The sequence below is a fragment of the Clostridium sp. genome, assembly GCF_029267215.1.
GTDB lineage: Bacteria > Bacillota > Clostridia > Clostridiales > Clostridiaceae > Sarcina.
Window position 1 is genome coordinate 1 of record NZ_JARIDH010000016.1, and the last position, 57671, is coordinate 57671.

The window sequence follows — 57671 nt, forward strand, 5'->3', positions numbered from 1 at the left end:
GACCATTAAAAGAAGTGTTTTTACCAGTGTTTGGATGGACAATAGTGGTGGCAACATTAATAACCTTTGGAAGTTTTGCATTAGGATTAATTTTTGCAATAATACTATCTAATGAAGATATGAAAGAATCTTTTATTTATAAAGGAATATTAATATTACCTTGGGCTTTACCTGCAACAATTATAATAATAGCATTCCAAGGATTATTAAATAGTCAATATGGAGCTATAAATCAACTTTTACTTAATTTACATATTATAAAAGAACCTATTATGTGGCTTACCACAGTAATGCCAGCTAGATTAGCTTTAATTTTAGTAAGTATTTGGATTGGTTTCCCATATATGATGAATGTATGCTTAGGAGGATTATCATCAATTCAAGATACATATTATGAAGCGGCAGATATTGATGGAGCTAATGAATTTCAGAAATTCTTTAAAATAACACTTCCATGTCTTACAAGAACAGCTTATCCTTTATTAATTGGATCATGGGCAATGAATTTTGGTAACTTTGGAGTAGCATTCTTATTATTCAAAGGTGGACCAGTTAGACCAAACTCACCATTTGCAGGATATACTGATATATTAGGGTCAGCAGCATATAAAATGTCAACTCAATTTGGTAGATTCGAATTAGCAGCCACACTATCAATATTAATGTTTATTATTGTTGGTGTAATTTCATTTATTCAAATGAGAGCATCAGGACAGTTTAAAGAGGTGGATTAATATGATTAGTAAAGTTATAAGAAACAAAGAATTAGCAACAACATTGGTTTATAAGAAAAAAATAAATAAAAAAAGAAGAGTTAAGCTTTGGATAAGTAGGTTATTTTTATGGGTATCAATACTTATAATAATTTTCCCAATATGGGCTATTATATCAGCTTCATTATCTCCTGGGACAAGCTTTTATGAAAATGGAATAATTCCTAAGGTAGTAACTTTTGACAACTATAAATATATATTTCAAGAAACAGATTTCTTAATATGGATTAAAAATAGTTTAATAGTATGTTTATTTGTGTCAATTGTACAAGTTATAATGACTTTGCCAGCAGCATATGCCTTTAGTAGATTGAAATTTGCGGGAAAAAAATATGGATTAATGACACTTTTAATACTTCAAATGTTCCCAGCAACAATGGCAATTCCAGCTATATTATCAATTGCGTATAAGTTACCATTTGGTATGGATAATATACCGTTTTTAATAATAGTTTTATGTGGTTCAAGTGCTTATAATATATGGCTTATGAAAGGTTTTGTTGATGGAATACCTAAAGAGTTAGATGAATCAGGGTATGTTGATGGAGCGTCGCATTTTACAATATTTATAAAAATAATTCTTCCATTGTCAGTACCTATGTTAATAGTAATATTCTTCTTCTCATTTATAGGTACTTTCGGTGAATTCATGATTTCAGCTGCTCTTTTAAAAGCTCCAGAAGTAAAAACATTGATGCTTGGTTTAAATGGTATGATGAATAGTGGATCTACTACAAGTTGGCCTATTTATGCAGCTGCTTCAATAGTTTCTACAATTCCTATAATGATTATATTTATATCAATTCAAAAATTTATAGCAAAAGGCTTAGTAGCTGGGGCTGTAAAAGAATAGAAAATATTAAGAGAAACTATACAAATAAAATATATAACTAAAATTATAGTAGTTATTATTGAAAACATTTCTATTTTTAGAATATTAACTTCTTAGAAATAGATAAGTATATACAATAAAAAAACTTCAAAGTTTAGATATTCTATTATACTTGAAAATAATATCATAAAATGTAACTGGAAAATTAAATAATATGAAATCTATATTTAGTAAGCAATATTTTATTGTTTTAATTTCAATTATAATAGGGAGAGCATCCATGGCAGTAACCCTAAGAAGATATAAAACAGCAATTAAAATTTAGAGTGTAATTTTTATTATAATTTCCTTAAATTGCAAGATTAAATTATATAAAAGCTTAATTGTAAAATGAAATTGAACTAAATAAAAAATCCATGGTGGATTAAACTGTGTTATGATTTAATCGCGAAACAAAATACAACACACGGAGGATAATCACCATGGAGTATCAAAATCATAACACAGAGTCAAGAAAAAATAAATACTTAAATATGAAAGAGCGTATGATAGTTGAAATACGTCTTAAAGATGGATTTTCAGCTTACAAAATAGCAAAAGAACTAAATAGGCCTATAAACACCGTTTTAAACGAAATACGCCGTGGTACTACTAAGCAAATTAAGCAAGTCAAAGAATTTAATGTGTATTTTGCTGATACTGGTGAAGCTGTTTATAAGAAGAATCGCTTAAAATCTAGACGTAAATACAAACTATTAGAATGTAGTGATTTTATAAAATATGTAGTTGATAAAGTTAAGAATGATGACTGGTCTTTAGATGCATGTGTTGGTGAAGCTCTGCATTCATGTAGATTTAGTCCTTCTCAAATTATTTCAACAAAAACGCTTTATAACTATGTAGACCTTGGCTTATTACCTATAAAAAATATAGATTTACCAGCTAAACTTCATAGAAATAAAAAGTCTACTAGAGTAAGAAATAATAAGAAAAAGCTTGGCACTAGCATTTCAGATCGTCCTAATTCTATTGAAAACCGTGAAGAATTTGGACATTGGGAAATAGACTGTGTATTAGGTGAAAAATCTAACATAGATAACGTTTTGATAACACTTGTCGAGCGTAAAACTAGGTATGCTATAATATCTAAAATGCCTGCCCATTCAGCAATATCTGTTACAAATACCATTGAGAAGATTAAAGAGTTTTTTGGTAGTAAATTTAGCGAAGTATTTAAGAGTATAACTGCTGATAATGGATCTGAATTTGCAGATTTATCAGAACTTGAACAAAAAACTGAAACTAAAACAAAAGTGTATTTCACTCATCCATATTCTTCATTTGAAAAAGGTACAAATGAGCGGCATAATGGCTTAATTAGACGTTTTATCCCAAAGGGAAAACGAATTTCAGACTACTCACTTGAAACTATATCTTTCATAGAAAATTAGATAAATACTCTTCCTAGAAAGCTTCTTGATTACAAGACTCCGGAAGAGTTATTTGAAATACACTTAGATGAAATATATTCATTATAATAATTAATTTTTAAATCATAATTAAGGACTAGTTCAATTTGATTTTGCAATTTATAAACTAGTTTTTTATTAATTCAATTAACATTAAAGAAAACATGTTGACCTATGCTTTTTATTCCTGTTTTTTCAATGTTTTTCATCCACGAGCATGTAGAAATCTTAGGGTTGTAAAAATATAATGCTTCATTTGTTGGATCATTGCCTTCTATAGCTTTTATGACAGCATCATAGCTATCATTATCAGGTACTGTGTTAATTTTTCCATCTCTAACACAGGAAAAAGCATTTTTTTGAGTAACTACTCCTTCAACTGTATTTGGAAAATGGGAGTCAGTTGCTCTATTTAATATTACTGAAGCAACGGCTACTTTTCCGTCAAAAGGTTCACCTTTACTTTCTGCATATACAACTTGAGACATTAAGTATATATCATCCTTTGTTAGTGGAATAGTGCAGCTTGAATTTTTAAATACTGCAACAACTTCATCAGCTGTATTAAGGTTTAAGGCAGAATGAGTTGCTTCATTTGGATTAGTAGCTAATTGTACTAAGCCTATATAATCATTTTTGGTTACATGCTCATTTGAATGAGAAGTTGCTAAAATTTCCTTAGCGTTAATATTTATAATTAGGAATAAGGCGAAGGCAAAAAAGAATAAGTAGTAATTATTAATATTCTTTCTCATAAGAACCTCCTTTTGGTAATTATTTTACTTTGTATATTGTAACCAAAAAAACATAGATAATACGTATTTTTAATTTTTAATGTAAGCATCTAAGCATTTTTCAACGGCATTAAGGGAGGATAAAAATTCGTTAAAAAGTTTTTCAGATTTATCATAATACTCATCAGCATTGTTTTTACCATCAATTTCATCTATTAAGCCTTTGCGGAAATAGTTTATATAAGTACCATAGGCTTTTAATGATTTTTCTAAAGCTATGAATGAATCGTTAGCCTTTTCAGGTATTGGAAGAGAATATAAATCATTTTTAAGCTCTTGAAGAGATTCATTTTTATTATCTATATCATTAATTAATACTTTCAAATCTCTATTAGAATTCTTTATTAATTTAGCAGTTTCAAATAATTTCTCGTCCATTGAAGAAAGCTTTAAAAGGATAGATTTCATAGCAACAATAAAATCATTTTTACGGTTTTGCATAAATTTTTTATCTCTATTACTTTTTATTAATTCATTTATATAATAAAAAATATCTTTAAGATAGGAATTATTTTCTTTGTAAAGATAAATAGGCACAAGGTTAGCTCTACAAATATAATAATAATTTTCACATTCTTCTTTTAGTTTTAATATAACTTCATATTCGGATGAAATCTTTGATGAATCAGGATTATTTAATATATTTAATATTCCATTATAAAGTTCTTTGTTTTTATCTAATCCATTAGAAAGAGAGTTTAATAAATCTTTTCTTTTTGGAGAAACTGATAAAGATTTTAAATCATTTTCTATTATTGAAATTTTAGAAAGTTTATTTTCAATAGATTTTATATAATTTTCAGATGTTATGTTTTCCTTTTCTAGTTCATTTGTTAGATTAATTTCAGATATGGAACGTCCTAAATCTTCTATTAAGGATTTTTCATTATTAGATCTTATAAATGAGAAGCCTAGTACAAATAGAAGAATAAGAACACCGAATATTATATATATTAATGAGTTATCAATATACTTTTTATATTTGAATTTCATTTTGCATACCTCCATATATTTTTTTTTATTAAAATATATGAAAGAATATATGATAACATTACTTAGAATATGTAAAACTATGAATAAATCTTATAAAATATATTTTATAATCTTATTTTTATTGTATAATTTAATTGTTACAGTAATGGAGGTGAGTTTGATGCAAGAATTGATCATGATATTTACAAACAGTTTGAAAGATGTAACGATTTGGTCAGTTTTAGACATATTAATAGTTGCCTTTATATTTTATAAAGGATATATGCTTATTAAAGAGACTAGAGCAGAACAATTATTAAAAGGAATTTTATTAATACTAGTATTAATACCTATAAGTTATATTTTAAGGTTACAAATGCTTAATTTTATTCTTACAAAGACAATTACAATTGGGGTATTATCAATAATTATTATTTTTCAACCAGAGATAAGAAGAGCCTTAGAACATATAGGAAGTACAGCATTTGATGATTTTCATGTTATTCAAGATGATGAAAAACTTGAAGAAGTTATAGATGAACTTGTTACAGCAGTAGAAAATATGGCTGAAACAAAAACAGGAGCATTAATTGCTATAGAACAAGGAACTGGATTGAATGAAATAATAAATACAGGAACCAATTTAGATGCTATAATAACATCTGCTTTAATAGAGAATATATTCTTTAAAAATACTCCGTTACATGATGGGGCAACAATAGTAAGAAATGATAGAATTGTGTCAGCAGGATGTGTTCTTCCTCTTACAAATAATAATAAAATAAATAAAAAATTAGGAACAAGACATAGAGCTGGTATTGGGTTATCTGAAAATTCAGATGCATTAGTTATTATTGTGTCTGAAGAAACAGGGGCAATATCGTTAGCTGTTAAAGGAAGACTTACTAGAAATTATGACGGTAAGAAACTTAAGAGTATTTTATTAAAGGTTATGAGAAATAGACGTGATAATAGAGGAAAATCTTACGGGGAGAAGGTGAGAGTATGCTTAAAAAAATTGAAGGGAAAAATTTCTTAGTAAAATTTATATGCTTACTACTATCTTTTTCACTTTGGTTGTACATAATAAATGTAGAAAATCCAGTTAGAGAATACACATTAAAGGGTGTACCAGTACAGATTGTTAATGCAGATATGCTTAAGGAATATAATTTGGTAATGGCACCTAATCAAAATTTAACTGTGGATTTAAATTTAGAAGGGCCGTCTAGTGATATATATAAAGTAAAAAAGGAACAGTTTAAAGTAGTATTGAATTTAGGAGCATATGTTTTAAAAGAAGGAGATAATAATATTCCAGTAGAGATAGCTAACTATCCTACTAATATAAATATAAAAAATAATGGTTTTTTAAGGGTTAATGTGGTTTTAGATAAATATCAAGAAAAAAGCCTTCCAATAGAGAGTAAAATAAAAGTTAATACTGAAAAGGGAACTTATGCAGATAAGATTTCAATAAATCCAGAAAATGCAACAGTATCAGGAGCACAATCCTTAGTTAATAAGATAAAATTCTTAGAAGTTAAAGGAGAAATAAATGATGTTAATAAGGCTGTAAATATGAGTTTACCAGTTGTTGCAATTGATGGAAGTGGAAATGAAATTGATAATGTGAAAATAAATCCAAGTAAAGTTGATGTATCATTTGGAGTTAAAAAATCAAAAGAAGTCCCTGTAAATATAATAACAACAGGCACACCAAAAGAAGGATTAGCATTAAAATCTATCACACCAAGTGTGACAAAGGTTATATTGTTAGGTTCAGAGGATGCATTAAGTAAAGTGAATTTTGTAGAATCTTCTCCAATAGATATTTCACAGTTTGGTGATGATTCTGAGGTATCAACAGTTTTAAAAATACCAAATGGTGTTACTCTTGAATCAAGTAATTTAGCTCAAATAAAGGTTAAGTTAGCTTTTAGTAAGGATATACAAAAAGAAATAGAGGTTCCAGTAATTTTAGAGGGAACTTTAGAGGGTTATACTTCTGAAACTGATGTTAAAAATATAAAGGTAACAGTTGATGGACCAGAAGAAGTTGTTAATACCATTGATCCAAGTAAATTTGCGTATAAGATTAATGTATCAAAACTTAATGCTCAGGGAGAATCAGTTAAAGTTTCAATAACAAATCCTTTTGATAATATTAAGATAATTAAAACTGATCCAACAGAAGTAAAAGTAAGTTTTAAAAAGAATGAAGAGTCAGGAAATACTACAGAAAATAATAGTAATAAAACAAAGGTTTCAAAAGATTCGAAGACTGAGCCAGTAACTAACAACAAAACAACAAACAATAATCAATAAATTTTACCACAGATTACTTTAGAGTGATTCTGTGGTAAAATAATTTACTAAGGAAAATAAAATGGAGGAAAATTTATGACTATTAGAATAAATAATATTAGTTTAGATATAAATGAAGATTTAGAATTACTTAGAAATAAATTGTCCAAAAAACTTAGGATGTCTAAGAATGAAATTGGTGATATAAAAATAATAAAAGAATCAATAGATGCAAGAAAGAAAAATCTTATAAAATTCAATTATTGCGTAAACATAGAGCATAAGGATGAAGCAAAAATAGTTGCTAGACTTAATGATAAAGATGTTAAGATAGAAACTGTTAATTATGATTTCGATTTTGATTTTGGAAATAGGAAATTAGAACATAGACCAGTAGTTGTTGGTCTTGGACCAGCAGGACTTTTTGCGTCACTTTTACTAGCTAAAAAAGGATTTAATCCTATTGTTTTTGAAAGAGGAGAAGATGTTGATTCAAGAAGTAAGACAGTTGAAGAGTTTTGGAATACTGGAAAGCTAAATCCTGAATCTAATGTACAATTTGGAGAAGGGGGAGCAGGAGCTTTTTCAGATGGTAAGCTTACAACTAGAATAAAAGATACAAGATGTGATTTTGTTTTAGAGGCATTAGTTAGAAATGGTGCTCCAGAAGAAATAATATATAAAGGTAAACCTCATGTTGGAACAGACATATTAAAAAATGTTGTTAAAAATATAAGAAAAGAAATAATAAGACATGGTGGAGAAGTACATTTTAATTCAAGATTTGAAGGATTAATTAAGAAAGATAATAAATTAAAAGGAATTAAGGTAAATGGCGAAGAGGTTCCATGTGAAGTAGCTATATTAGCTTTAGGACATAGTTCAAGAGATACATATGAGATGTTATTTAATGAAGGTATATTCATGAAACAAAAACCTTTTGCTATAGGAGTAAGGGTAGAACATCCACAGGAAATTATAAATATAAGTCAGTTTGGAGAAAAGTATGCTAACCATCCAAGACTTAAAGCTGCAGAGTATAGATTAGCATATCAAAGTAAAACTTTAGATAGAGCTATATATTCTTTTTGTATGTGTCCAGGTGGAGTAGTTGTTAATGCTTCTTCAGAAGAAAAGAGATTATGCGTAAATGGAATGAGTTATCATGCAAGAGATAAGGAAAATGCTAACTCCGCTTTAGTTGTAACTGTTGGGCCAAATGATTTTGGGGGAGAACATCCTTTAGAAGGTATGAAATTCCAAAGGCATTATGAAGAGCTTGCTTTTAAATTAGGAGGAAGTAATTATAATACACCTATTCAATTATTAGGTGATTTTATGGAGGATAGGGTTTCAACTAAATTAGGTAAAGTAAATCCTAGTGTTTTAAGTAATGATTACAGATTTGAAGATTTAAGAAAATGTCTACCTTCTTATGTAATATCAGGAATAAAAGAAGGTATAGGTGATTTTGATAGAAAGATAAAAGGATTTGGTCATCCAGACAGTATATTAACAGGAATAGAAACAAGAACCTCAGCACCAGTTAGAATAGAGAGAAATGAAAAGCTTCAAAGTATTTCACTTCAAGGCTTATATCCAGCAGGAGAAGGTGCAGGGTTTGCAGGTGGAATAGTTTCAGCAGCTGTAGATGGATTAAAGGTCGCAGAAAATATAATGAAAGAATTTTATATTTAGAGTCTAAAAATTAAATGAAAAATAATAAATTGAATATTCTGAAAACTTATGTTTTCAGAATATTTTTTGGTAGAATATAGATAAGGTAGTTAATTTTGAAAAGAAAATTTGTGTAAGCAAATTTTTTTTATTTATAATTGTTATAAATTTAACAAAATTAAAGAAAGAGGATTGAGTATTATGGCTAAAAATTTTAATGAGTTATTTTCAAAACTAAGAGAAAATGGAATGAAGAAGGTTTCTGTTGCAGTAGCACAAGATGAGCCAGTTTTAGAAGCAGTAAGAGAAGCTAAAAAATTAGGTATAGCAGATGCTATTTTAGTAGGGAACGAAGAAAAAATTAAAGAAATTGCTAATAAAATTAATATGGATTTAAGAGATTTTGAAGTTATAAATGAACCGAATGATAAAAAAGCCGCGTTATTAGCAGTCGAGTTAGCTTCAACTGGAAAAACTGATATGGTTATGAAAGGATTAGTGGACACTGCTACATTCTTAAGAAGTGTATTAAATAAAGAAGTTGGATTAAGAACAGGACAATTAATGTCACATGTTTCTGTGTTTGAAATTCCAGGAATGGATAGATTGATGTTTTTAACAGATGCAGCTTTTAATACTTATCCAGAACTTAAAGATAAAGTTTCAATGATAAATAATTCAGTAAAAGTTGCTCATGCTTGTGGTGTTGAAATGCCTAAAGTAGCTGTTATAGGGGCAGTAGAGATTGTAAATCCTAATATGCCAGCAACTATAGATGCTGCATTATTATCAAAAATGAATGATAGAGGACAAATAAAAGGATGTATAGTTGATGGTCCATTTGCATTAGATAATGCAATATCAATAGAAGCCGCTGAACATAAAGGGGTTAAAGGAGAAGTTGCAGGGAAGGCTGATATATTATTATTACCTAATATAGATGTTGCAAATGTAATGTACAAAACTTTAACTTATATGTCAGAGTGTGAAAATGGTGGATTATTAGTCGGTACTTCAGCTCCAGTTATATTAACTTCTAGAGCGGATAGTTTTGAAACAAAAGTAAAATCAATAGCTATAGCTGCGGTTGTTGCTCATGATTTAAAATAATTAGTTTTTATGAGGGGGAGTATATATGGTATATAAATTATTAATAATAAATCCAGGTTCAACGTCTACAAAAATAGGTGTTTATGAAGGAGAAAAAGAAGTTTTAGAGGAGACTTTAAGACATTCAGCAGAAGAAATTTTAAAATATGATACAATATTTGATCAACTTCAATTTAGAAAAAATGTTATTTTAAATGTTTTGAAAGAAAAAGGTATTAACATAAATGAGTTAGATGCAGTAGTTGGCAGAGGAGGAATGCTTAAACCAATTGAAGGCGGAACTTATGAAGTTAATGAAGCTATGCTTGAGGATTTAAAGATTGGGGTACAAGGACAACATGCTTCAAACTTAGGTGGAATACTTTCAAATGAAATAGCAAAAGAAATTGGTAAGAGAGCATTTATAGTTGATCCAGTAGTTGTTGATGAAATGGAAGATGTAGCTAGGTTATCTGGTGTTCCAGAATTACCAAGGAAAAGTAAATTCCATGCATTAAATCAAAAAGCAGTTGCTAAAAGATATGCTAAAGAAAATAATAAGTCATATGATGATATAAATTTAATAGTTGTTCATATGGGAGGCGGAGTTTCAGTAGGAGCTCATAAAAATGGTAAAGTTATAGATGTTAATAATGCTTTAGATGGAGATGGTCCATTTTCACCAGAAAGAGCAGGGGGGGTACCTGCTGGAGATTTATTAAGATTATGCTTCTCAGGAGATTATACTAAAGATGATCTTTATAAGAAGATAGTAGGAAAAGGTGGGTTTGTTGCTTATGCTAATACAAACGATGCTAGAGATCTAATTAAACTATCACAGGAAGGTGATAAAGAAGGTTCTTTAATATTTGATGCATTTATATATCAAATAGCTAAAGAAATTGGATCTATGGCTGTTGTTTTAGATGGAAATATTGATGCAATAGTGTTAACTGGTGGAATTGCGTATAGTGATTATGTTACAAATGCTATAAATGAAAAAATAAAATGGATTGCACCGATGGTTGTATATGGTGGAGAAGATGAACTTTTAGCTTTAGCACAAGGTGCAATAAGAGTGTTAGATTGTATTGAAGAAGGGAAAATATATAAATAGATTAAAATCTTTTATAAAAGTTAAGATAATAATTATGTTTAAGGGAAGAATTTTGAAATTCTCCCTTAAATTTTGTTATAAAAAGGTATATATAGATGCTTGTATTGTTTATATTTTTTCAATATTATGTTAGAATAGTAACGATGATTTTTAAATTAACTGATTTTTACGATATATGGTTTGATGTTTAATATTTATCAAAAAAATCCAAAAAATTGGAGGAACAGCATGAATAAAATAATAATCAATGATAAAACTATCGAATTTGATGGTGATAAAACTATACTTGACTTAGCTAGAGAAAATGGATTTGACATTCCTGTACTTTGCGAGTTGAAAAATTGCGGAAACAAAGGACAATGTGGAGTTTGTCTTGTTGAGCAAGAAGGAAATGATAGACTATTGAGATCTTGTGCTATAAAAGCTAAAGATGGAATGGTTATAAAAACTGATAGTGAAAAAGTTATAGAAGCTAGAAAAGAAAGAGTAGCTGAACTTTTAGATGAGCATGAATTTAAATGTGGACCTTGTAAAAGAAGAGAAAATTGTGAATTCTTAAAATTAGTTATAAAGACTAAAGCAAGAGCTCATAAGCCATTTGTAGTTGCTGATAAATCAGAATATGTAGATGATAGAAGTAAATCAATAGTTTTAGATAGATCTAAATGTGTTAAATGTGGTAGATGTGTTGCTGCATGTAGAACTAAGACAACAACTAACTCAATAAAATTTCATAGAATAGATGGAGTAAGATTAGTTGGACCAGAAGAATTAAAATGTTTTGATGATACAAACTGTTTATTATGTGGTCAATGCGTAGTTGCTTGTCCAGTTGATGCATTATCAGAAAAATCACATATTGAAAGAGTACAAGATGCATTAAACGATCCAGACACTCATGTAATAGTTGCTATGGCACCAGCTGTAAGAACATCAATGGGTGAATTATTTAAAATGGGTTATGGTCAAGATACTACTGGTAAGTTATATACTGCCTTAAGAAAATTAGGATTTGATAAAGTATTTGATATAAACTTTGGTGCTGACATGACTATTATGGAAGAAGCTACTGAGCTTATAGAAAGAATAAAAAATAATGGACCATTCCCAATGTTTACATCATGCTGTCCAGCATGGGTAAGAGAGGTTGAAAATTATTTCCCAGAATTATTAGGAAATCTTTCATCAGCTAAATCACCACAACAAATATTTGGAGCTGCATCAAAAACTTATTATCCACAAGTCGCTGAGATAGATCCTAAGAAAGTTTTTACAGTAACTGTAATGCCATGCACAGCTAAAAAATATGAAGCAGATAGACCGGAAATGGAAAATGAAGGTATAAGAAATATAGATGCTGTTGTAACTACAAGAGAATTAGCTAGAATGATAAAAGCTGCTAAAATAGACTTTGCTAACTTAGAAGATGGTGAAGTTGATCCAGCTATGGGCGAATATACTGGAGCAGGTGCTATATTCGGAGCTACAGGCGGAGTTATGGAAGCTGCAATAAGAACTGCTAAGGACTTCATGGAAAAAGCAGATTTAGAAAAAGTGGATTACGAAGTAGTTAGAGGATTAGAAGGAATAAAAGAAGCGAATATAGATATAGCTGGAAATCAATATAAGATAGCAGTAGTTAACGGGGCTTCTCATGTATTTGAACTTGTTAAATCAGGAAAACTTAATGATTATCACTTCATAGAAGTTATGGCTTGCCCAGGTGGATGTGTAAATGGTGGAGGACAACCACATGTTTCAGCTGAAGAAAGCGATAAGATTGATATAAGAGAAATCAGAGCTTCAGTTCTTTATAATCAAGACAAGCATTTAGCTAAGAGAAAATCACATCAAAACTCAGCATTATTAAAAATGTATAACACATATATGGGTGAACCAGGTCATGGAAAAGCTCATGAGTTATTACATCAAAAATATACTAAGTAATTAGTTTGAATTTTAAAAAGAGTATTTCTATTTTGAAATACTCTTTTTATTGTTTTTAGGTTTATTTAAAAGTGGTGTTATTTTTATAGAGGAACTTAAGATATAATTTAAACTAAATATTAATATTAATTTTATTAGGTTCTGTTTTAAACTAGTATTGATTTTAGATAGAACTGTAAGACAATCTTAATAAACAGTTTAGAGTTTCAATGAATATGGAAGAATAATAGCATTAAGAAGCAAAGTTGTTTTACTAAAGGGAGTTTCTTCGCTTTAACTATTATTCTTTAATATTCAAACTTAAATAAGAAGCACCTTCTCATATTCATTGGAAGAAGGTATAAGTTCAAAATAAAAAAATCCAAAATTTTGATTTTCACTTAAAGTTAAGTAAGTCTTATGGGATAGCTAAAATCAATACTCTCTTAAAATAGAACCTTTTATTGGAATAAAAATATAAAAAAGCTAAATATAATTTATATTTTTTGATTATTAAGTGCAATAATTTATCTATTAAAAGTAAAATTTGTACATGTTATTTAGATTATCATACAAAATTTAAAGAATTCTTTTGTAAATAATGCTTATAGATGAAAACGGTTAATTGTTATAAAATATAATCATAAAAGAAATTCGATAAGATAATTAGAGTTTGTGAGGGAGTATATAATATGGCAAATTTATCACTTAAACATATTTATAAAATTTATCCAGGAGATGTCACAGCGGTTAAGGACTTTAACTTAGAAATTGCTGATAAAGAGTTTATAGTATTCGTTGGACCATCAGGTTGTGGTAAGTCAACTACTTTAAGAATGATAGCTGGATTAGAGGAGATTTCAAAAGGTGAATTATTCATTGGAGATAGATTAGTTAATGAAGTTGAACCTAAGGAAAGAGATATAGCTATGGTTTTCCAAAGCTACGCATTATATCCACATATGACTGTATATGATAATATGGCATTTGGACTTAAGTTAAGAAAAGTTCCAAAGGAAGAAATAGATAAGAAAGTTAAAGATGCTGCCAAAATACTTGATATAGAGCATCTATTAGATAGAAAACCAAAGGCTTTATCAGGTGGACAAAGACAAAGGGTTGCTTTAGGAAGAGCTATAGTAAGAGAACCGAAAGTATTCTTAATGGACGAACCTTTATCAAACTTAGATGCTAAATTAAGAGTTCAAATGAGAACTGAGATTTCTAAGTTACATCAAAGATTACAAACTACATTTATATATGTAACACATGACCAGGTAGAAGCTATGACAATGGGTACAAGAATTGTTGTTATGAAAGATGGTATAGTTCAACAAGTTGACTCACCACAAGAAATATACAACAACCCAGCTAATATATTCGTTGCTGGATTCATTGGAAGTCCACAAATGAACTTTATAGAAGGTAAAATAAATGAAGAAGGCGGAAAATATTTTGCTTGTTTCCAAGGAGAGAAGATTGAAATGCCAATGGAAAAAGCTAGATTATTAAAAGAAAAAGGATATATTGGAAAAGATGTTATAATAGGTATAAGACCAGAGCATTTAGATGATGATTTAGAATTAATAGCTGCTAACCCAACAACTGTAATAAAATCAAAGGTTGAAGTTACTGAGTTAATGGGAGCTGAAAGTTATATCTACACTAAATTAGGTGAGCAAAATATCACTGCTAGAGTAAATGGAAGTACTCATTTACAAAATGGACAAGAAGCTAAATTCTACATTGATGCTACTAAAATCCATGTTTTTGATAAAGAAACTGAATTAAAATTAGTATAATAGTAGATAGCTTAAATATAGAGAGGTAATTAATATGTACAGTTTTCATAAGTTCTTAGAAGAGTTATATTCAAACACAAAGATACCTTTTAAGGTTACTTTAGATGAGGAAGAATTTTCACCATGTAATTTTAAGGAATTAAATGATGAAGAATTTATTTTTCAAGAGTTTAAAGTTAATAATGGGATATGTAAGATTATAACAGAAAAGAATTATGAAAGCTGTATTTCTTTATTAAAATATTTAATAGAAAGTAAGATTAAAGAAGTTTCTAATAATAAGGAGAAACTCATAAGAAAAGCTTTAAGTGGTATTCATATTGATAAAAATATTATTAATAGAGAACTAAATTTCCTAAAGGAAGGGTTCTATGTAATAAACATTTATTTATCATCTCATATCCAAGAAGGATTAGAGCTTATAAATGAATGCTATGATATTAAAAATATAGTTACTTTAATTAAAGATAATAATATAGTTATAATAGGTGCTTTAGAGGATGTTGAAGAACATGCAAACAGCATAAAGGATTCTATTGCATCAAATCTTTATACAAAGTGTTATATAAGTTATATGAAACTAAATAATATAAATGAAATTAAAGAGGCCTATGAGATAAATATGTCTAAAATAAATCTTGCAATAAAATATGATTTGGATGAAATGGTTTATGGTGAAAGAGATCTTCTCTTTGAAAACCTAGTTGATTCAATAGATAAAGAGTTGAAAAACAAGATGTATGAGGATTTTGGTTTAGGTTTTTCTAAATTAGACAGGGAAATGATTAAGACTATAGAAACATTTTTTAAATGTGGTCTTAATATAAGTGATGCATCTAAGGAATTATATGTACATAGAAATACTCTAATATATAGATTAGATAAAATTCAAAAGTGTACATCTTATGATTTAAGAAATTTTAATGAAGCTGTTATTTTTAAGATAGCTTTTCTAATATGGAGAGGTAAAGAGGGGAATAGATAAATTTTGAAGAGAGCATAGTAGAAATAACTATTGCTCTCTTTATTGTTTTTGAAGATAATGAAGTTTAAAGTATGTGTTTATTGATAGTAAATTCGTAGATAAAATTAATAAAATTTAAAACATATTTTACAGTTTAACATAAGATTTATGTAATATTATCTTTAAGATAATTTAAGATTTAGGTGAAATTAATAAAAATCTAAAAGTAGGAAATTAAAAAATAAGAACAAATAATTAACTTTAAATAAGTATATTATCATATTTAGACACAAAAAATTTAATTTATCAAAGAGATAAAAATATAAAAACTATACAAAAACTAGAAAAAGTTCAAAAAAATATTGAAAATGTTTTCGTAGTGGTATATAATGAAAATGAAAACGATACTAAAAACTTTTTGAAAAAGTATTTCTTTTTGGATAAAATATTTTTTTAAGATGTTTTGGTATCGTTTCCGAAATCGAGAGATGAAATCAACACATTTTAAACCAATTAACTTAAGAGGGGGATTTAAGAATGGGAAAACGTACTAAAATTCTAGCAACTGTAATGGCAACAACAATGCTTTTTGCAGGAACATTAGTAGGATGTGGAGGTTCAGGAAGTTCATCAAATGGAGAAAAAGAACTTACTGTATGGTCACATTTAACACAACCAGAAGTTGATGAAGTTAATAAAGTAGCTCAGAAATGGGGAAAAGAAAACGGAGTCAAAGTAAAAGTATTAACAGATAAATCAGATATGCAAGCATTTATTCAAGCTGCTAATAGTTCAAAAGGACCAGATATCATGTTTGGTTTAGCACATGATAACTTAGGAACATTCCAAAAGGCTGGAGTATTAGCAGAAGTTCCAAATGGAATAATTAAAGATGATGAATATGCATCACATCAAGTTTTAGACGCAGTAACAATTGGTGGAAAGAGATATGCTGTTCCAATAGCTCAGGAAACTACAGCACTTTTCTATAATAAAGATAAAGTTAAAGAAGTTCCAAAAACTATGGAAGATTTAGTAAAAGTAGCGAAATCTGGAGCAGGATTTGAATATGATATAAATAATTTCTATAATTCATATGGATTTATAGCAGCTGATGGTGGATATGTTTATAAAGATAACAATGGTACTTTAGATCCAAAGGATATTGGACTAGCTACACCAGGAGCAATAAAAGGCTATACTTTCATTCAAGATTTAGTTCAAAAAGATAAATTGATGAAACCAGATATAACAGGAGATATAGCTAAAGGTGATTTCTTAGCTAAGAAATCAGGATTCTATATTTCAGGACCATGGGATGTAGCAGCATTCAAAGATGGTGGAGTAAACTTTGGAGTAGCTCCAATGCCAACATTATTTGGTAAGAATGTTCCTACTTTCTTAGGAGTTCAAACTGCTTTCGTAAGTGAAAAATCTAAAAATAAAGATTTAGCATGGAAATTAGTTAAATACTTATCAGAAAATACTGGAGATATCTTATTACAAAAAGGTAATAGAATACCTGTATTAAAGAAATATATAGATAGCAAAGAATTTAAAGAAAATAAATATATGAGTGCTTTCGCAGAACAAGCTAAGAATGCTACTCCAATGCCTAATATACCTGCAATTCAAGCAATGTGGGGACCTGCTGGAGCTAACTTACAATTATTAACTTCAGGAAAAGAAACTCCACAACAATGTGCAGAAACAACAGTTAAACAAATAGAACAAGGTATAGCACAACAAAAATAATTCAGAAAATAATTTTATAGGGGGATTTAATCCCCCTTATTTATAAGAAGTTAGTCTAAATAAGAGGTATTTAGGAGGCGAGAGAAAGGATGCAATCTGTATCAGATCAAAAAGCAACTAAGAGAAAGAAAAGCTTACAAGAAACAATTAAAGCTACACCGTATTTATTGCCAGGATTAATAACAATACTTATACTGACAATTTGTCCTATAATATATACTATATACATTGCTTTTACTGATTATACAATGTTTAGTGGAAGCGATATAAAATTTGTTGGTTTTAAAAACTTCACTGATGTTTTAACTGGACCTTTTAAAGAAATTTTCTTTCCTGTATTTGGTTGGAACTTATTATTTGCAATATTTTCAACACTAGGAACTTTCTTTCTAGGACTAATAGTTGCAATGGCAATTAACAATCCAAATATGAAAGAAAGAGCAATATATAGAGCATTATTAATAATTCCATGGGCTTTACCAGCCACAGTAGCCATATTATCATGGCAAGGGCTTTTAAATGGAAGCTATGGGGCAATAAATAACTTATTAGTAAATTTACATATAATATCACAACCAATTCCTTGGTTAACAGATCCTGAGTTTGCAAGATTTGCAATCATCATGGTTAATATATGGCTAGGATTCCCATACATGATGAATATTTGTTTAGGAGCTTTAGGCGGAATACCAAAGAGTTATTATGAAGCAGCAGATGTTGATGGAGCAAGTAAATGGCTTCAATTTAGAAAGATAACATTACCAACATTAGCTAATGTTTCTTATCCATTATTAATTTCATCATTTGCATTTAACTTCAATAACTTTGGTTCAGCATTCTTAATTACTAAGGGTGGTCCAGCAAGACTTAATACTCAATTTGCAGGTTACACAGATATTTTAGCATCTGTAAACTATAAATTATCAACTCAATTTGGTAGATTTGAAATAGCTTCTGCATTAAGTATTTTAATATTCTTATTATTAGGAACTATGTCATATTTTCAAATGAAATACAGTGGACAATTTGAGGAGGTAGATTAAAATGCAAAGTAAAGTACAAAAACCAAGTGGAGTAGTTACTACCTCTCAATTTAAATATGAAAAGAAAATGAGACCAGCAGAGAAAAGAACTTTGTGGATATCAAGAATATTTATATGGTTTATGTTATTAGTAGTATTATTCCCTATATTTTCAATAGTTTCAGCATCAATGGCTAAGGGAGAAGCTTTCACACAAACAAGTTTACTTCCTCAAGCATGGACTTTAGAAAATTATAAAAAAGTTTTAACAGAAACAAATTTCTTAATTTGGCTTAAAAACTCAATAATAGTATGTACAGCGACAGCAATAATACAATTATTATTAACAGTACCTATGGCCTTTGCTTTCTCAAGAATGAAATTCTGGGGCAGAAAAAAGGGATTAATGATGTTGTTATTACTTCAAATGTTCCCAACAGCTATGGCTTTACCAGCTATATTAGCTTTAGCTTATAGATGGAATGGTATGGACCATTTAATTACATTAATAATTATAGGAACAGGTGCAAGTGCATATAATATATGGCTACTTAAAGGAGCTATAGATGGTATTCCTAAAGAATTAACAGAGGCAGCTTATGTTGATGGAGCTACTACTTGGCAGACTTTCTTAACAATAATATTACCATTATTAAGAAATATGCTTCTAGTAATATTCCTATTCTCATTCATAGGTTCATATAGTGAATTCGTATTCTCATCAGCCTTATTAAAAGAACCAGAAGCTTTAACACTTGCTGTAGGAATGCAACAGTTTATTACAAATAACTTCTCAGCTAACTGGACACAGTACTCAGCAGCTGCAATAATGGCTTCAATTCCAATAGTTGTATTTGCTAGTGCAACCCAAAAATACATGGCTGAAGGTTTAACAGCTGGATCAGTTAAAGGCTAAATTTTAATATAATAAATAATTTTTACTGGGACAAATACTTAGGATAATTTAGATACTTCTTATATATAAATAATGTATGGATAAATAGTATGAAACGGAAAATACTAATAGAAGAAATCTAAAAAGATTTCTTCTAAATCCATCTTATATAATTAGTAAAAGGGTTAATGAAATTTTTGAAGTATTAGTGATGAAAAAAATTCAATTTAGTTTTTAAGAAAATATAATTTTAAAAATAATTGAATTTTATTATAATTTCTTTAAACTCTTAAAAGTACTATTGCTAATGCTTTTCTTGAGGGTTATAATTTAAGTTGGTATCGTTACCGAAATTATTTCCAATCTTAAAGAGAAAACTGAATCAGGAGGGTCTTATGAATATAAAAGATATAGCAAAACTTGCTGGTGTTGGTGTTAGTACAGTATCAAGAGTTATAAATGAACATCCTGATGTTAAGGATGAAACAAGAGAAAAAATATTAAGAATAATAAAAGAAAGTAATTATATACCTAATAATAGTGCTAGAATTCTTAAAAAGAATATTACAAAAAATATTGGAGTTTTAGTTAAAGGAGTATTCAATCCATTTTTTGCAGAGATGATAAATATTATAGGAAGTAGAATAACAGAGGCTGGATATACAATGATACTTCAGCAAAATGATTATACTACAGAGGATGATGTTGATAATTTAATAGCCTTTGTAAAAGAAAAAAAACTTCAGGGAATTATTTGTTTGGGAGGAAACTTCTTAAACATAAATGATGAGAGCTTTCAATTTTTAGACATACCAGTTGTATTAACATCAGTTAATACAATGTCTAATGAAAGTAAAAGTAAGTATTCTTCAATAGGAATAGATAATATTTTATCGGCAAAAGAGGCAACACAATATCTTATAGATAAGGGGCATAATAACATTGCAATGTTATTGGGAGAAAAAAATGATGTTGGAATAAGTGGCCTTAGATTAGAAGGATATAAGGAAGCTTTAAAGAAAAATAACATAGAATTTTTAGATGAAAATGTATTAATAGGTGACTATAGTTATGAGGGAGCTTATAAGAATACACTTGAAATTTTAAACAATAGAAAAGATATTACAGCCATATTTTCAATATCAGATATTATGGCAGTAGGTGCAGCTAAGGCGGTTTTAGATAAAGGGTTGAAGGTTGGAGAAGATATATCAATAGTTGGATTTGATGGAATGGATATTAGCAAATATTATAATCCAGGAATAACAACTGTAAAACAGCCTAAAAAGCAGATGGCAAATAATAGCATAGATTTATTGCTTGCTTTATTAGCTAAGAAAGAAGAACATAAGCATATAATTTTTGAAACTAAGGTAATTGAGAGGGACTCATGTAAGAATATGAGAACCTCATAAAATGGAGGGAAATGAAATGAGAAGTAATGTGGTTAATAATCAAATAATTAAATATACTTTTGGAACTCCTTTTAATACAGAATCAGTTGTTTTAAAAGAAGGAAAAGAATTACATGAAAAAGAAATAAAATACTTTAAATTTGAAAATAACACTCTTATATTTGAACTTAAAGATGAAGATTTAGTTTATGGATTAGGGGAAAATGTTAGAGGATTAAATAAAAGAGGTTGGGTGTATGAAAGCTTCTGTACAGATGATTTTTCACATACACCAGAAAAGAAAAGTCTTTATGGAGCACATAACTTCATAATGATTTATGGAGAAAAAACTTTTGGATTATTCATAGATCATCCAGGAAGAGTAAAGTTTGATGTTGGATACACAAACAGTAATGAGTTAAAAATAACTTTAGATGATGACAATTTCGCTTTATATATTATAGAAGGTGAAAGTTTAAATAAAATAACTAAGAATTTCAGAGAACTTATAGGTAAGAGTTATGTAGCACCTAAGTGGGGATTTGGAGTTCAACAAAGTAGATGGAGCTATAAAGATAGACATGAAGTTCTTGAAGTTCTTGACAATTACGAAAATTCACAACTTCCTATTGATTGTTTATACCTTGATATTGATTACATGGAGGATTTCAAGAACTTTACTATAAATAAAAAAGCTTTCCCAGAGTTTGAAAGCTTTGTTAAGGAAATAAAAGAAAGAGGAGTAAGACTTATCCCTATAATTGATGCAGGTTGTAAAATTGAAGATGGATATGATGTTTATGAAGAAGGGGTTAAAAATGGATATTACTGCTTAGATGAAGATGGACAACCTTTTGTTGCGGCAGTTTGGCCAGGAAGAGTTTTATTCCCAGACTTTTTAAATAAAGATGCTAGAAAATGGTTTGGTAGTAAGTATAAATTTTTAACTGATAAAGGAATCGAAGGATTCTGGAATGATATGAATGAACCAGCTATATTCTATTCAGAAAAAAGATTAAATGAAGCTTTTGAAAAAATATCAGAAGCTAAAGGTAAAAATTTAGGAATATACGATTATTTTGATGTTAAGGATACATTCCCAAGACTTCAAAATAGTATGGAAGATTATCAAAGTTTCTATCATAGAGTAGGAAATGAAAAAGTAAGACATGATAAAGTTCATAATTTATTTGGATTTAATATGACAAGAGCTGCTTTTGAGGGATTAGAAAATATAGAAGAAAATAAGAGATTCTTATTATTCTCTAGAGCTTCAATAGTAGGTATGCATAGATTTGGTGGAATATGGACTGGAGATAACATGTCTTGGTGGGAACACATTAAATTAAACATGCAGATGATGTCAAATATCAACATGTGTGGATTTATTTACACAGGTGCTGATTGTGGAGGATTCGGTGGAGATGCTACAGAAGATTTAGTTATAAGATGGTCACAATTTAGTATGTTTACACCTTTATTTAGAAATCATGCAGCTTTAGGTACTAGACACCAAGAACCATATTCATTTAGAGGTGAAAGTGTTGATGTATTAAAAAATATTTTGGAGTTAAGATATGTAATGGTTCCATATCTATATAGTGAATATATGAAAGCTGTTTTAAATAATGAAATGTATTTCAAACCATTAACATTTGAGTACAATGATAAATTTGTTAAGAGAATCGAAGATCAGTTACTTTTAGGAGATAGCTTAATGGTAGCTCCTATATATGAACAAAATTCTTTAGGAAGATATGTTTACCTTCCAGAAGAAATGCTTTTATGGAGAGCTAGAAAATATGATGATGGTGATTATGAAGTTTTAGGACAAGGTCATCATTATATAGATGCTAAATTAAATGAAGTACCAATGTTCATAAGAAAAAATAAAATAGTAACAATGGCAAGTAAACCAAGTAAAAGGGTGGAAGATTTAGACACTAGTAGATTAAACTTAGTTGCTTTTGTTGATGATGAAGCTGAATACATCTATTACAATGATGATGGAATCACTAAAAATTATGAAAAAGGTGATTTTGAAGAGCTTAAAGTTAAAATTAAAAAAGTTGATTCAGATTATAAAGTAACAGTAGATAATAATTCAAAAGTTAGAAATTTAAATATAAAAATATTTGATTTAAATAAAAAAGTAATTGAGAAGGAAATATTAGTTTAGTAATTAATACTAGGGGGAAGTAATATGAGAAGAGCAAGTGGAATTATAATGCATATTGCTTCCTTACCTGGGAAGTATGGAATAGGTACTTTTGGTAAGGAAGCATTTAAGTTTGTAGATTTTTTAAAGAAATCTGGACAAAGATACTGGCAGATACTGCCTTTAGGACCAACAAGTTATGGTGATTCACCATATCAATCATTTTCAGCTTTTGCAGGAAATCCTTATTTTATAGATTTTGATATTTTAAATGAAGAAGGGTTGCTTGAGAAAAGAGATTATGATGGTATCAATTTTGGAAACGATTCTGAAAAAATTGATTATGCATTGATATTTGATAAAAAGATGAGAGTGTTAAAAATAGCATATGAAAATTCTTTAGATAAAAGTAAAGAAGAAATAGTAAAATTCAGAGAAGAAAATAAACTTTGGATTGAAGATTATGCACTTTATATGGCAATAAAAAATGAAAATGATTTGATTAGCTGGCAAGACTGGGATGAAAAAATTAAATTAAGAGAGGAAAAAACTCTTGAAGAATGTAAAGTTAGATTAGCTAAGGAAATTGATTATTGGGTATTCTTACAATATCACTTCTACAAACAATGGGGTGAATTAAAAGAGTATGCAAATAAATTAGGAATAAAGATAATAGGAGATATGCCTATATATGTAGCAGAGGATAGTGCAGATGTTTGGGCTAATCCAAAAGCATTTTTATTAGATGAAAATAATGTTCCTAAAAAAGTTGCTGGATGTCCACCAGATGCTTTCTCAGAAACAGGTCAATTATGGGGAAATCCAATTTATGATTGGAAGTACATGGATGATACTGGATATACTTGGTGGATTGATAGAGTAAGAGAAAGTTTTAAACTTTATGATGTTTTAAGAATAGATCACTTCAGAGGATTTGAAGCTTATTGGCAAATACCATATGGAGATAAGACTGCAGTAAATGGAGAGTGGGTTAAAGGACCTGGAATTAAACTATTTAATGCAATAAAAGATGAGTTAGGAGAGATTAATGTAATTGCAGAAGACTTAGGATACTTAACTCAGGAAGTTATAGATTTTAGAGATGAAACTGGCTTCCCAGGAATGAAAGTTTTACAATTTGCTTTTGATTCAAGAGAAGAGAGTGATTATCTTCCACATAATTATCCAGTAAATTCAATAGCATACACTGGAACTCATGATAATGATACTTTCAGAGGATGGTTTGAAGTTACAGGTAACAGGGAAGATGTTGAATATTCTAAAAAATATTTAAAACTTAATGAAGAAGAAGGGTATAACTGGGGATTCATCAGAGGAGTTTGGAGCAGTGTATCACATACTGCCATAGCTTTAATGCAAGATTTCTTAAATCTAGGAAATGAAGCTAGAATAAACTTCCCATCAACTTTAGGTGGAAACTGGGAGTGGAGAGTTAAAGAGGGTGCTTTAACTGATGAATTAGCAGAGAAAATATATGATATAACAAAATTATATGGAAGGGTGAACTAGAATGAATAAAGAACAAATTAAGAGAGGGATTGAAAGATATCTTAAAGTAAAATATGGAAAGAGTTCAATAAAAGATGCTAAGGATTTTGAGGTGTTTAATGCACTATCTTTAACTCTTTTAGAAAATATAGTTGATGATTGGAATAAAACAGAAAAACTTTATGAGGAACAAAAAAATGCTTATTATTTCTCAGCTGAGTTTTTAATGGGTAGAGCATTAGGAAACAATTTAATAAGCTTAGGTCTTTATAATGAAGTTAAAGAAGTTTTAGATGAATTAGGATTTGATCTAAATAAAATTGAAGAAATAGAAGAGGATGCTGGATTAGGAAATGGTGGTCTAGGAAGACTAGCAGCTTGTTTTATGGATTCAGGAGCTTCTTTAGAAGTACCTTTAAAAGGTTATGGAATTAGATATAATAATGGTTTATTTAAACAATACTTTGAAGATGGATTCCAAAAAGAAGAAGTTGATAGTTGGTTAAAATATGGAGAACCATGGAGCATAAGAAAAGAAGATGAATGTGTAACTGTTGATTTTGCTGATATGACAGTTAAAGCTATTCCTTATGATACTCCAATCATTGGATATGCTAGCAAAAATGTTAATACATTAAGATTATGGAAATGTGAACCTCTTAAAGAATTTGATTTCAACTTATTTAATGAACAGAAATATGATGAAGCATTAGAACTTAAAAATAGAGCAGAGGATATATCAAGAGTTTTATATCCGAATGATTCAAATAGAGAAGGTAAATTATTAAGATTAAGACAACAATATTTCTTAGTAAGTGCTTCATTAAAAGATATAGTAAGAAAGCATAAAGCTACATTTGGAACAATAACTACTAAATTTGGAGAGTTACATGCAGTTCAATTAAATGACACTCATCCAGTTTTAGCTATACCAGAGCTTATAAGAATTCTTGTAGATGAAGAAGGATTTACTTTTGAGGAAGCTTACGAAGTAGCAACTCATACTTTTGCTTATACAAACCATACTATATTAGCAGAAGCATTAGAAAAGTGGGATGTTGATTTAATAGAGGAATTATTCCCAAGAATATTAGAAATAATTGAAAAAATAGATGCAGAATTTATAGTTTGTTTAGATGAAAAAGGATACTCAGAAGAAGCTATAGAAGAATTTAGAATAGTTAATGGTGGACAAGTTAGAATGGCTAACTTAGCTATCCATGTTGGATTTGCTGTAAATGGTGTTGCTAAGTTACACACAGATATATTAAAAGATATCGAGTTAAAGAATTGGTATGAATTATATCCAGAGAAATTCCAAAACAAAACAAATGGAATAACTCCAAGAAGATGGTTAAGATTATGTAACCAAGAATTATCAGCTTTAATTACTGAACTTTTAGGAAGTGAAGATTGGGTTAAAAACTTAGATTTATTAAAAGGTTTAGAAAAGTATAAAGATGATGAAGAAGTATTAAGAAGATTCATGGCTATAAAACATACTAAGAAAGAACAATTAGCTAAATACATCTTAGAGCATGAAGGTGTTGAATTAGATCCAAATTCAATCTTTGATATTCAAATTAAGAGACTACATGAGTATAAGAGACAATTATTAAATACTTTATACATCTTAGATTTATACCATAGATTAAAAGAAAATCCAGATATGGATATACCAAAAGTAACATTCATATATGGAGCTAAAGCTTTCCCAGGATATAAGAGAGCTAAATCAATAGTTAAGTTAACTAACGAAGTTGCTAAACTTATAAATAATGATGAAGAGATAGACGGAAAAATAAAAGTTGTATTTGTAGAAAACTACAGAGTTTCATATGCTGAAAAATTATTCCCAGCAGCAGATGTTTCAAAACAAATATCAACAGCTGGTAAAGAAGCATCAGGAACAGGTAACATGAAATTCATGTTAAACGGAGCACCTACATTTGGTACTAATGATGGAGCTAACGTTGAAATAGTTAAAGAAAGTGGAGCTTGCAACAACTTCATATTCGGATTAGAAGTTGAAGAAATAGAAGAGTTAAAAGGAAACTATAACCCAGTAGCTTACTATGAAGCTGATAAAGATTTAAAGAAAGTTTTAGATACATTAGTTGATGGAACATTTGATGATGGTGGTACTGGTAATTTTGAAGATCTTTACAACTCATTATTAAAAGAGGGAGATCAATACTTCCTATTAGCAGATTTCAAATCATTTAAAGATACTGAAGATAAAGTGTTTGAAGCTTATAAAGATGAGATGAAATGGGCTAAGATGGCATTCGAGAATACTTGCAATGCTGGAATGTTCTCAAGTGATAGAACAATAAAGCAATATTGTGATGAAATATGGGGAATTAAGAAATGTACTAACAAATAGTTAGAATATTAGAGGCTTACTAAATTAAGCTTTAAGATTAGGCTATCATCTAGATGGATTTTGAAAACTTAAATTATTTTTATGAAGAAGGTTTAAGTTCTAAAATCCTTCAAGGTGATAGCTATAATTTTTGTGGTTATATTTTAAAAAGTATTGATTTTAGAATGGTTCTAAGTAATTAGATGGAATCAATATTGAGAAAAGTAGAGTCTAGTTAATAAGGGGTGTTTATTTATGAAATTTGGTAAGAAAGATTGGCTCGATTATGAAAGAGGGATAGAAAAGGAATGGATGCTTACTAATGGCATAAGCGGTTTCTGTGGAGGAACTTTTATTGGTGCTAATTGTAGAAAGTATCAAGGATTATTATTAGCCTGTACAAATTCACCAGAGGAAAGATATATGATTCTTTCTAATTTAAATGAAGAGATTAATATTGGTGGAAAAATTCATCAATTAAGTTCATGCAAATATATAAATGAAACTGTGGATGGATTTAAAAATTTACAAGGTTTTTATTATGACGGATTACCTCATTTTAGATTTTTTGTGGATGGAGTAGTTGTAAATAAAAAAGTTTCAATGGATTATGAGAAAAATACTGTAGTTATTCAGTATGACATATTAAATGGAAGTAAAGAAACAAAGTTAAATATAGAGCCTCTATTCACATTTAGAAATCCAGGAATATGCAGTGGGGATGAGAATTTAGAATTTAAAACATCAATAAAAGATGAGGAAATTGAGCTTATTCCAAAGCTTAGAGAAGATATTAAAATTAGATTATTAACATATGGTGGAAAGGTGGTAAATAAAGGTTCTAAAATTGTGGATAAAATTTACTATGATGTGGATAAAAGCACAGGAGATAAGTATGTGGATAAATGTTATGTTCCATCAACTATTGAAGTATGTTTAAAACCACATGAAAAAAAGAAGGTTTATTTACTTTGTACTATTGAAAATGATAAAGAGTTTAATTGCGAAGAAATAATTGAAAGAGAAGAAGAGAGAATTAGAAAGCTTAGAAATACTTTTGATGATGATAGAGTGTTAGCTAAATATCTTCCTATAGCAGCAGATCAGTTTATAGTAAATAGAGAATCTATAAATGGTAAAACAATTCTTGCAGGATATCCATGGTTCTTAGATTGGGGAAGAGATGCAATGATTGCTATTAATGGATTAACTTTGTCAACTGGTAGATTAGAGGATGCTAAGGATATTATAAAAAGTTTTAGTCTTTATGAGAAAAATGGATTAATTCCAAATATGTTCCCAGGAGAGGGACAAGAACCTATTTATAATACTGTTGATGCTTCATTATGGTTTATAAATGCTGTTTATAATTATTTATTATATGCAAATAGTGAAGAGGCTTTGAATTTTGTTAAAAATGAAATCTATGGAACTATTAAAAATATTATAAAAGCATATAAAGAAGGAACAGAGTTCTCAATAAAAATGGATGAAAAAGATTCTTTAATAAATGCAGGTTCTGGATTAGATCAAGTTACTTGGATGGATGTTAGAGTAAATGGAATAGTTGTAACTCCAAGACATGGTAAACCAGTTGAAATTAATGCTTTATGGTATAACGCCTTAAAGATTGCCGCTTTATTAAAAGATAAATTTGAAAAGGAAGAAGTAAATGAGTACGAGGAATTATCAGAGAAGGTTAAGGAATCTTTCATTAAGAAATTCTGGAATGAAGATGAAAAATGTCTTTATGATGTTATAAATGATGAAGAGAGTGATGGAAGTATAAGACCTAATCAAATCTGGGCTGTTTCATTACCATTTACAATGTTAGATAGAAAACAAGAGAAATATATTGTGGAAAAAGTATTTGAAGAATTATATACTCCATATGGATTAAGAAGTTTAAGTAGAGATCATAAGGATTATCATGGTATTTACATTGGAAAGCTTTTTGATAGAGATATGGCTTATCATCAAGGAACAACTTGGGGATTTCCACTTGGAGGATTCTTCACAGCATACTGTAAAGTGAATGATTATTCTAAAGAGTCTGTGGAATTAGTAGATAACTTAATGAAGGATATGGAGGATCATATTAAGGATCAATGTTTAGGAAGTATTGCAGAGATTTTTGATGGTGATAATCCCTTTAAAGCTAGAGGATGTTATGCTCAAGCTTGGAGTGTTGGTGAGATGCTTAGAGTTTACTATGAAGATATTTTAGGAAATAAGAAGAAATTAGAAAAGGCCCACAAAGATTTATTTATATAGATTAATATTTATAAAAAGCTAGAGCATTATAAAACTCTAGCTTTTAAACTTTTCTTCACAATTAAATAAGATATTTTAGGATATAATGTATAAAAGAACTATTAGAAAGGGGTTTTAAAATATGAGAACTTCATTAAAAATAGAAAATGAATTAAAATTAATATCAGAAATGAGAGGAGAATCTGTATTTCAGGTTTTAGAATATGATAGTTTAAAGGGTGGGGATTCTTTAGAACTTGCTATAAAGTTAAATCAAATGAGAGAAGCTAATATAAAATTAAGACAGGTTAGAATAATTTTAGATGAGAGTTCTGTGAAAATTGAAAAAGGTTCTTTAAGTTACATGAGAGGATCTATAAATATGCAAAATAAAATTGGTGGACCTTTAGGACTTGGTAAAAAGTTTTTTTCAAGTAAGGTTACAGGAGAGAGTACTTTTAAACCTAAGTACGATGGAACAGGTGAAATATTTTTAGAGCCTTCATTTGGTCACTATGCATTGATAGAACTTGAAAATGAGGAGATAGTAGTGGATGATAGTATGTTTTATGCTTGTGAAAGTAGCGTTGAAGTAGGTGCTTACATGAATAAATCAGTTTCATCTGTTATGTTTGGAAATGAGGGAATATTTCAAACTAAGCTTTCAGGAGAAGGGATTGTAGTTTTAGAAATACCAGTGCCTGAATCAGAAATATTTAAATGTAAAATAAATAATGACGTTTTAAAAGTAGATGGTAATTTTGCTGTTTTAAGAACTGGAGATATAGAGTTTACAGTAGAAAAGTCATCTAAATCTTTGGTATCTACAGTGACTGGTGGAGAGGGGCTTTTAAATGTATTTAGAGGTACAGGGGAAGTATGGCTTATTCCAACTAAATCAGTTTATGAGAAATTAGAACATGGATGGGATTCCTTAAGACCATTAACTAATCCTGGTGGAAGTTCTAATACTCGTGTTGATGATTAATTAGTTTAGATTAATATTAAATTAAATTTAAATCCTTTGTTTTATAAGTTTCAACTTATTTTTTAGAAAGGTTTTGGGAGTTCACTTATTTATTATAAAGAAGTATAATTAAGGTATCTAGTATACAGAAAATACTACATTAATAAGGGTAGTATGTTTTATAGAGGTAATAAATAGTGACAAAAGGAGAAAGATTGGTATGAGCGGACTTAAGTCTAAATTAAAGAGTAAGGATTTAGATTTTTTATTTGAGGCTATTTTAAAGTTAGAAGATATAGATGAATGTTATAATTTCTTTGAGGATATATGTACAATATCAGAATTAAAGGCTTTAGCACAGAGATTACATGTAGCTAAGATGCTTAGAGAGAAGAAAACATATACTGAAATTGCAGAGGATACTAAAGCATCAACCGCTACAATAAGTAGAGTGAATAGATGTTTAAATTACGGTGCTGATGGATATAACATAATTTTAGATAGAATGGAAAAAACTAAGTAATAAATCTTTATTAGAGAATAAGAGAATATAAAAAGTAGCATACTATATTTGATTAAATAATAAAGGAGTGATATAGTATGCCTAATTTAAATTGTGGAGTAGGAAACTGTGCATATAATCAAGGAGGTTTATGTTCACTTAATTCAGTAAAGGTTAATGGTTCATTTGCAAATAGTGTAGGATCTACTTGTTGTGGAAGTTTTGTTGAAAAAGGTGGATTTACAAATGCAGTTGAAAATATGGGACCTGCAGATTTAGCTACTGATGTAGCTTGTGAAGCAGAAAAATGCTGTCACAATGAAAATTGTAAGTGTCATGCTCATAGCATAGATATTTCAGGAGATTATGCACAAAGTCAAGAAAATACACAATGTTCAAGTTTTGAATCTAAATAAATAATATTAACTTTGCTAATTTAAAAAGAAGGCTAGATATATAGCCTTCTTTTTTATAGTTAATAAAATAGCTTAAAAATCTACATATTATTTATATATTTTTTATGTATAAATAATATATAAGGAAAAAATTTAAGCAATAATAGAGGTGAAATTTTTGAATATATTATTAGTTGATGATGAAGAGAAGATAGTTGAAGTTATAGAGGCATATTTAAAGAAAGAAGGGTTTGAAGTATTTTCATGTAGTAATGGAAAAGATGCTTTAAATATTTTTAATAACAATAAAATAGATTTAATACTTTTAGACCTTATGTTACCTGATTTAAGTGGAGAAGAGGTATGTAAGGTTATAAGAGAGAAAAGCTGTGTTCCAATAATAATGATAACAGCAAAAACAGAAGAAGATGATTTGTTAGAAGGATTTGATATTGGAGCTGATGATTATGTTACAAAACCTTTTAGTGTTAAACAATTAATTGCCAGAATAAAAGCACTTTTAAGAAGAGCTACTAATTGTGATAAAGAAGGGGAAATATTGGTTTTTAATGATGGAGAATTAAAAATTAATTTAGAAACAAGAGAAGTATGGGTAAGAGGGAAACTAATTACTTTAACTTCAACTGAATTTAATATACTTATGTGTTTAAGCAAATATCCTAAAAAAATATTCACAAGGGATGAAATTATAGAACTTGTTTTAGGAGATAAAAATGATAGTTTTGATAGGGTTATAGACTCTCATATAAAAAATTTAAGAAGTAAAATAGAAGAAAATAGTAGAAAACCTAAGTTTATTATGACTGTATATGGGGTGGGGTATAAATTTGAAGGTAAGAAGATATAAAAGTTTAAATTATAAGGTAATAGTTCCTTCGGTTATTTTAATATCTATAACAATAATTTTAGCTGTTGTTTTCTCAAAATATTACTTTGACAAAAAATTTGGAAATTATATAATGGTTAAAAATCAAAATACTGTTCAAAATATTTTGATAGAAATAAGTGATCAATATTTTAATGGTAAGTGGGACTATAACAATGTAGAAAATATAGGATATAATGCCTTGAATAAAGGGGTTATAGTTGCTTTGTCAGATGAAAATGGTAAAGAGATAATGGATATAGAGAAAAATTCAAAAGATAAATGCAACAAGGTAATGACTTATATAAAGAATTCTATGGAAGGAAAATATGGATCAACAACAAGTCAATTTGAACCTATTTATTATCCTATAATGAAAAATGGAGAAAAAATAGGAACAGCTAGAGTAAAGTTTTATGGTCCTATATTTTATATGACAAATGAGCTTGTATTTTTGGACATAGTAAACAAAATGCTTGTTGGTATAGGAGGACTTCTTATATTAGCCTTTATTTTTATGGGGTTAATAATATCAAAATCCATAACAAAACCTATAAAGAAGCTTAAAACAAAAGCTAAATACATAGCAAGTGGAGATTATGATAGGAAATTAAATATAGAAACAGATATTTTAGAAATAAATGATTTAGTAGATTCCATAAATAATCTTTCTCAAAATATAAAAGAACAAGAAAACATAAGAAAAAGGCTTACTGGAGATATATCACATGAGCTAAAAACACCTTTGACAAATATACAGTCTCATTTAGAGGCTATGATAGATGGTGTATGGGAGCCAACAGAAGAAAGGCTTGCAAGTGTTAAGGAAGAGGCAGAGAGGCTTACATGCTTAGTTAGTGATATGCAGAAACTTAATAAGTATGATGAGTATTCAATGAGACTAAAAAAAGTTCAGAGTAATTTAGGAGATATAATTTCTTTTGTAGTATTTCAATTTTCTAATTTAGCTAAAACTAAGAATATAGAAATTAAATATGAAAAAAAAGATATAGAGATAAACTGCGATAAGGATAAGATAACTCAGGCTTTAATAAATATTCTTTCAAATGCTATTAGGTATTCAAATGAAGGGGGAACTATTTATATAGATGAAACAGTTGAGAAAAATAAAGTGCTTATTTCTGTGGAAGATAAGGGGATTGGAATATCAGAAGATGATTTAAAATATGTTTTTGAAAGATTTTATAGGGCAGATAAATCAAGAACAAGAGCCACTGGAGGGACTGGAATTGGGTTAACCATAGTTAAATCAATAGTTTCAGCACATGGTGGTGAAATTTATGTTAAAAGTAAGTTAGGGGAAGGAAGTAAGTTTACAATAATATTACCTAAATAAGATTTTATAGAAACTCTATACAAAATTAAGTAGGTCTTATGGGATAGCTAAAATCAACACTATATTAAATCAGAACCTACAGAAAAAAAGAAGTATCAAAACTGATGTCTTGATACTTTTTATATTTTATAAGCTATTTAATTCATTTCTTATAGATTGCATTTCACCTTGAACTTCTCTAACTTTAGCTTTATTATTTTCTATTCTACCTTTGATATCCTCAATGATTTCTTGGTATTTTTCTATAGTTTCTAAAGAATTGTTTCCAGGTCTAACATTGAATAATCTATTAGTGAAGTCAGAAAGTCTTTCTTCGTCTTGATCTATATATTTCTTTAACTTCTTAACAAACTCATCTTTATTTTTAAGTAATCCATTTAAGAAATCCTTTTGTTTGTTAGCTCTTTTAGAATTTACTTCATCAAAAAACTCTTGTCTTTTTGCATAGAAGACATCTCTAGCCTCTTTAAATTCATTAATAAGTTTTTCATTTTCTTCTTTACCACAGAAACCTATTTTGAAGAACTCATCGCTGATTTCTTTAACTTTAGAAGACGCTTCTTTCCAGCTATCATTTTCATATAATTTCTTTAAATCTTCAATAAGGGCAGTTCTTTTTTCTATATTAACCTTATTTTCAGCTTTTAAAGCATCGAAGAATTCTTGTCTTTTTGAGAAGAATAAATCCTTAGCTTCTTTATAGCCTTTTGAAATTTCTTCATTTCCTTCTTTACCTGAGAAACCTATTCCTTTGAATTCCTCGCAAAGAGCTGTAAACTTTTCAGTTGCTTCTTTCCAGTTTTCATTATTAACTAAGCCTTTTAATTCATCTATTATTTCTCTTTTTCTATTAGCTTTATTAACGAAATCTTCTTTAAGATTTTCCATAGCAGCCTTTCTAGTTGACTGTGCCATTTCTCTAGCTTCTTTAAATTCATTGAATAGTTCATTGTTAATTTTACCAGCAAATCCTATAGCGTAAAATTCCTCAGATAAAGATTTAGAAACCATATCACAAGCTTTAATATCTTCGTTATAAACTAAAGCTTTAAATCTATTTATAACATCTCTTTTCTTATCAGCATTAGCTTTAAATTCTTCATTAGCCTTTTCAAAGAATGTTTTTCTAGCTTCAAAGAATTCATTCTTAGCGTCTCTTAAATCTTTTTTTAGAGCATTCTCAGCTTCTTGATCATAGTAGTAAATATTATTAAACTCTTCTAAAAGTGCATTAAATTCATTGTTTGCTTCTTTCCAATTTTGTGCGTTTTTAGCTAAGTCCTTAATTTTTTCTATTACCTCTTTTTTTCTTTTACAAGAATTTTCTTCTTCAGCAGCTAATGCCTTTGCAAAATCTTCAGAATCTGTTGAAGTTTTAGTTTCATCTATGTAATTAGATTCATTAGTTGTCATTACAATTATCCCCTTTCTTTATATAAACTCAATTAATATTTTAAGGCGTAATGGGAGTTATGTCCATAATTAAAATGTTTTCACGATTATTTATGTAAGATATATAGAATTATAATATTGCTAGATATATTTATGAACATAAAACACAATACTTTTCTCTAATTTCAAGTATATGCGAATATTTAATAGATATTATATTAATTTAAGAAAAAATACGATTTTTTTTGTTAAAAGTATATTAATAAAGTTTTGATAAAATATCATATTTTAAAAATAATATTTTAGTAATAAATCTTATTTATTACTATGATAGTATATAAAATATCCATAAAAATGGAGAAATTTAAGAGTTTTAATGACTAATATTTGACAAAAATTATTACATACAGTATTCTTTGAATGTATAAAAAGTAGTAATTTTAGTAACAAAAAAGAGAGAAATTTAATTAAAATATATTAAGAATATTAGAGGGGTGACATAAATTGTCAAGATTATTTGGAACAGATGGAGTTAGAGGAATTGCAAATACTGAGTTAACAGCTGAGTTAGCATACAATTTAGGAAGAGCAGGAGCTTTTGTTTTAACAGAGGGAACTCACAAACCTAAAATATTAGTTGCTAAGGATACTAGAATATCAGGAGATATGTTAGAGGCTGCATTAGTATCTGGAATATTATCAGTTGGTGCCGAGGCTATTTGTTTAGGAGTAATACCAACACCAGCAGTAGCTCATTTAACAAGAGAATATGGAGCAGATGCAGGGGTTATGATATCAGCTTCTCATAACCCAGTAGAATATAATGGAATAAAATTCTTTGATGATAAAGGATATAAATTATCAGATGAGTTAGAAGATGAGATTCAAAGAACTATAGAAAATGGATTTGAAAATGTACCATCACCAACAGGGGCTAACTTAGGAAGAGCCGTGGTAGAGAAAGCTGCATTAGAAGACTATGTTGACTTTGCTAAGAATACAGTTGGTATTTCATTAGAGGGATTAAGAATAGCTTTAGACTGTGCTAATGGTGCTTCACATGAAACTTCTGTTAAAGCCTTCAGAGAGTTAGGTGCAGAAATATATGTAATAAATGATAATCCAGATGGAACAAACATAAATGAGAAATGTGGATCAACTCATCCAGAAGAATTAATGGAGTATGTTGTTAAGAAAAACTGTCATATGGGATTTGCTTTTGATGGAGATGCTGATAGATGTTTAGCAGTTGATGAAAAAGGAAATTTAGTTGATGGAGATTTCATATTAACTATATGTGCTAAGTACTTAAAAGAGTTAGGAAGATTAAAGGATGATACTTTAGTTGTTACTGTAATGAGTAACTTAGGATTAATGATAGCTTGTGAAAATGAAAAAATAAACACATCTATAACTAAGGTTGGAGATAGATATGTTTTAGAAGAAATGTTAGCTAAAGGATACAATTTAGGTGGAGAACAATCAGGTCATATTATTTTCTTAGAACATAATACAACTGGAGATGGATTAGTAACTGCACTTCAAGTCGCTAGCATAGTTAAGAGAACTGGAAAATCTTTAGGTGAGTTAAAAGAGATAATGAAGGTATTACCTCAAGTATTAGTAAATGCTAAGGTTCCAAATAACATGAAAAATATACACAATGAAGATGAAGAAATAATGGCTGAAATTAAGAAAATGGAAGCTAAATTAGATGGATGTGGAAGAGTTTTAATAAGACCATCAGGTACTGAGCCATTAGTAAGAGTAATGCTTGAAGGAGAAAATCAATCTGAAATAGATGAAATGGCTCACAACTTAGCTAAAATGATAGAAGATAAATGTAACTAATTTAAGATAATAAAATTTGATTTATTTATATAAAAAGAGGGCGGTATAATGTCTATACACTCCCTCTTTATTTATTACTTTAAAAATTATGCTCTGTTTTAAACACTCTCTTAAAACATAGTCAAAAGTTAAAAGTTATTTAAGAAATATATTTTAACTAAGTATTTATGATAATTAATGAAAAGTGAATTTATTTTTCTTCTATTGGACCATAGTTATCAGAATCTAATCTCATAATTGCAAGAGTTAATTCTTCAACATGTTCCTTTTCATCTTTAGCGATTTCTTTAAGCATTTTAGTAATTTCTTTATCATCTACTTGTGTAATTAGATAATCATAAAGAAGTATTGCCTCGTATTCTCCTTTAATATCTTCTCTTATTTTATTAAGTATTTTGTATGCAGTAAGTTTTTTATTTTCATGATATGTTTTCTTTAATGGTTTATCCTTAATTTCTACATGTTCCATAGCCTCTAAATAAACTTCAAATTCTTCTTTATCATATTTTCTAAGAGCCTCTAAAAACATTCCATAATGTCTTTTCTCATCTTCCATTATATGATGGAGTAATTCTTTGATTTCTGCTATAGGAATATCGTCAATATGTTTACTATAACCATTAATAGCTACTATTTCAGAAATAAGAGCTTCTCTTAAAAAACCTTGGATGTTTAAAGCTTTTCCTTGTGGTTGAGCTGAGGTTGTATAACTCATAATAAATCTCCTTAAAATATTTATATACTTTTATAATATGATTTTTAGTTTATAGAGTTACTGTGAACTACTTACTACTTATCTTAGTTTGAGGTTTTAGAATTACCTAAGATTTAGTTAAAGGAATTTAAATATTTTTATTAATAAGTTGAATTTTATATAGAGTGGTTAGGGGGAATTAAATATAATAAAATTTTAAAGAGCAAATGAGCTCTATTAAAATTGAAGGAAATTAAATATAAAAAATCTTTTTTGAAATGGGGATAATTTTAATTTTTTTGAATAGAAAGGATATAGATGTCTATACAACTATACATTAATATGATAAATGAAAGAAATATAGAGGTATAGACAGATATTTAAAAATAATTCAAAAAAACTAGAAAAAATCAAATGAAATAGATTAAAATAGCTTTTAAAACGTTGAAAAATATTTTGTAGGTGATAGAATAAGCTTGTAGAATTTTTAAAAGTTGATGCATAGAATATATTAAACTTTCAAAATGAAAAATTAAGCGCCAGAACTTAAAGCTAATATTCAATTTATAGTTTAAGTTGACGAGGATGGGGAGTATCGAAAATTTCGGCGGATGCCCCACGGTATAGCACTACCGTAAAAGAATTAGTTAAAACTTAGAAGTAATTCTAAGGACAAAGCTATTTGGGTGTTAAAACCTTCTATGCATTTTAGAGATTTATATTAAACTTATTTTGAAAGTGTAAATTTAAAAAAGTGGAAGGAAGAAATATAATATGTGCGGAATAGTAGGATATGTAGGAAATAAACAAGCAACAGATATATTAGTTGAAGGATTATCAAAGTTAGAATATAGAGGATATGATTCAGCGGGAGTTGCTGTTTTAGAAAATGAAAAAATTAAGGCTGAAAAGCATAAAGGAAGACTTGCTAATTTAGAAAGTATGTTAGAAAAAAATCCAATAAATGGAGTTATAGGAATTGGGCATACTAGATGGGCTACTCATGGTGAACCATCAGATGTTAATTCACATCCTCATATGAATGGTAAAGAAACAATAGCTGTGGTTCATAATGGAATTATTGAAAACTATAATGAACTAAGAAATTGGTTAGTTGAAAAAGGATATACTTTTAAATCAGAAACAGATACAGAGGTAATTCCTAATTTAATAGATTTTTATTATAAAGGGGATTTACTAGAGGCTGTTATGGAAGCTTCTAAAAAATTAGAAGGTTCATATGCTATTGGCGTTATATGTAACAATGAACCAGAAAAATTAGTTGCAGTGAGAAAAGATAGCCCACTAATAGTTGGATTAGGAGAAGGAGAATTCTTCATAGCTTCTGATATACCAGCTGTATTAAACCACACAAGAGAAGTTTATCTTTTAGAAGATAAAGAATTTGTTGTTATAACAAATGATGGAGTAAGTCTTTTTGATGAAGAAAAGAATCCAATTGAAAAAGAAGTTTATCATATAACTTGGAATGTTGATGCTGCTGAAAAAGGTGGATATGAAGATTTCATGTTAAAAGAAATAAATGAACAGCCAAAAGCTATAAAAGATACTATGACATCAAGAATTATGGAAGGCAAAGAAGTAACTTTAGATGATATATCAATAACTAAGGAATACTTAGATAATGTTGATAGAGTATATATAGTAGCTTGTGGAACAGCTTATCATGCTGGAGTAATTGGAAAGTATGCAATAGAAAAATTAGTTAGAATACCAGTTGAAGTTGATATAGCTTCAGAATTTAGATATAGAGATGCTGTTATCACAGAAAAAACTTTAATAATAGTATTAAGCCAATCAGGAGAAACTGCCGATACTTTAGCTGTATTAAGAGATGGACAGGCTAAGGGTGCAAGAGTATTGGCTATAACAAATGTTGTTGGAAGTTCAGTTTCAAGAGAAGCAGATGATGTTTTATATACATGGGCTGGTCCTGAGATTGCAGTTGCATCAACAAAGGCATATGTAACTCAGTTAATAGCTATGTATACAGTAGCCTTATATTTTGCAGAGTTAAAGGGTACTAAATCAAGTGTTGAAATAGAAGAAATTAAGAAAGCTATGCTAGAGTTACCAGAGAAAGTTTCTAAAATTCTTGAAAACACAGAGTTAATAAAAGAGTTTGCAGAAAAGGCTTCTAAAGAAAGAGATTTATACTTCTTAGGAAGAGGAATGGATTATGGAGTAGCAATGGAAGGATCTTTAAAATTAAAAGAGATTTCTTACATTCACTCAGAAGCATATGCAGGTGGAGAACTTAAACATGGTCCAATAGCTCTTATTGAGAAAGGTGTTCCAGTAATATCTTTATTAACTCAGAGAGAGCTTGTTGATAAGATGATAAGTAACGTACAGGAAGTTGTTACAAGAGGTGCGGAAGTTTTAGGAGTATGTTTTAAAGGAGATATGGAAGAAAGTAAGAGAGCTATGTTCCAAGGATTAATAGAAATACCTGAAACAATGAGCTTATTATCACCAGTATTAAGTGTTGTACCATTACAATTATTCTCATATTATGTGGCAAAAGCAAAAGGTTTTGATGTAGATAAACCACGTAATCTAGCTAAATCAGTAACTGTTGAATAAGCAGAAGGGGGCTTTTATTATGAATAATGAGAATTTATTAAAAATGTTAGAAGAATATAAAGAAACGAAAAAATGTCTTGAATCAGGATTAAACTGGTTAAAAGATAAGGATTATGCTAAAGGTAAATTAGAAATTGTTAATGTAATTATTAAAGATCTTGAATCTATGTTAGAAGTTCAAAGAGCGTAGTTCATTTTATAGAATCTTAAAATTTTTTAGATCTTATTTATATATGTGTTTATGAGAAAGTGTTAATATTCCTAAAATTAGGATATTAACACTTTTTTATTTTAGTTTATGTTTTAAGAGTGTGTTTTAACTATCTTATAAGCAATGCTTATTAAGATGATTAAAAAGTTCTATATAAAATCAATACTAGGTTTAAAATAGAGCCTAAATAAAAAAACATTATTATATAAATTTATAAATATTTTAATTAGAAAATATTAATATAAAGTATGTATGCTAATAAATATATTGAAAAATAGAAGTTATTGAAGTATAATACTTTCGCTAAACCCTTAGAATATAAGGAAAAAGCTAATATTATTTGGTGAGGTATTACTGTGGATAAAATTAAAGAGAATAAGGATTTTAATGATAAAAGTGTTTGTGTAAATGAAAATGAAGAGGCATGGAATAAAGAAACTTATAATGCTTGGGTAAAAAGGTTTGGAACTTCTAAAGAAGCTGCAGAAAAAATAAAAAGTATGCCTGAGAAAAAGTTAAATGTATTGTTAGATAAATTTGGTGATGTAAAAGGCAAAAAAATATTTAATCTTATGGGGTCAAATGGTAATAAGGCTGTAGCATTAGCTTTACTGGGGGCTCAGGTTACTGTGGTTGATTTTTCTGAAGGAAATAAGAGATATGCATTAGACTTAGCAAAGGCTTGTGGAGTTGAAATAAACTATATTTTAAGTGATGTTTTAAATATGCCAGAGGAAGTTATCACTGGAAATTATGATATTGTTTTTGCAGAGATGGGAATACTTCATTATTTCTCAGATTTAGCTCCTTTTATTGAAGTTATGAGTGATTTATTAAAAGAAGGTGGAAAGGCAGTAATAAGAGATTTTCATCCTGTTTCAACAAAACTTATAACATCAAGAGGAACTACGGCTAAGGTTAGAAAGCATAAGGTAACAGGAGATTATTTTGATACTTCATTAGAAGAGAAGGAGGTTGCTTATTCAAAATACTTAGATAAGGGTGAAGTGGAAAAAGTATATCTTCGTAAGTGGAATTTAGGTGAGATAGTTACATCAGTGGCAAGTTCAGGATTAAAAATTGAGAGCTTAACTGAGGAACCTAATTTATCAAGTGAAGTATTTGATAAAGGTATTCCAAAGACTTTTACAATTGTAGCAACTAAATAAATATAAAAGGACTTTTTATAGATTAATGGCGTGAAACATAGTGGCTTTATGCCAGAGGAAAAAAAGTAAGAGAAAGACTTTTGAATGTCTATTAGTAAAAATAATAGTAATATAAATTTAATAGTTAAATATAAATTAAAAATAAAGTAGTATTAATTTAAAATAATTAAATTATGATTTTGGATCTGTTTTAAACCAATGTTGATTTTAGATATAATTGCTTATTAAGTAGCTCTAAATATATAGATAAAATAAACATTTTAATAAAACAGATCTAATTTTTTATATGGTATTGAAATATATTATATGGTAAAATTATCTAAAATATTGGGAGGGTTTTTTATGGATAAAGGAGAATTAAGAAGAGAGATTAAACATAAAAGAGAGATTTTTCATAAGGAACTAAAAAATGAAGCTGATAGAAAAATAAGAGAAGCTCTTTTTAAAAGTGATGTTTTTAGAAATAGTAAGACTGTTTTCATATATGTAAATATGGATTTAGAAGTTAATACAGTTGAAATAATAAGAGAATTAATAAAATTAAATAAAGTAGTAGCAGTTCCAAAAGTTATCCCTATAAATAAAAAAGAAATACAAATGAAAGCATTAAAAATAGATTCATTATTACAATTAAATGAAAGTGGGGCCTATGGTATTTTAGAACCTAGCATTGACTGTGAGGATATTAGTGAAGAGGTTGATTTAATTATAATACCTGGTTTAGCTTTTGATATAAATGGTAATAGATTAGGATATGGTGGAGGATTTTATGATAGATTTTTAAGTAAATATCCTAATAGTAAAAGAGTAGCTTTATGTTATGATTTTCAGATTTTAGATGAGATTCCACATGAATTTTTTGATGAGAAAGTTCAAACTATAATAAGCGATAAAAGAATAATAGAATTAAAATATTAATCATAAACCTATGATTTAAAAAGGGAATTATTTTAAATCATAGATTAAATTATTATGTGATTATATAAATGTTAATATTAAATATAAATTATTGATAATAAGTTTTTTATATGCAAAAATTATATTAAGGATATTTGTAAAACAAGGGGGTTAAAAAATGAAATTTAAAGATTTTAAGTATGAAAGACCAAATATTAATGAATGTGGTAAGAGAATAAATTCCCTTATTGAAAATTTAAAAAAAGCTAAGGATTTCGAAGAGGTTAAACTTATTATTGCCAAAATCAATAAGATTAGAAATCATGTAGTAACAATGAGTTGTTTAGCAATGGCTAGACATACTATTAATACTGAAGATGAGTTTTATAATGAAGAAAGTGAATTTTGGGATGAAAATTCACCATTAGTAAATGAAATAAATAATAATTTTTATGATGCTTTATTAAATTCTAAGTTTAAAGAAGAAATAAGCAAATATTATGGAGAGCCTTTAATAAAAGGAGCTGAGTTTGCTAAGAAATGTTTCTCAAAAGATGTAATAGAAGATATGAAGCTTGAAAATAAATTAGCTAGCCAATATCAAAAGCTTATTGCATCAGCTAAAATAGAATTTCATGGAGAAGAAAGAACATTAGCACAATTAACTCCTTTTGTGACATCATCAGATAGAGATGTTAGAAAAAGAGCATCAGAGGCTAAGTTTAAATTCTTCGTTGAAAATGAAGATGAAATAGATAGAATATTTGATGAACTAGTAAAGGTAAGAACAAAAATTGCTAAGAAGCTTGGATACAATAATTTTGTTGAATTAGGTTATATGAGAATGAATAGATTTGATTATAACAAAGAGATGGTTAAAAACTTTAGAAAACAAGTCGAAGAGTATATTGTTCCAATAAATAATAGATTGTATGAAAGACAGGCTAAGAGATTAGGTCTTGATAAATTAAGTTATTATGATGAAAAGTTTGAATTTTTAAGTGGTAATCCAACTCCAAAGGGAGATTCAGAGTGGATAGTTAATAATGCTAAAACAATGTATTCTGAACTTTCAGAAGAAACTAAGGAATTCTTTAACTTTATGGTTGATAATGAATTAATGGATTTATTAGCTAAAAAAGGAAAAGCAGCAGGTGGATATTGTGAAAGTTTCCCAGAATATAAGAGCCCATTTATATTTTCAAACTTTAATGGAACAGCAGGGGATGTAGATGTTCTTACACATGAAGCAGGTCATGCCTTCCAATGTTATAGAAGTTCATGGATTGAAATGTTAGAATGTCAGTGGCCAACTATGGAAAGTTGTGAAATACATTCCATGAGTATGGAATTCTTTGCTTGGCCTTGGATGAATTTATTCTTTAAAGAAGAGGCGGACAAATATAGATTCTATCATTTAGGATCAGCTGTTAAATTTATACCATATGGAATAACAGTTGATGAATTCCAACACTTTGTATATGAAAATCCAGAAGCTACTCCAAAAGAGAGAAAAGATGCTTGGAGAAGAATAGAGAAAAAATATCTTCCTCATAAAAATTATGAAGAGTGTGATTTCCTAGAAAGAGGAGGCTGGTGGTTCCAACAAAATCATATATTCCTATCACCATTTTATTATATTGACTACACATTAGCTCAAATATGTGCACTTCAATTTTGGAAAAAAGATAGAGAAAATCATGAAAAGGCATGGAAAGATTATTTAAATCTTTGTAATGTAGGTGGAACAAAAACATTCTTAGGATTAGTTGATTATGCAAATTTAAAATCACCATTTGAAAATGGCTGTGTAGAGAGTGTAGTTGGAGAAGTTGATAAATATTTAAGTAATATAGACGATAGTAAGTTTTAATATAAGGTTATTTTTTAAGAAATTGTTTAAAACAAAGCTTAATAAAAAAAAGAACTTGGATTGTTTTCCAAGTTCTTTTTTTATAAATTTTAGTGTTCTTTATTAGCTATTTCAAGTACAATTCTGTTTATGAAGTCAGCTAAAGGCATAGCACCTTCTTCGCCGTTCTTTCTGCTTCTTACAGAAACTTCTTTATTTTCAGCTTCTTTTTCTCCAACAACTAAGATATAAGGAGTTCTTTCTAATCTAGCTTCTCTTATTTTGTATCCTATTTTTTCAGCTCTGTGGTCAGCTTCAACTCTAACGCCTCTTCTTCTTAATTCTTCAACAACTTCGTTGGCATAATCAGCATATTTGTCAGATAGAGGAAGAACTTTTGCTTGAACTGGAGCTATCCAAGTTGGAAGAGCACCTGCATATTTTTCTATAAGCATTGCTAATGTTCTTTCATAACATCCTATTGAACTTCTGTGAATGATGTAAGGACGTTTTTTCTCTCCATCTTTATCAATGTAGTACATTCCAAATCTTTCAGCTAAAGCGAAGTCAATTTGAACTGTGATAATTGTATCTTCTTTACCATGAACGTTTTTGAATTGGATATCAAGTTTTGGTCCATAGAAAGCAGCTTCATCATCAGCTTCAGTGAAATCTATATTTAAGTGATTTAATATCTCTCTCATGATGTTTTGAGTATTTTCCCAAGCTTCAGGATTGTTTATATATTTCTCAGTGTTATTTGGGTCCCATTTTGAGAATCTGTAAGTAATATCATCAGAAATTCCTAAAGTATTCATAACATATTTGATTAAATCAACAGTATTTTTAAATTCATCTTCTAATTGCTCTGGAGTACATACTATATGTCCATCAGCAAGAGTGAATTGTCTTACTCTGATAAGACCATGCATTTCTCCTGAAGATTCATTTCTAAATAGAGTAGAAGTTTCAGCAAATCTTACAGGTAAATCTCTATAACTGTGTTGAGTTGAATTATAGATTGCATATTGGAATGGGCAAGTCATAGGTCTTAAAGCAAATACTTCGCTATCATGTTCTTCATCACCTAAAACGAACATGCCATCTTTATAGTGATCCCAGTGTCCTGAAATTTTGTAAAGATCACTTTTAGCCATTAAAGGAGTTTTAGTTAAAACATATCCTCTTCTTTGTTCTTCGTCTTCTATCCATCTTTGAAGAGTTTGGATTATTCTAGCTCCTTTTGGCATTAATAGAGGAAGACCTTGACCTACGTTCTCATCAGTTGTGAATATTCCTAATTCTCTTCCTAATTTATTATGATCTCTTTTTTTAGCTTCTTCTAAAGCTTCTAGATAAGCATCTAATTCTGATCTTTTAGGGAATGCAGTACCATATACTCTTGAAAGCATTTTATTTTTTTCATTACCTTTCCAGTAAGCACCAGTACATCTTAATAATTTAAAAGCTTTTATTGGTTTTAAAGCCATTAAATGAGGACCTGCACATAAGTCTGTAAAATCTCCTATTTGGTAGAATGAAATTACCTCATCTTCTGGAAGATCGTTTATAAGTTCAACTTTATAAGGCTCATCCTTCATAAGTTCTAAAGCTTCATTTCTTGGAAGTTCAAATCTTTTTATTTCTGGATTTTCTTTTATTATATTCTTCATTTCAGCTTCTAATTTGTTTAATTCATCAGCTGTGAATGGTTTCTCTGTATCAAAGTCATAATAGAATCCATTATCTATTGAAGGTCCTATAGCTAATTTATCTTCAGGGAATAATCTTTTAACAGCATAAGCTAATACGTGAGAAGCTGTGTGGTTAAAAGCATGTTGTCCTTCGTTAGAATCAAAAGTGCATATAGCTAACTCACAATCTTCATTAACTTTGAATCTTAAATCCTCAACTTTTCCATTTATTAATCCACAACATGCGTTTCTAGCTAATCCTTGGCTTATGCCTTGAGCTATTTCAAATATTGAAAGTCCAGCTTCAACTTCTTTAACTGAACCGTCTTTTAAAGTAATTTTTATCATATTAATTGCTCCTTTCATTTGATTGATATTTATTCATATAAAATAAAAAACTCTCATCTCTTTTCAAATCGAAAAGGGACGAGAGTGTATATTCCCGTGGTTCCACCCAAATTGTACTTTATAAAAGTACCACTTTACTTAATCGGTAACGTGATTAAAACGGACTTTATTAGAGTCACTCAGAGGTAGTTTTCAACTAATTCCATTTAAAAGTACTCACAGCTACTATACTTTCTCTCTGAAAATGTACCGAAGTTTACTCTTCTCTTCAACGTATTAATTATATAATATATACTTCTGATTATAAGTTTATTGTATTTACATGTCAATGGATATTATGACGAAAAGGAAGTTATTTATAGAATAGATTTAAATATTAAATTTATTTTTGTATTTTTTTAAAGGTATTATTTTTTATTCTTATTTAAGAATATTATATTTTGAAAATTTATAATATGTTATTATTAATTAGATTTTATAAAAAATAATATTAAAATACTTGAAATATAAATTGAAAATAAGTATAATAAAAGAGTAGTTTTTGCAGATGTGGCGGAATTGGCAGACGCACTAGACTTAGGATCTAGCGCCTTAGGCGTGGGGGTTCGACTCCCTTCATCTGCACCAAACTTAAGCGGGTGTAGTTCAATGGTAGAACACCAGCCTTCCAAGCTGGATACCCGGGTTCGATTCCCGGTACCCGCTCCATTTTTGAAAATTTAAAATTTATATTCTGCGGGAGTGACTCAATGGTAGAGTGTCACCTTGCCAAGGTGAAAGTTGCGGGTTCGAGTCCCGTCTTCCGCTCCATATGCGGGTGTAGTTCAATGGTAGAACACCAGCCTTCCAAGCTGGATACCCGGGTTCGATTCCCGGTACCCGCTCCACAAAAAGCAACTGATTAATTTCAGTTGCTTTTTTTATAATTAAAGATATTTATGAAAGAGTTATTTTAATATGAGTATTAATAGATTTTTAGAAGATTAATACTTTTTCTATAAAATGTATTTTACAAAATTTAAAAAATGTAACATATAAATAAAAGTAAATGAATAAATATATAATTAGGAATTAAATTAAGATTTTTAATAGATAATTAAGAGTATAAGTTTTATTATATGTGAAGTAAGATAATTTGGGGGAATTATTTTATGTGTAAAAAAATATTTGAGAAAGAGTTTAAAATAAATTTAAAAGAAGAATATTATGCTAAATACATGAAAAATAGTATTGCTAAAGATTTTTTTGAAAGTGGAAAATTTTTAAGTGAAATATTTGAAGGAAAAGAAGAGGTAAGCATTGTTTTTGCAGGTGACAGTATAACACATGGACCATTTCATACTAATGGATATAGGAGTTATTCAGAATATTTTAAAGAGATAGTTAGAAGAGAAAGAATTGATGGAAGAGTTAATAAAATTAGAAATACTGGGGTTTCAGGGGCAACTACTGATGATATAGTAAAAAATTTTAAAACTTGGATTGAAGTTTATGAACCAGAGGTTGTTTTTTTAATGATAGGAATGAATGATTCTGCTTTTGAAAAGGTTAATTTGGAAAGATATGAAGAAAATTTAAAGTATTTAATTAATAGAATTAGAAAAATTGGAGCTATTCCAATATTACAAACAAGTAATACAATAAAGTTTGATGAATCTAGAGATTCTTTAAATAGATATATGAATATTGTTAGGAAATTATCTAAAACTGAGAATGTTTTTATAATAGATCACTATAATAAGTGGGTTGAACTTGAAAAGAAAGATAATGAAATAAGAAAAAAACTTTTAAATGATTCAATACATCCAAATGAATTTGGACATTTAGAATTTATAAAATATATATTAAAATCTTTAAATTACAATAACTATAACATTTTAAATGTTAATTGGGATTTGAAGTTTATGCATAATAATAATTTTCATAGGGAGTTAAATGAGCATTTAGGTATAGATTCATCAGAAATATTATCTATGAATAGTGAAATAAAGAAAACTTTTCTTGAAAAAATAATAAAAGAAGAAGGAACATGGGTGTTTTTAGGAGAAGAATACAAAGTAGAGAAAAATGAACCTATTAATTTTAAAAATTATGTTGAGTATATAGAGGAAAGAATTAGATGGGAGTTAAGCTCTAATATTCCAAATGGTAAAGAAAGATACGTCATAGATTTAACCAAGAAAGATTTTTTGAATAAGGAAAAGTTTAGTGATTTAGAAAATTTACTTAAAAAGTATAATTGTAAGGTTATGATATTAAACATAAATTTAGTAGATTTAGATAAGAATTTTAATAGAAGATTGAATGACTTTTTTAAAAAAGTAAGTAGTTTAGGAATAGTACCTTTATTAAATTTAATTAGATTTCATGAGGTATCTAAGAAGGAATCAGGTATTATTGGAAATTTATTATATGAAAATAAAGGGATAATTATAGACTCTTATGGTTTGTTTTTAAATAAATTTAGTAAAGAGTATTTAGATAATAATATTATATCAAATAATATGTTTTTAACTTCTTTTGGAAATATTGAATTAGCTAGATTGATATTAGAAGAGTTAAATCTTTATGATAAGGATAGTATTTTAGAAAAATTATATAATTAATTTAGGTTAACTAATCATGGAAAATTCTTAAGTATTATATAATTGGTTATTAATTCACTATAATTTAAGTAAGAAAAAAGGGCGTGTATCAAAATAAGTTTATTATTATATTTGATAAAGCCCTTTAATTTTTATTATAAACAATTTATCGCTCTTTGTAATATAAAATCTTCTATATATTCTTCTGAATAAATTTTTCTTCCCATAAGGTTAAATATTAAATCTTCTCTTGAAAATCCTTCTTTGTAAAGTTTAAGATTTTTAGTAAGTTTTTTTAATGAACCTGGAGTAAGACCTAGTATTTCTTTTACCTCATTTCCAGGATAAAAATTTTTCTTAAAAAGCTCATTTAAATTATTTTGCATTTCTAATTTGTAGTTTAAATCAACAATCTTATCCTTATGAGGACCATTTTTTGAGCGGTGGTGTTTTTTGCATAAATATTTATAATTTAGTTTAAAATCTAGACCACCTTCTGATTTATGAACTATGTGGTGAACATCTGCATAATCACCACAAATTTCACAATAATAATACATATAATCCTCCTTAACTTAGCATACCCATTTATAGTAATAAAATAGCATAAAAAAACAGTTTAATCAATATAAGTAAGGTATTTAAAGGTATAGGAGGATATATAAAGAAATTTAGTTTTTTTTAAGCTTTGATGTTATAAAAAATTAAAAATATAATTAAATTATAAACATACAAGGGGGTGTTGAGATGCGTAGTTTATTTCGTAAAAAATTATTTAATGATGAAAATCCAGAAAAATTTTGGAGTGAGTTAATAAGAAAGAACGAAACCCTAAAAGGTAGAATGTTTAAAGATGAACCTATAACTGAAAATACCAAATATTTGCATTACGTAATATTTAATAGACATGTTGGAATACAAAATGTTTGGGTAATGGTTCCTAATTTTAATCATTTGGTACAATTTATCCAATATGTTTTTATGCCAGAAGCTTATTACAAATGGGTTGAAGGCAAGAAAAAATTAATAACACATATTCCATCAAATGATGTTGAGCAAATTATATCTATGATAAATATAAATAATACTGAAGAAGATAAGAAAAAAATGAAAAATGATATTTTAGCATTGAGAAAATTAAATGGATTAAGTTCTGAACAAGGAATGAGGAAGCTTAGAATTTTTTGTAGCAGATTTAATAATAATTGGCTTGGAGATAGTGATGAGTTTTTATATCTAAAAGTTTTTAATAATGCTGAAGAATTGGGAAAATTTATTGTTGAAACAAATTTACAAACTGACTGTGAAAAATGTTATGAAAAAAAAATAGGCATGACAACAGAAGAGTGGTTTAAAATTTGTGAGAATGCCCATAAAAATAAAGAATATGAAGAAAAGTTTAAAAATATATTATTCAAATATTTGGAAGATATTGTTTAAAAGTAACATCCTTGGTATTGATAAAATAAAAAAAAATCAAAAAAATATTGACAGAATAGATAGAAATATGTATAATAATTTTTGTTGATTCAAGTTTGTGTATCTTTAGCTCAGCTGGATAGAGCAACGGCCTTCTAAGCCGTGGGTCAGGGGTTCGAATCCCTTAAGGTACACCATGTTGGGATATCGCCAAGCGGTAAGGCAACGGACTTTGACTCCGTCATTCGCAGGTTCGAATCCTGCTATCCCAGCCATTTTTTAATATTAAATTAAATAATAAACTTTTATTGACAAAAAAATAATTTTATGTTAATATATAGTCATACCAAGCGGGTGTAGTTCAATGGTAGAACACCAGCCTTCCAAGCTGGATACCCGGGTTCGATTCCCGGTACCCGCTCCATTTTTCACATATACATGTAAATTAATTACATAAAAGGGGAAGGTGGGTTTAAAAGTAAATATGCACCATTAGCTCAGTTGGTAGAGCACCTGACTCTTAATCAGGGAGTCCAGGGTTCGAATCCCTGATGGTGCACCAAATCAAGCATCACTTGTTTAAGTGGTGCTTTTTTATTTTTAAGGTTTTTAATTATAATATTTATAATAAAGTATTTAATATTATAATTTATTTTAAAAAGTGTTGATTTTAGATAAAACTTATAAGAACTTCTAAAGTAATTTAGAGTTTTGATGAATATAAAAACTTTCTATGAAATTTAAGGTGTAGTTAAAATAAACATTTTCTTAAAACATAACTTAATCTTAAAGATTAAATACTTTATAGTAAAAAAATAAAATTAAATCGATACATTTGATATAAGATTTTGAAATTAATATAATAATAAAATAATGCGGATTTTATATTAAGTTAGGAGAAATATTTCTACTTCCCTAAGTAAAAGTATTAATAAGATATCTGTTTGGAAGGGAGAAAAAACTATGAAACCTATGAAAAAAGTTGCAGCAATACATGATATTTCATGTTATGGGAGAGCGGCATTAGCAACAATAATTCCTATATTATCAGCTATGGGAAATCAAGTTTGTCCACTACCAACTGCAGTGTTATCAACTCATACAGATGGATTTGGAAAACCAGCTATTAGAGGATTAAGTGATTTTATATGTGAGACTAAAAATCATTGGAAAAGATTAAAATTGGATTTTCAATGTATTTATAGTGGATATTTAGCTAATCCAAGTCAAGTTGAATTTGTTGAGGATTTTATAAAAGATTTTAAAGAGGAAGAGACTTTAGTTGTTATAGATCCTGTTATGGGGGATAATGGAAAGTTATATAATGGTATGGATGAAAAAATGATTGAAGAAATGAGGGGGTTAATAAAAAATGCTGATATAATCACTCCTAATATTACAGAGGCTACATTTCTTTTGGGTAAAAAATATAAAGAAAATTTAAATAAAGAAGAGATTAGGGATTGTTTAATTAGACTTAGTAAGTTAGGCCCTAAAGTAAGTATTATAACTAGTGTTCCAAGTATAAAAGGTGGAGATTATATAGATACTGTTCTTTATGACAGAGAAGAAAATATGTTTTATACATATTCACACAAAAAAATAGATGCTTTTTATTGTGGAACAGGGGATGCTTTTGCCTCAATTTTAATAGGCTGGATTTTAAGAGGAGAAAGTATTGAGGAAGCTTTAGGGAAAGCATGTAACTTTATTTCTGAAGCTATAGAATATAGTGAACAATTTGATTATCCTCCTAATGAGGGTATAGCTCTTGAAAGTTTACTTTATAAACTTGTATAAAATAAATAGAATGTTAAAAAATACTTTAATTATTGACAGTAAAAATTTGACATGATACTATTAGTAAAAATAAAATTTAATAAAGCTTATCAAGAGAGGTAGAGGGACTGGCCCTGTGAAACCCAGCAACCGGTAATTCTTTGTGGTTAAGGTAATGATGATTTTTAAAAATTAAAGTCAGAAATAATTTGCTTTATAAAAGATTTATAGCGGTGCTAAATCCTGCGGTAGAAACTGAGAGATAAGAAAGAAAATTTGTAAGAATAATAAACTTCTATCCTTAGGGTGGAAGTTTTTTTTGTAGGATAGATAAGATAGGTTTATTAAATAGATGAGGAGGAAATAAAATGAAAAAAGGAAAATTTTCAGCATTACTACCATTAATAATTTTTGTGGCAATCTATTTAGGAACTTCTTTAATAATGAAAGATTTTTACTCGGTATCAGTTATTGTGCCAGGAGTTATTGCAGTCTTAGTAGGAATTTTTATGAATAAAAAAAATGGAATGGAAAATAATATAGAAACCTTTTGTAGAGGTGCAGGAAACAATAATATAATTTTAATGTGCTTAATATTTATATTAGCAGGTGCTTTTGCAGAGGTCGCGAAAAATATGGGCGCTGTAGAATCTACAGTTAATCTTGGATTATCAATTTTACCTAAAAATATTTTAATAGCAGGTATATTTTTAATATCATCATTTATTGCAATATCATTAGGTACATCAATGGGGACAATCGCTGCCATAGTACCAATAGCTGTTGGTATAGCAGAAAAAACAGAGATAGCTTTACCTCTTCTTGTGGGAGCAGTTGTTGGTGGATCTATGTTTGGGGACAATCTTTCAATGATTTCTGACACAACAATAGCAGCCACAAGAACTCAAGGATGTGAGATGAGAGATAAATTTAGAATGAATTTTAAAGTGGTTTTGCCAGCTTCAATTATAGTTGTTATTTTGTATGCTTTCTTAGGAAGTGGAGTAGATGCTTTTGTTGGAAGTTATGATTATAGTTTAATAAAAGTTATTCCCTACATAGGAATTTTAATAGCAGCATTAATGGGGGTTAATGTGATTGCTATTTTATCAGGTGGAATTATTTTAGCTGGTGGAATTGGATTTTTCACAGGATCTATGAATTTAAAAATGTTTTTTGATTCAATTTCAGTAGGTATTGGTGGAATGAGTGAACTTATATTAATTTCAATAATAATTGGTGGGATAGTTGAAATTGTAAAAGAAAATGGTGGGATAGACTATGTATTAAATTTAGTTACTAAAAGAATAAATAGTAAAAGAGGTGCAGAATTTGGAGTTGGATTATTGGTAAGTTTAGTGGATTTATGTACTGCCAATAATACTATAGCAATAGTTACAGTAGGACCTTTAGCTAAGGATATTTCAAATAAATATAACTTAGATTCAAAGAGAGTTGCAGGAATTTTAGATATGTTTTCTTGTGCGATTCAAGGAATAATTCCATATGGAGCCCAACTTATGTCAGCAGCAGCTTTAACTGGATTAAAAAGTTTTGATATAATGAAATTTTTATTCTATCCATATTTAATGGGAATAAGTGCAATATTATTTATTACCTTTTTCCAAAAGAAAGAGGAGGTTAAAATAAACAACTTAGATGTTTTTGTTACTGAATAAATAAAAAAATGACATGAATAAAAACAATTTTTTATAAAACTTGAAAATAATATGAAGAGGTATCTAGAGGGTCTTTAGAATTTAAATTATTAAGTAGAAAATATCACTTTAAAAAGCTTAGATTGCTTAACGTAGGAAGTTTCTAAGTTTTAGTGATATTTTCGAAGTAATAATTATAAATTTTTTATTTTGTTATAAGGCATATACTTTGAGAAGAAATTCCATCTCCTGAACCTGTGAAACCTAATCCTTCCTCTGTTGTAGCCTTAACATTTATTTGGTCTAAATTTATTTTTAATGCTTTTGCAATATTCTCTCTCATTGTTTTTATGTGAGGAGCCATTTTAGGCCTTTGTGCTATTATTGTTGCATCTATATTTGAAATTTTATAATTATTTTTGTATAAAAGCTCTCCAACAAATTCAAGAAGTTTTATGCTATCTGCTCCCTTATATTTAGGGTCAGTATCTGGAAAGTGTTTTCCTATATCGCCTAAGGCAGCTGCACCTAAAAGTGAGTCCATAATTGAATGAAGCAAAACATCTGCATCTGAATGTCCTAAAAGCCCTTTTTCGTAGGGGATATTAACTCCTCCTAATATTAAATCTCTATTTTCAACTAATTTATGGACATCATATCCCATTCCTATTCTCATATTTTCCACCTCTTTAAAATTTTTTTGTTTATTTTAACTATGATTTAATTATATATAAATATTAATTTCTTATCAAAAGTAATAAAAATTATACAAAATAAAAGTTTGCTTTGCATAAAAGATGGATATTCTTAAGAAAATTTTATATAGATATAATATTGGCTGTGTTATAATAAAAAGGCAAAATTGAATAAAAAAGGGGTGTTTTGAGAGTGAGGGGGAAACTCAGAAATATTTTAGGGATTATTCTAATTTTATTTGGTATATCTCTTATTGGGGCTACAATTTGGATGAAATATGATACTAATAGAAAACAGGCTGAAATGTTAGAGAGTTTTAAGAACATAAATTTTGATGATGAATCTAATATTAATACTAATGATAATAGTGGTGAAATAAAAAAACATGAAAAATCACATCATATTATAAATGGAAAAGGATTTGCTATTTTAGAAATTCCAACATTAGATTTGAAAGTTGGAATTGTTCAAGGTGTTGAAATTAAGGATATAAAATATAATGTAGGACATTTTCCAGAATCAGCAATGCCAGGTGAAAAAGGTAATTTTGCAATAGCTGGTCATAGAGTTTCTTATTTTGGAGAACCTTTTAAAGAGATAGACAAGCTTGAAAAAGGTGATAAGGTGTATGTTACTTATAACGGTCATAAATATACATATGAAGTAGAATATATGTATGAGGTTACTCCAAATCAAACTGAATCCTTAAAACAGACTGAGGATGCAACAATAACAATAGTTACTTGTACAATTGGTGCCAAAAAGAGGGTAATAGTTAAAGGAAAGTTAGTAGAATAAGACTGGGTTTTAGAGCTTGGTCTTATTTTTTGTAAAATATATAGATAAAGGAGTTTGAAGTAGGTGAGTGAAGTAACTTTTAGAAAAGATAAGTATATATTTTCTTCTAGAAATATGAAAAAAAAGTTAAATAAAAAGTTATTAAAAAAAGAGATTAAAACTTTCATAAAAGAGCTTAAAGATTTTAAGGTTGATGTTAGAAGTTTAACTGAGGAGTCCTATAGCTTAGAAGAGAGAAATTTAATTCTTAATATTGCTTATTTCTTGGTTGATGAAGAAATACTTTTAAGAAAAATATTAAATAGAAAACAACTAAATACAAAGATTGTTGCAAAGAAAACAAAAATTAGTAATGATAAAATAGAGAAATGGTCAAAATATATAATTGCATACATGATTTTAATATATAATTCAGATTATACAAATTTAGCAACTTATTTAAATATAAACTTCAAGGATTTAGAAGCACTTGCTGTTATTAAAGGGGGGGCTACTGAAAATAGTATATATAAGGGCTTAGTTATTTTAGAAGGTACAAAGAGTACTATAATAATGACTAAGGAAGGTAAGTTTGTAAGGATAAATATAAAGGGTGAGGATAAAGTTGGAGAAGAACTTTCTGGTAAGGAAAAAAGAAGTTTAAAGCATTATAGAAAATATGTTATTGGAGTTTTATTAATATTTTTAGTTTTATTAGGAGGTTATACTAGAATTTATAATAAACAAGAAACAACAATTCTTATTCAGGGAACATCGAAAGTGAAGCTTGGACTTAACAGGTTTGATAGAATAGTTTATAGTTTTTCTGGAACTGAAAAAGGTAATATACTTTTAACAGAGTTAAATCTTAAAAATGAGAAGTTTGAAGATGGTATGATTCAGGTTTTAAAGGGGTTTGAAGAAAATAATATGATGCCACCTAATAGAATTGTTAATGTTTATATAGCAGGTAAAATGGTAGATACTTCAGATTTAAATAAGGTTACAGATTATGTAGAAAGCATTAATAGTGATGATAATCATAAAAATAACTTTAAAATAAAGATAAATAATTCAGGGTATGAAAAGAAAAATTAATTAAGGAAGGATTATTTATGGCAAGAAGAATAGCGAAAAATAATAAGGATAGAAAAATATCTAACAAATCTAGTAGAAGAGGAGATAAGCAAAAATCAAATAGAAAGCCTATTGAAAGTAAGAATACTTTAAGAACTAATCAAAAGGTTGCAAAGAAAGCCTCAGAAAAAACTACTGTTATTATTTCTAATAAAAATGATTTTAGAGATGAAGTAAGGTTAAATAAATATATAAGTGAAACTGGATATTGTTCAAGAAGAGAAGCAGACAAGATTATAGAACAAGGAAGAGTTAAAATTAATGGAATTATTGCAACTACAGGTACTAAGGTTTCAAGAGGACAACTTGTTTCAATAGATGGAAAGCCTTTAAAAGTTGAAAATGAACTTGTTTATATTGCATTAAATAAGCCTGTTGGAATAACTTGTACAACAGAAAGTAAAGTTAAAGGAAATATAGTTGACTTTGTTAATCATGAAAAAAGAATATTCCCAATAGGAAGGCTAGATAAGGATTCTCAAGGATTAATTTTTATGACTAATGATGGAGACATAGTAAATAAAATTTTAAGAGCTGGGAATAATCATGAAAAAGAATATATAGTTACAGTGGATAAGGAGATTAAAGACTCTTTTATAAAAGGTATGAGTAATGGAGTTCCTATACTTGGAACAGTAACTAAGAAATGCTTTGTTAAAAAAGAAGGTAAAAATTCTTTTAGAATTATTCTTACTCAAGGATTAAATAGACAGATTAGAAGAATGTGTGAGCATTTTGGATATGAAGTTAAAAAATTAGAAAGAGTTAGAATAATGAATGTTAGCTTAGGAAATTTAAAAATAGGTTCTTGGAGATACATAACAAAGAAAGAGTTAGCTGAAATAAACAGACTAACTGAGGATTCTATAAAAACAGAAGAAGCTTCAAGATAAAAATAAAACTTACAAATAGTATTAAAGGAACAACTAGAAATTCTTAGTTGAATTTAGAAGTTCTCAGAATAGATTTGTAAGTTTTATAAAGTAATATATTATAATAATAATTAAAGTTCTATTCCTTCATTGGATAGAGCTTTTTTTATGAATTCAATTACCTTTTCCTCATATAGAGGCTTGTTTACTTCAAGTGATTCTGCATGGGCAGCCCCCTCAACTAGATATAATTCTCTATACCCATTAATTTTAGCATTATACAAATCAACTGCCATATACCATGGAACAAAATAATCTTCTTTTCCATGTATAAACATCATTGGAACATTAGTTTTTGAAACTATGTCTAAAGGTATTATTTTCTTCATTGAAAATTTAGCTTTCAAAATCATAATCCAGTTAGCAACTGTTATTCCAGGAATAAGAAGTTTTCTTATAATATGGTTTTTAAATTCATGTGTTATTTGAAATTTCATAAGTTCATAAACATTTGAATAGCCACAGTCCTCAATTGCAAACTTTATTGAATCATTTAATGGAAGAGTTTCCATTACTGTCCCTGCACCCATTGATTCTCCATGAATCCCTAAAATTATATCATTTCCGAATCTTTCTTTTAAGTATTCAATCCACATGTTTAAATCATATTTTTCAAAAAAACCAAAGGAAGAGTACTTACCTTCACTTTTGCCATGTCTTCTTTGATTTATTATTAGAACATTGAAGCCATGTTTATAGAAAATATCAAAGTATTTTAAAGAACCTACATAACAAATAGAAATACCATGGGCTAATATTATAAATTTGTTACTAGGTTTTTCATTCATTATTA

44 protein-coding genes, 8 tRNA genes, 1 pseudogene, 1 riboswitch and 1 other annotated feature (1 of these 55 running past the window's edge) are annotated in these 57671 nt (G+C 28.4%); of the genes and pseudogenes, 45 read left to right on the forward strand and 8 right to left on the reverse strand.

All coding sequences use genetic code 11. The annotated features are described in order from the left end of the window. The 3 genes and pseudogenes from Q1K13_RS01220 to Q1K13_RS01230 all read left to right on the forward strand — a co-directional run. A partial coding sequence (locus Q1K13_RS01220) for an ABC transporter permease subunit (RefSeq protein ID WP_300347036.1) occupies positions 1-734 on the forward strand: 734 nt, incomplete at its 5' end. A 1-nt stretch (position 735) separates the two neighbouring features. Then, entirely contained in the window at positions 736-1626 is an 891-nt protein-coding gene (locus Q1K13_RS01225; protein WP_300347039.1) for a sugar ABC transporter permease, read from the forward strand. A gap of 461 nt (positions 1627-2087) precedes the next feature. Further along, a pseudogene (locus tag Q1K13_RS01230) lies at positions 2088-3143 on the forward strand (IS30 family transposase). 74 nt (positions 3144-3217) lie between these two features. Here the strand turns inward: Q1K13_RS01230 and Q1K13_RS01235 are convergent. Together Q1K13_RS01235 and Q1K13_RS01240 are read right to left on the reverse strand one after the other, a co-directional pair. Next, positions 3218-3829, reverse strand: coding sequence for a cell wall hydrolase (locus tag Q1K13_RS01235; RefSeq protein ID WP_300347042.1), 612 nt, complete (start codon positions 3827-3829; stop codon positions 3218-3220). 69 nt (positions 3830-3898) lie between these two features. After that, positions 3899-4861 carry a hypothetical protein gene (locus Q1K13_RS01240; protein ID WP_300347045.1) on the reverse strand — a complete coding sequence of 321 codons (963 nt, stop codon included), beginning with the start codon at positions 4859-4861 and terminating at the stop codon, positions 3899-3901. 160 nt (positions 4862-5021) lie between these two features. Here Q1K13_RS01240 and cdaA point away from each other — a divergent pair, with 160 nt between their 5' ends. The 21 genes from cdaA to Q1K13_RS01345 all read left to right on the forward strand — a co-directional run bounded on the left by cdaA (position 5022) and on the right by Q1K13_RS01345 (position 33180). Beyond that, complete coding sequence (cdaA, locus tag Q1K13_RS01245) at positions 5022-5879, forward strand: diadenylate cyclase CdaA (RefSeq protein ID WP_300347048.1); 858 nt, start codon at positions 5022-5024, stop codon at positions 5877-5879. Next, positions 5846-7168 carry a CdaR family protein gene (locus Q1K13_RS01250; RefSeq protein ID WP_300347051.1) on the forward strand — a complete coding sequence of 441 codons (1323 nt, stop codon included), beginning with the start codon at positions 5846-5848 and terminating at the stop codon, positions 7166-7168. The genes cdaA and Q1K13_RS01250 overlap by 34 nt, the downstream gene beginning before the upstream one ends. A 75-nt stretch (positions 7169-7243) precedes the next feature. Then, the gene (locus tag Q1K13_RS01255; protein ID WP_300347054.1) at positions 7244-8845 is read left to right on the forward strand and encodes an NAD(P)/FAD-dependent oxidoreductase; all 1602 of its coding nucleotides are present in this window, start codon (positions 7244-7246) and stop codon (positions 8843-8845) included. 180 nt (positions 8846-9025) lie between these two features. Then, on the forward strand, positions 9026-9934 hold the full coding sequence (ptb, locus tag Q1K13_RS01260; protein WP_300347057.1) for a phosphate butyryltransferase: 909 nt from the start codon (positions 9026-9028) through the stop codon (positions 9932-9934). Between the two features lie 25 nt (positions 9935-9959). Beyond that, positions 9960-11030, forward strand: a complete 1071-nt coding sequence (gene buk, locus Q1K13_RS01265; RefSeq protein ID WP_300347060.1) for a butyrate kinase — start codon at positions 9960-9962, stop codon at positions 11028-11030. A gap of 228 nt (positions 11031-11258) precedes the next feature. Then, positions 11259-12977: a ferredoxin hydrogenase gene (locus Q1K13_RS01270; protein ID WP_300347063.1), complete on the forward strand. Its 1719-nt coding sequence runs from the start codon at positions 11259-11261 to the stop codon at positions 12975-12977. Positions 12978-13648: 671 nt separating this feature from the next. Then, positions 13649-14758: an ABC transporter ATP-binding protein gene (locus Q1K13_RS01275; RefSeq protein ID WP_300347066.1), complete on the forward strand. Its 1110-nt coding sequence runs from the start codon at positions 13649-13651 to the stop codon at positions 14756-14758. Positions 14759-14792: 34 nt separating this feature from the next. Beyond that, the gene (locus Q1K13_RS01280) at positions 14793-15743 is read left to right on the forward strand and encodes a PucR family transcriptional regulator (protein ID WP_300347069.1); all 951 of its coding nucleotides are present in this window, start codon (positions 14793-14795) and stop codon (positions 15741-15743) included. Between the two features lie 516 nt (positions 15744-16259). Beyond that, entirely contained in the window at positions 16260-17477 is a 1218-nt protein-coding gene (locus tag Q1K13_RS01285; protein WP_300347072.1) for a sugar ABC transporter substrate-binding protein, read from the forward strand. Positions 17478-17566: 89 nt separating this feature from the next. After that, on the forward strand, positions 17567-18520 hold the full coding sequence (locus Q1K13_RS01290) for a carbohydrate ABC transporter permease (protein WP_300347075.1): 954 nt from the start codon (positions 17567-17569) through the stop codon (positions 18518-18520). A gap of 1 nt (position 18521) precedes the next feature. Further along, a complete protein-coding gene (locus tag Q1K13_RS01295) occupies positions 18522-19415 on the forward strand; it encodes a sugar ABC transporter permease (RefSeq protein ID WP_300347077.1) in 894 nt (297 codons plus the stop codon). A gap of 374 nt (positions 19416-19789) precedes the next feature. Continuing rightward, the gene (locus Q1K13_RS01300; RefSeq protein ID WP_300347080.1) at positions 19790-20809 is read left to right on the forward strand and encodes a LacI family DNA-binding transcriptional regulator; all 1020 of its coding nucleotides are present in this window, start codon (positions 19790-19792) and stop codon (positions 20807-20809) included. A 16-nt stretch (positions 20810-20825) separates the two neighbouring features. Beyond that, entirely contained in the window at positions 20826-22967 is a 2142-nt protein-coding gene (locus Q1K13_RS01305; RefSeq protein ID WP_300347083.1) for a TIM-barrel domain-containing protein, read from the forward strand. 24 nt (positions 22968-22991) lie between these two features. Continuing rightward, complete coding sequence (gene malQ, locus Q1K13_RS01310) at positions 22992-24476, forward strand: 4-alpha-glucanotransferase (protein WP_300347086.1); 1485 nt, start codon at positions 22992-22994, stop codon at positions 24474-24476. A gap of 1 nt (position 24477) precedes the next feature. Next, complete coding sequence (locus Q1K13_RS01315; protein WP_300347089.1) at positions 24478-26841, forward strand: glycogen/starch/alpha-glucan phosphorylase; 2364 nt, start codon at positions 24478-24480, stop codon at positions 26839-26841. A gap of 234 nt (positions 26842-27075) precedes the next feature. After that, positions 27076-29094 carry an amylo-alpha-1,6-glucosidase gene (locus Q1K13_RS01320; protein ID WP_300347092.1) on the forward strand — a complete coding sequence of 673 codons (2019 nt, stop codon included), beginning with the start codon at positions 27076-27078 and terminating at the stop codon, positions 29092-29094. A 121-nt stretch (positions 29095-29215) separates the two neighbouring features. Then, a complete protein-coding gene (locus Q1K13_RS01325) occupies positions 29216-30061 on the forward strand; it encodes an AIM24 family protein (protein ID WP_300347094.1) in 846 nt (281 codons plus the stop codon). Positions 30062-30260: 199 nt separating this feature from the next. Beyond that, on the forward strand, positions 30261-30563 hold the full coding sequence (locus tag Q1K13_RS01330) for a YerC/YecD family TrpR-related protein (protein WP_300347096.1): 303 nt from the start codon (positions 30261-30263) through the stop codon (positions 30561-30563). Between the two features lie 77 nt (positions 30564-30640). Further along, on the forward strand, positions 30641-30958 hold the full coding sequence (locus Q1K13_RS01335) for a DUF1540 domain-containing protein (protein ID WP_300347098.1): 318 nt from the start codon (positions 30641-30643) through the stop codon (positions 30956-30958). A gap of 157 nt (positions 30959-31115) precedes the next feature. Continuing rightward, positions 31116-31805 (forward strand): response regulator, encoded by a 690-nt coding sequence (locus tag Q1K13_RS01340; protein WP_300347101.1) that lies wholly within the window; start codon positions 31116-31118, stop codon positions 31803-31805. After that, complete coding sequence (locus Q1K13_RS01345; RefSeq protein ID WP_300347103.1) at positions 31786-33180, forward strand: sensor histidine kinase; 1395 nt, start codon at positions 31786-31788, stop codon at positions 33178-33180. The genes Q1K13_RS01340 and Q1K13_RS01345 overlap by 20 nt, the downstream gene beginning before the upstream one ends. Positions 33181-33306: 126 nt before the next feature. On the opposite strand, the gene Q1K13_RS01350 is transcribed toward Q1K13_RS01345, so the two are convergent. Next, entirely contained in the window at positions 33307-34593 is a 1287-nt protein-coding gene (locus Q1K13_RS01350; RefSeq protein ID WP_300347106.1) for a DUF349 domain-containing protein, read from the reverse strand. 483 nt (positions 34594-35076) lie between these two features. On the opposite strand from Q1K13_RS01350, the gene glmM reads away from it, so the two are divergent. Further along, positions 35077-36423, forward strand: coding sequence for a phosphoglucosamine mutase (glmM, locus tag Q1K13_RS01355; protein WP_300347108.1), 1347 nt, complete (start codon positions 35077-35079; stop codon positions 36421-36423). Positions 36424-36613: 190 nt separating this feature from the next. On the opposite strand, the gene Q1K13_RS01360 is transcribed toward glmM, so the two are convergent. Next, positions 36614-37138 (reverse strand): ferritin family protein, encoded by a 525-nt coding sequence (locus Q1K13_RS01360; RefSeq protein ID WP_300347111.1) that lies wholly within the window; start codon positions 37136-37138, stop codon positions 36614-36616. Between the two features lie 753 nt (positions 37139-37891). Here Q1K13_RS01360 and glmS point away from each other — a divergent pair. The 5 genes from glmS to Q1K13_RS01385 all read left to right on the forward strand — a co-directional run bounded on the left by glmS (position 37892) and on the right by Q1K13_RS01385 (position 43874). Continuing rightward, a complete protein-coding gene (gene glmS, locus Q1K13_RS01365; RefSeq protein WP_300347113.1) occupies positions 37892-39724 on the forward strand; it encodes a glutamine--fructose-6-phosphate transaminase (isomerizing) in 1833 nt (610 codons plus the stop codon). Between the two features lie 19 nt (positions 39725-39743). Then, the gene (locus Q1K13_RS01370) at positions 39744-39914 is read left to right on the forward strand and encodes a hypothetical protein (protein ID WP_300347114.1); all 171 of its coding nucleotides are present in this window, start codon (positions 39744-39746) and stop codon (positions 39912-39914) included. Between the two features lie 377 nt (positions 39915-40291). Further along, a complete protein-coding gene (locus Q1K13_RS01375; RefSeq protein ID WP_300347115.1) occupies positions 40292-41104 on the forward strand; it encodes a class I SAM-dependent methyltransferase in 813 nt (270 codons plus the stop codon). A gap of 342 nt (positions 41105-41446) precedes the next feature. Continuing rightward, complete coding sequence (locus Q1K13_RS01380) at positions 41447-42022, forward strand: 5-formyltetrahydrofolate cyclo-ligase (RefSeq protein WP_300347118.1); 576 nt, start codon at positions 41447-41449, stop codon at positions 42020-42022. Positions 42023-42179: 157 nt separating this feature from the next. Further along, on the forward strand, positions 42180-43874 hold the full coding sequence (locus Q1K13_RS01385; protein WP_300347119.1) for a M3 family oligoendopeptidase: 1695 nt from the start codon (positions 42180-42182) through the stop codon (positions 43872-43874). Positions 43875-43963: 89 nt separating this feature from the next. Here Q1K13_RS01385 and thrS read toward each other — a convergent pair whose 3' ends face one another. Further along, positions 43964-45895: a threonine--tRNA ligase gene (gene thrS, locus Q1K13_RS01390; RefSeq protein WP_300347120.1), complete on the reverse strand. Its 1932-nt coding sequence runs from the start codon at positions 45893-45895 to the stop codon at positions 43964-43966. Between the two features lie 71 nt (positions 45896-45966). Further along, positions 45967-46176, reverse strand: a binding site (T-box leader). 262 nt (positions 46177-46438) lie between these two features. Here thrS and Q1K13_RS01395 point away from each other — a divergent pair. The 5 genes from Q1K13_RS01395 to Q1K13_RS01415 all read left to right on the forward strand — a co-directional run bounded on the left by Q1K13_RS01395 (position 46439) and on the right by Q1K13_RS01415 (position 48501). Continuing rightward, positions 46439-46522, forward strand: a tRNA-Leu gene (locus tag Q1K13_RS01395). Between the two features lie 7 nt (positions 46523-46529). Beyond that, positions 46530-46603 (forward strand) — tRNA-Gly (locus Q1K13_RS01400). 27 nt (positions 46604-46630) lie between these two features. Continuing rightward, a tRNA-Gly gene (locus Q1K13_RS01405) sits at positions 46631-46705 on the forward strand. 3 nt (positions 46706-46708) lie between these two features. Next, positions 46709-46782: transfer RNA gene (locus Q1K13_RS01410), tRNA-Gly, on the forward strand. 264 nt (positions 46783-47046) lie between these two features. Then, positions 47047-48501, forward strand: coding sequence for an SGNH/GDSL hydrolase family protein (locus Q1K13_RS01415; RefSeq protein ID WP_300347122.1), 1455 nt, complete (start codon positions 47047-47049; stop codon positions 48499-48501). Positions 48502-48635: 134 nt separating this feature from the next. On the opposite strand, the gene Q1K13_RS01420 is transcribed toward Q1K13_RS01415, so the two are convergent. Beyond that, complete coding sequence (locus Q1K13_RS01420; protein ID WP_300347123.1) at positions 48636-49040, reverse strand: HNH endonuclease signature motif containing protein; 405 nt, start codon at positions 49038-49040, stop codon at positions 48636-48638. Positions 49041-49227: 187 nt separating this feature from the next. Between Q1K13_RS01420 and Q1K13_RS01425 the strand changes: the two genes are divergently transcribed. The 7 genes from Q1K13_RS01425 (at position 49228) to Q1K13_RS01455 (ending at position 53357) form a co-directional block, all read left to right on the forward strand. Continuing rightward, positions 49228-49920 (forward strand): hypothetical protein, encoded by a 693-nt coding sequence (locus tag Q1K13_RS01425; protein WP_300347125.1) that lies wholly within the window; start codon positions 49228-49230, stop codon positions 49918-49920. A gap of 99 nt (positions 49921-50019) precedes the next feature. Further along, positions 50020-50096 (forward strand) — tRNA-Arg (locus tag Q1K13_RS01430). Positions 50097-50099: 3 nt separating this feature from the next. Next, positions 50100-50174: transfer RNA gene (locus Q1K13_RS01435), tRNA-Gln, on the forward strand. 75 nt (positions 50175-50249) lie between these two features. Next, positions 50250-50323: transfer RNA gene (locus Q1K13_RS01440), tRNA-Gly, on the forward strand. Between the two features lie 62 nt (positions 50324-50385). Next, positions 50386-50461: transfer RNA gene (locus Q1K13_RS01445), tRNA-Lys, on the forward strand. 401 nt (positions 50462-50862) lie between these two features. Next, entirely contained in the window at positions 50863-51699 is an 837-nt protein-coding gene (locus tag Q1K13_RS01450; protein WP_300347127.1) for a pyridoxamine kinase, read from the forward strand. An 83-nt stretch (positions 51700-51782) separates the two neighbouring features. Next, positions 51783-51947, forward strand: a riboswitch (SAM riboswitch). A gap of 99 nt (positions 51948-52046) precedes the next feature. Next, positions 52047-53357 (forward strand): Na+/H+ antiporter NhaC family protein, encoded by a 1311-nt coding sequence (locus tag Q1K13_RS01455; RefSeq protein WP_300347129.1) that lies wholly within the window; start codon positions 52047-52049, stop codon positions 53355-53357. A gap of 184 nt (positions 53358-53541) precedes the next feature. Here Q1K13_RS01455 and ispF read toward each other — a convergent pair whose 3' ends face one another. Then, positions 53542-54012, reverse strand: a complete 471-nt coding sequence (ispF, locus tag Q1K13_RS01460; protein WP_300347132.1) for a 2-C-methyl-D-erythritol 2,4-cyclodiphosphate synthase — start codon at positions 54010-54012, stop codon at positions 53542-53544. Positions 54013-54224: 212 nt separating this feature from the next. Here ispF and Q1K13_RS01465 point away from each other — a divergent pair, with 212 nt between their 5' ends. From Q1K13_RS01465 to rluF, 3 genes are all read left to right on the forward strand, one after another. Continuing rightward, positions 54225-54830, forward strand: coding sequence for a class D sortase (locus Q1K13_RS01465; protein ID WP_300347134.1), 606 nt, complete (start codon positions 54225-54227; stop codon positions 54828-54830). A gap of 63 nt (positions 54831-54893) precedes the next feature. Further along, the gene (locus Q1K13_RS01470) at positions 54894-55907 is read left to right on the forward strand and encodes an anti-sigma factor domain-containing protein (RefSeq protein ID WP_300347136.1); all 1014 of its coding nucleotides are present in this window, start codon (positions 54894-54896) and stop codon (positions 55905-55907) included. A gap of 17 nt (positions 55908-55924) precedes the next feature. Next, a complete protein-coding gene (rluF, locus tag Q1K13_RS01475; RefSeq protein WP_300347138.1) occupies positions 55925-56839 on the forward strand; it encodes a 23S rRNA pseudouridine(2604) synthase RluF in 915 nt (304 codons plus the stop codon). 110 nt (positions 56840-56949) lie between these two features. Here the strand turns inward: rluF and Q1K13_RS01480 are convergent, their stop codons facing one another. After that, positions 56950-57671, reverse strand: the 3' portion of a protein-coding gene (locus Q1K13_RS01480) for an alpha/beta hydrolase (protein WP_300347140.1). Its footprint extends 229 nt past the window's final position; only the last 722 of its 951 coding nucleotides appear in the window; the start codon falls outside the window, past its right edge; the stop codon is at positions 56950-56952.

Coding starts and splice junctions, on each gene's coding strand:
- buk (WP_300347060.1), top strand. CDS start 9,960: ATGGTATATAAATTATTAATAATAAATCCAGGTTCAACGTCTACAAAA.
- Q1K13_RS01380 (WP_300347118.1), top strand. CDS start 41,447: ATGGATAAAGGAGAATTAAGAAGAGAGATTAAACATAAAAGAGAGATT.
- Q1K13_RS01250 (WP_300347051.1), top strand. CDS start 5,846: ATGCTTAAAAAAATTGAAGGGAAAAATTTCTTAGTAAAATTTATATGC.
- Q1K13_RS01425 (WP_300347125.1), top strand. CDS start 49,228: ATGCGTAGTTTATTTCGTAAAAAATTATTTAATGATGAAAATCCAGAA.
- ispF (WP_300347132.1), bottom strand. CDS start 54,012: ATGAGAATAGGAATGGGATATGATGTCCATAAATTAGTTGAAAATAGA.
- Q1K13_RS01350 (WP_300347106.1), bottom strand. CDS start 34,593: ATGACAACTAATGAATCTAATTACATAGATGAAACTAAAACTTCAACA.
- Q1K13_RS01270 (WP_300347063.1), top strand. CDS start 11,259: ATGAATAAAATAATAATCAATGATAAAACTATCGAATTTGATGGTGAT.
- Q1K13_RS01360 (WP_300347111.1), bottom strand. CDS start 37,138: ATGAGTTATACAACCTCAGCTCAACCACAAGGAAAAGCTTTAAACATC.
- Q1K13_RS01280 (WP_300347069.1), top strand. CDS start 14,793: ATGTACAGTTTTCATAAGTTCTTAGAAGAGTTATATTCAAACACAAAG.
- Q1K13_RS01420 (WP_300347123.1), bottom strand. CDS start 49,040: ATGTATTATTATTGTGAAATTTGTGGTGATTATGCAGATGTTCACCAC.
- ptb (WP_300347057.1), top strand. CDS start 9,026: ATGGCTAAAAATTTTAATGAGTTATTTTCAAAACTAAGAGAAAATGGA.
- Q1K13_RS01455 (WP_300347129.1), top strand. CDS start 52,047: ATGAAAAAAGGAAAATTTTCAGCATTACTACCATTAATAATTTTTGTG.
- Q1K13_RS01370 (WP_300347114.1), top strand. CDS start 39,744: ATGAATAATGAGAATTTATTAAAAATGTTAGAAGAATATAAAGAAACG.
- Q1K13_RS01300 (WP_300347080.1), top strand. CDS start 19,790: ATGAATATAAAAGATATAGCAAAACTTGCTGGTGTTGGTGTTAGTACA.
- Q1K13_RS01335 (WP_300347098.1), top strand. CDS start 30,641: ATGCCTAATTTAAATTGTGGAGTAGGAAACTGTGCATATAATCAAGGA.
- Q1K13_RS01285 (WP_300347072.1), top strand. CDS start 16,260: ATGGGAAAACGTACTAAAATTCTAGCAACTGTAATGGCAACAACAATG.
- Q1K13_RS01315 (WP_300347089.1), top strand. CDS start 24,478: ATGAATAAAGAACAAATTAAGAGAGGGATTGAAAGATATCTTAAAGTA.
- Q1K13_RS01275 (WP_300347066.1), top strand. CDS start 13,649: ATGGCAAATTTATCACTTAAACATATTTATAAAATTTATCCAGGAGAT.
- Q1K13_RS01235 (WP_300347042.1), bottom strand. CDS start 3,829: ATGAGAAAGAATATTAATAATTACTACTTATTCTTTTTTGCCTTCGCC.
- Q1K13_RS01415 (WP_300347122.1), top strand. CDS start 47,047: ATGTGTAAAAAAATATTTGAGAAAGAGTTTAAAATAAATTTAAAAGAA.
- Q1K13_RS01320 (WP_300347092.1), top strand. CDS start 27,076: ATGAAATTTGGTAAGAAAGATTGGCTCGATTATGAAAGAGGGATAGAA.
- Q1K13_RS01240 (WP_300347045.1), bottom strand. CDS start 4,861: ATGAAATTCAAATATAAAAAGTATATTGATAACTCATTAATATATATA.
- thrS (WP_300347120.1), bottom strand. CDS start 45,895: ATGATAAAAATTACTTTAAAAGACGGTTCAGTTAAAGAAGTTGAAGCT.
- Q1K13_RS01295 (WP_300347077.1), top strand. CDS start 18,522: ATGCAAAGTAAAGTACAAAAACCAAGTGGAGTAGTTACTACCTCTCAA.
- rluF (WP_300347138.1), top strand. CDS start 55,925: ATGGCAAGAAGAATAGCGAAAAATAATAAGGATAGAAAAATATCTAAC.
- malQ (WP_300347086.1), top strand. CDS start 22,992: ATGAGAAGAGCAAGTGGAATTATAATGCATATTGCTTCCTTACCTGGG.
- Q1K13_RS01255 (WP_300347054.1), top strand. CDS start 7,244: ATGACTATTAGAATAAATAATATTAGTTTAGATATAAATGAAGATTTA.
- cdaA (WP_300347048.1), top strand. CDS start 5,022: ATGCAAGAATTGATCATGATATTTACAAACAGTTTGAAAGATGTAACG.
- glmS (WP_300347113.1), top strand. CDS start 37,892: ATGTGCGGAATAGTAGGATATGTAGGAAATAAACAAGCAACAGATATA.
- Q1K13_RS01290 (WP_300347075.1), top strand. CDS start 17,567: ATGCAATCTGTATCAGATCAAAAAGCAACTAAGAGAAAGAAAAGCTTA.
- Q1K13_RS01225 (WP_300347039.1), top strand. CDS start 736: ATGATTAGTAAAGTTATAAGAAACAAAGAATTAGCAACAACATTGGTT.
- Q1K13_RS01450 (WP_300347127.1), top strand. CDS start 50,863: ATGAAACCTATGAAAAAAGTTGCAGCAATACATGATATTTCATGTTAT.
- Q1K13_RS01325 (WP_300347094.1), top strand. CDS start 29,216: ATGAGAACTTCATTAAAAATAGAAAATGAATTAAAATTAATATCAGAA.
- Q1K13_RS01305 (WP_300347083.1), top strand. CDS start 20,826: ATGAGAAGTAATGTGGTTAATAATCAAATAATTAAATATACTTTTGGA.
- Q1K13_RS01385 (WP_300347119.1), top strand. CDS start 42,180: ATGAAATTTAAAGATTTTAAGTATGAAAGACCAAATATTAATGAATGT.
- Q1K13_RS01330 (WP_300347096.1), top strand. CDS start 30,261: ATGAGCGGACTTAAGTCTAAATTAAAGAGTAAGGATTTAGATTTTTTA.